Genomic DNA, 57671 nt, shown 5'->3' with positions numbered 1-57671 from the left:
GTAAAGTATAAGAAGTATTAATCCCTAGTACTTTGGCCCACTCCATTGCAGTGGGAAAAGGCTTTAACTGCACATCTTTTTTATCTTTTCCGACTTGTATATATCCATGCTCAATTAACTGTTCACGGGTCGGTTCGTCGACGGGTCCAAACTCCATAGTAAAATCAGAACATAAAGCATTGGAAAGCTGGTCGGGTAACTCGTCGACGATTCGCAGGGCAGAGGTTTTGTTCGTAATTGGGAAATTTAGAAGGCGATTTCTAGCGGATAAGTCAAGAAGCTTCTTGCGCATCATTTCAAGTGATGAACTAATAAAAAGGTCTGCTTTTATATCAGATGTGTTTTTCGCGATTACCATTGCGCCTCCTTTGCATTAAGCAAATTCCATTCAAACAATAATTTTATAGTATTTATTGTTCTCTTAGAGTCAAACATACACTATAGAATCAATAACCTAGCCGTGTTCAACCGCTTAAATAACACTAACTTGATTGTTATCAAGCGTACTATTTAAGTTATTTAATTATCAGCTCTCAATGATGCTGAATATTAACAGATTTCCATTCAAAAAAGAGAAGTGTCTTTTCAATTTGGTAGTATATACAGCTCCAAATTTATAGCTCCGTCCATTTAGCCAGATGAAAATCGAGGATTTAGGAAGCTGTAGCAAATTTTGCAATGAGCACAAGGGGCTTTCAACTCCGTTGGGGGAGTCTTGGCTGATGTGAAATCAATAGGACGAGCTGTCCTCCTTGGTCGACTCTTGATTAAAAATCAGTGGGTGAAGCCCCACGACTTTGATTCTGCGTTTAGCTTTAACTAAAAACTCTTGGCCTACCCTTTGCTTAGTCACCGCAGCGTTTTAACCCTAAAAACAACGAAACGCGATAACGTTATGATGGATAAGCGACAACACAGGGAATTTTAATCTTGAGAGCAACAATGAAAATAATACTAGATGATCTAAAAGGGCCTGAAATTGCAGCACTTTTAACTGAGCACCTTGAAGATATGCGGGCAACCTCGCCACCAGAAAGCGTGCACGCATTAGACCTTGATGGCCTGCGCCAACCCAATATTCGCTTTTGGACACTGTGGGATGGCCGCAATCTGGCAGGCTGCGGTGCACTAAAATGGTTAGATGCCGAGCATGCGGAGATCAAATCGATGCGCACCGCCGCCACCTACAAACAACAAGGGATCGCTTCTAAGGTATTGCAGCATTTGATCAATGACGCCAAAGCCGCAGGCGTGCAGCGCCTCAGTTTAGAAACGGGCTCAATGGCCTTTTTCCTGCCCGCACGTTCTCTCTACGCTAAGTTTGGCTTCGAGCTGTGTGGCCCCTTTGCCGATTACACGCTCGACCCCAATAGCCTATTTATGACCCAAAAGCTCTAGGCCTCAACACACATCAATCCACTTACATGGCGAACCGCAATCTAGACCTAATCACAGCTAAGCTTTTGCCTGCTTAGCTGTGGTTAAGGCGCGATGCTTGTGCCAGTAATGCATTAAAAATCCGAGTAATAATCCCCAGAAGGCGCTGCCGATCCCCAATATACTCACGCCTGAGGCGGTGACGAGAAACGTAATCACTGCCACTTCTCGCTCGTCGTTATCCGCAAGCGCGGCGGTTAGACTGTTACCTATGGTGCCAAGCAGGGCTAATCCTGCAATCGCGAGCACTAACTCCTTCGGAAACGCGGCGAAGAGACCAACTACAGTGGCGCCGAGTAAGCCAGTGATAAAGTAAAACACACCGCCCCACACAGCCGCCCAATAACGGGTCGCGGGATTTGGGTCAGCTTCTTTACCCATACAAATGGCCGCCGTAATAGCCGAGAGATTAAAAGCAAAGCCGCCAAAGGGGGCAAACAATACGCCCATCAGACCCGTCACGGTAATTAATGGCGAGATAGGCGGGCGATAACCATGGCTGTGGAGCGCTGCTACCCCAGGCATATTTTGTGAGGCCATAGTCACCACAAATAAGGGCAGCGCCACGCCCACTACGCTGGTGACAGAAAACGCAGGCGCTATCCATACAGGGGCGGCGAATTGCAGCTCAAGCTTATCGAGTTGCAGTAGATCCAATTGATAACTCATCCCTATTCCCGCTACGAGGGTGAGCAACATAATGTAACGCGCCGCAAAGGGCTTAAGCACAACAAACACTAATAACATCAATAGGATTAAGCTCAGTTGAGTCTGCATGGCTTGAAACAGCCCTAAACCAAACTGCAGTAAAATCCCCGCTAACATGGCCGAAGCGACTGACTGCGGCATGATACGAATAAGCTTATCCATCCAGCCCGCCAAGCCGCATAGGGTGATCAACAAAGAGCTGATCAGGAAGGCACCAACGGCTTCGTGGATACTTAATCCCGCAAGGCTGCTAACCATCAATGCGGCCCCGGGGGTCGACCATGCCGTAAGCACCGGATTTTTATAGTAGAGAGACAGGCCAATACTGGTGAGCCCCATGCCAACACCTAAGGCCCACAGCCATGAACTCATTTGTGCCGATGTCGCGCCCACAGCGTCCGCCGCCTGCAGGATAATCACCGCCGAACTGCTGTAGCCCACCAGCACGGCAATAAAGCCCGCCGATATTTTTGATAGTCCTAAAGCCTCGCGCCACATCATCCCTACTCCTACCTTTGCCTTGATAATCGCACCATTTCTTGTGCGCTATAACGCACAAGATGGACAAGATAGCACCTGTGCGTTATAACGTACAAATAATTTTTTAAGCGTCAAAACCTAATGCAGACCATCAACAGTTATCTTGCCGCGACCCTAAAACAACTGCGCAGCCAAAAGGGTTGGAGCCTAGATAAAGCGGCACTCGAGACAGGCGTAAGCAAGGCCATGATAGGCCAGATTGAGCGCGGCGAATCTAGCCCCACTATTGCTACCTTGTGGAAAATCGCTAGCGGTTTTAATACCTCACTCTCAACCTTTCTGGAGCCGACACCCGAGAGCCAAGGCGCGGTCTTTCGTAACGCCGATGCATTACGCCAAAAGCCTGCAACCGACGGCATGTTAGTGGCATCGCTATTTCCCTTTGAGCCACGCTTTGGTTTTGAGATGTTTGAACTCACCCTATTACCGCACTATGAGCGCCTTTCCGAGCCCCATGAGGCGGGCGTGACCGAGCATGTGATCGTACTGAGCGGCACCATGGAAGTGTTAGTCGATGGCCAGTGGCAGCCATTACAGCAGGGCGAAGCCGTGCGCTTTGCCGCCGATAAACCCCACGGTTACCGCAACTTAAGCGATCAACCCGTGGTGTTTCATGATCTTATCCATTACCACAGGGAAGCGCCTGCCACCGAGTAATGCCGACAAGCCAAGCACCCAACAGATTGCCGCTTGCGCTCACTAATCCATTAGAATAAACTTATTGAAAATCTTCTAATCATAGAGGCAAAGCTATGTTTCAATCTTTACTGGCTAAATTATCTGGTAGCAGCAACGGTGAAAAATGTTGGCAATTGATTGATCAAGGTGCGCGCGTTATCGATGTGCGCTCACCGGAGGAGTTTGCCTCGGGTCATTTGCCTCAGGCCATCAATGTGCCACTGCCAACGCTCGACCAATGGTTACATCAGGTTGAAAATAAACAGCATCCCTTTGTACTTTACTGCGGCGCGGGTATCCGTGCCCAAAAGGGCTGCGATATTCTCAAAGCCAACGGTTTTGAATGTGTGATCAACGGTGGTTCGCTAAAAGATTTAGTCTGCTGCCAGCCAAGCTAAAACCTAAGCAAAGCAACCATGCGTGAGGAGGTGCAGATGACAACAAAGTGCCCGCGCCCAACTAGCGGCGAACAACCGCCGCAGCCCAAAGTGGTTCGCGAAACCCGCTACAGCGTGAGCCGTAACCGTGGCCAAGCAAGCACTAAGGTTCGCTATATCGAAACCAACACCATATCCCTTGGCTGCAAGCTTTGCGAATAATTGTGTTCTGCGCAAACAAAAATGCCAGCATTTACGCTGGCATTTTTTATTATCTTTACGATTAAACCGCTAACTTATCGATACTGGCTTTAGCTTCGCTGATACCTTTTTGGTTGGCTTCTGGGCCCATGTTCAGCGCTTCAGCATATACCACTTCCACATCAGTGATACCGATAAAGCCGAGGAAGGTTTTTAAGAAAGGCACAATGTGATCGGTTGGGCCATCTTTATGGGCGCCACCACGAGTGGTGATCAACACAGCACGTTTACCTTCTACTAAACCTTTAGGACCGTTTTCGGTATAAGTGAAAGTCACACCGGCACGGGCCACAAAATCAATCCAGTTTTTCAGCTGGGTTGGAATGTTGAAGTTGTACATCGGCGCGGTGATCACGATAGTGTCGTTCGCTTTTAACTCTTCAACTAAGGCGTTCGACAGGTCGAGCATCTCTTGCTGACGCGCAGTTAACTCAGCGCCGCCACGTAGGCCAGAGGCGATTTCGCCATCAACCATTGGCAACACATCTTTACCCGCTAAATCGCGAACGGTGATGGTCGCGCCTTGGTCTTCCCATTTACCGATCAGGTGGTCAACTAACAAGGCAGATTGTGAATAACCGCCAAGAATACTGGATTTTAACACTAGGACTTTAGACATAATCTGCTCCGAAAATTGAAATTATTGAGAGTCTTTCAGCTTGCTCTCGACTCTATGGGCTTAGTTTATTAGCCCATAAAAAAGAAAAAAAGCGGATAAAATTTGAGATTACTTTCTAAAAAATAGAATGGTTGAATTAAGGGCTAGCAAAGCTAGCCCTTAATTTATGGAGATGCATCACTCGAACTATTGAGCAAAATAATAGTTGTATTCACTGATTAGCTGGGAAAGCTCAGGCGAGTTTTGAATATCAACCATAAACTTATCAGTCGTGGTCATCGCCCATGCCAAACTCTCTTTATCTAGGCTATACATTCCCTCATTAGAGTACATGTTGTGAGCCTTGGTAAAATTTTCACGGTAACTGACGCTGGCAATCACCTCATTGTGAACCCTAAACTCATAGGTCAGCACCAAATCATTATTGGTCACCATAGGTAACAGCCCTAGGGAGCCACCCGCTAAAATCGCCGAGGTTAGCCCAGCGGCTTCTCCCCCTGCTGTAGGTTCCATTTTATAGGTCACAATCAGTTTCAATGGATTACCGATATTCTCTTTATCCATTTTTTCAAATAATGGGATGCCCTTGAGTTTGTTATAAAAGTCAGTTGAATCAATGGTACTAATAAAAAATACTGGTGGAAGTGCCGTGGTTTGCGCTTTAACAAACGGGCTAATGAGCAACAAAGCCAGTATCAAAATACGAAGCATAAATAGCATTGGAAACATCCTTATTGATAGCAATTTAGTTGAACAACAGCACCAAGTGCCGCCGCATTTGCCGTTCGAATATCGCCCTTCATATTGGGTTCAACCGACTGATAACTAATGCGGTGCTTATCTAAAAAACGGGCAGCATATTTTGCATCAAGGGCAAAGTTAACATTCTGCGGTAATGCACCCGATTCACGCAGACTCGTCACATTTAAGGTACTAACGGTAATACCTAATAACTCCCCACCATCAGAGACCACTGGGCCACCACTTGAGCCGGGCTGGATCGGTGCCGAAAACTGGAATTGCCCCACCGCCCCCTTTAATGCCTCGCGTGAGCTGATATTTCCGCGCGTTAAATTGGGGGAGGCCGCCAATAATCCCTGCAAGGGATAGCCAACATTGGTAATCGCCTCGCCCAGGAAAATCTCTGTACCTTTACGCAATGGTAAGTATTGCTCCACTGGCGTACCCGTACTCACGACCGCTAAATCCAATAAGGTCGAGCTAGCCTCTACGGCCGCATCAAAGGATTTACCGCCAACATTCACCTGTGTCACCATGCAATTTTTGAGTACATGGGCCGCAGTGACAATTTGCCCCTGAGGATTAATATAAAAACCTGTTCCTGTACTGACTGGCTTTTGCATATTTGCCAGCAAATTCGCCGAGACATCCTTCATTGCATACTGTGCAGGATAGGAGCTAGCCGACGGCGTCAACGTGTTTAGCACATCGACAATCACTAATTGAGTCGCACGCAATGCGGCGTTATAAAGACCTAAACCATCCCCTAAATAACCAATATCTGCCTTAAAGGATTTTTGCCCTTCGCGAATGGGCTTATCGGAGCCATTAAATACCCGATAGCTCATGATCATTTCTGCTTTACCCGACTCAAATTTCCACTCAGGATCGATATCGATCAGCAGTCCATACTGACTCGCTTGCGTGCGGTCTAATAACTTAGCATTTGAAAAATAAGCACCAAAACCATCCTTCACGCCATCACTGAGTGATTTTCCTGGATCGACCCAAATATTCCATTTCTCTAAATAAAAACGGTTATTTAACTGCGAATGGGGCAAATAATAAGCAACACTCACATCCACAGGGAGTGTAATAGCTTTATTTAGCACCACACCCTTTGGTAATTTATTGGCATTTAACTTGGTATTGGCGCAACCACTGAGATGAAAACAAAATAGAGCAATAAGCACACAGGAGAGAAATCGCATCGGTTATCCTTAATATCAATGCAAATAGCGCCATACAGCATAAACGTGATAACCGTACGGACCATGGCGTATGCAACTTAAGTTGCATTAAGCCAAAGATTCTATTGCAAGTTAAAGGCAACATCAACGATGAAAATTTACAAAAATCAAACAGTCGCAACTATTTCTTAATGCCTGGAAGGCTAATATACAGGCCTGAAAACTCAGCGCAGAGCAGATCTTCACAGTAAAGCTTAACCACAAGTCGAACTTTGGCTTTTCGCCCCACAGATAAGCCCGCTAAACTGGCATCCTGCCATACCACGCGTGCAATAGGTTGATTGCGAATGGGCGCCAAGTAACGGATATGGGCATCGGCTAACACTATGTCGCCATCCACATTGAGGAGTTGCTGTTGCAGCCATACCATGCCCCAACCAGTGAGCGTCATAAGGGTATAAATGCTGCCCGCAAACATGGTGTGATGCAGATTGATATTCGGCGCGAGTGGCGCACTCACGCTCAATTCACCATCAGAAAATGACAGCGGCGCGATCTGCATAAACTCACTCACAGGTATAGTGCGGTGCCAGGTCTGGCGCAATTGGTTTAATAATTCGTCCATGGGCATTTTCCTTTACTAGTGCAAGCGTATTGAGATTAAACCTGTAAATGGAAGGTCACTGGGCCATCGTTGACGAGTTCAACCTTCATATCAGCAGCAAATTGCCCTGTTTCGGTGGTCACGCCCTTGGCGCGGCAAAAGGCGACAAACTCTTCATACAGGCCAAGCGCTTGTTCTGGTGTGCCCGCACCCGAAAAGCTCGGCCTTAGCCCACGCTCCGTATCGGCGGCCAAGGTAAATTGTGATACCACTAAAAGCGAGCCTCCCGCTTGAGTCAAATTGAGATTCATTTTGCCATTTTCGTCAGAAAACACTCGATAACTCATTACTTTAGTAGCTAGCTTTTCCATCTTCTCGCGATTATCTTCCCGCTCAACCCCAAGTAAAACTAACAAGCCTTTATCGATTGCACCTATGGTTTGATTATCTACAACCACACTGGCGCGGCTGACTCTTTGAATTAAAGCGATCACAACTTTTCCTTTAAATTAAGACTTTACAACGGGCATCAAAGGAATTGGGCGCAGATACTGCTCAATTCCCTCCGGCAAGGACTTAGCGATTTCTGCCAAGCCGCCATCGGTCCACAGCATAAAACGGCGAAGCTCCTCGATTTCGACCTTATCGGCAAAGGTCACAGTGCCTTGGATTTGGATCACTGCGCCCTGCTCACGCAGCACGAATTTAGCAAAATTGAGCTTGGCATTCAGCTCACCAATCACCGCAGGCAGTTCGGGGCTGGCCTGCAACTGTGGATGCACCGCATAAAAACGGTTCATCAGAATACGGTCAATCCCCGCAGCATTTATACTGGGTTCGAGCATAAAATCATTATTGCCAAATTGCACCGCAACCTTATCCGCCCCGACTTTAGTGGCTAAATAGTTGGCATTGATGAAAGCCTGATACAAAGCATCAGCAGCGGCCTCATTGGTCATTCCAGCCAATTGCACCACTTTAGGCGCCACAGGTGCGCGAGCCTCGGTAGATTCGACCGCAGAAGATGAGGATTGAGATTCTGGGGTTGAGGATGAGGTGGCCGCGCAGGCCGTTAATCCTAAAATGGCGGCAATAATCATAGCTAATTTCATGCAAACTCCTGTCGCTTTATCCAAGACCACATGGCTTGAATTTCGAGTGTGACGGCAAGTGAGAGTATTTCACTATTCAGCGAATGCCCGCCATCAACAATAGTGTGGATTTGTATCCTGGGGTTATCGATTTTTGCCCCAAATGCGGCTAATAAACGTGCCGGACAGACAGCATCCTGCGTGCCTTGTAATAGCAGGGTACGCGCAGAGACTTGAGATGTCACCCGTTGTAATACACTGAACATATTGAAGTAATCATTTTGCGCATAGTGCAGCTCGATTTGAGCTAAGGCGAATAGCGGCGGCGCAAGCCGCTTAGGCAGGCCAGTTGGTACACCCGCTAGGGTTAATTCCCATTGGATCCAACGGCGGGCAAATTCGTGGCGAGTTGCTTCATCTTGGGCGTTAAATCCTAGCTGATAGTGCGTAAATAAATCCGCCAATCCAATAGAAGGCGCGGCAAATTCACGGTAAGCCTGCGGATATAACTGCGCGGCGCCCGAGGGTGCATAGAGCCATTCAATCCCTTCTTTTGATGGAATAAACAGCGCCCATAATACTTGAGCTATTACCCGCTGCGGAAATAACCCACTGTAAATTAAGGCTAAGGTGGCGCCAAATGAGCCACCCGCTAAGCACCAACGCGCTATGCCTAAGTGAATGCGAATCGCCTCAATATCGCTGATGAGTCCATTTAAATGATTGTGTTCTAACTCGCCAGCGGGCAGTGATTGCCCCGCACCACGTTGATCTAACAGTAAAATCCAATAGTGCTCGGGGTTAAATAAACTCAGTTCACTGATCGAAGCCCCCGCGCCAGGGCCACCATGCAAATACAGCAGCGGGATACCCTGCGGATTACCATATTGAGCGAGATGCAACTGCTGCCCATTGCCTATCATCAGCCAATCACGGCGGATAAAAGCGGCAAGCGGATGGGCATCAGTGATCATAGGTGGGATAAGGCTCGCTGAATGTCTTGGTGAATGATAACTTAGCTACGGCTTATCCAGTGTAGTCGATGAAGGCGCGTTTGCCGCAAGTTCACCTGTCGTCTCAAGCACTTGGCTTGACTGGGCAGATGTGGTTTCTGGCTGCGCGGCGGGTGTATCCTGCGCCGCTAAAGGCTGATCATCGAGGTTAATTTCGTTGATATCGCTACTGGACTCATAGTCCAAATACTCGGGCATGGCGGCGGTAATTTCGGCGCCCAGCAGCACGATCATCCAAGATAAATATACCCAAACAAATAGAATAGGAATGGTCGCCAGCGCACCATAAATGGCTTCATAACTTGGAAATTTCGTCACATACAGGGCAAAACCTTTTTTCCCCAACTCGAATAGCAAGGCCGCCACCACTGCACCGAGTAGTGCGTGCCAAAACTTCACCTTTTGATTCGGCACCACCATATACAGCAGTAAAAACGCGGCCACCGAAAATAACAGCGGCAAACGTTCGATAAACAGCGGCATAACGCCAGATAAGGTGTCGCCCTCAAACAGCTTTAACGACACCACATAGGAGGTCGCCACTAGGCTCGCCCCCACCAGCACAGGGCCTAAGGTAATCACCATCCAATACATTGAAAAGGCCACGACCACAGAACGTTTTTCCTTAGTGCGCCAAATATTATTCAGTGACTTATCAATGGCGGAGATCAGCATAATCGCCACCACCACTAAGGCCGCAATCCCCACCGCGGTGCCTTTAGAGGCATTACCCACAAATTCATTGATATAGACTTGTACCGTATCGCCCGCTGCGGGTAAAAAATTCTCGTAAACGAAGGCTTCAATTTGGCCGCGGATCCCCTTAAACACAGGAAAGGCCGACAGCATAGACATAGTCACCGCCACCATAGGGACAAGCGATAACAGGGTGACATAGGCCAAGTGGCCCGCACGAATATTGATTTGATCTTCTACTAGGCGCTGGCGTAAATGCAGCAGGAAGTGCCAAATCCCAAGGAGTAAGGCTCGAATTTGTGCCAGATCTATCTTCTTAGTCACGGGTTTCTCTTGATTCTGTTGGTATAGACTCGTTATCTTCGTACAATAAACACTTAATTTACAAGTCTAAGGAGTGAATTGATGTCACAACAAGGATCCACTGGCAATGTTATCGCCGCAATCGCTAGTCTGTTTTTCCCCGGCCTAGGCCAACTGCTACAAGGGCGAATTTTGGCAGCATTGCTATTCTTCGTGGTCACTGTAGTCGGCTACGCCCTTTGGTGGTTAATTGTGCCCGCGGTAATTGGTGCTATCTTTCACCTCTGGAGCATTATCGATGCGGCACGTTTTAAGGCCGACTAACTTCATCTGACTCAGTGACGGAATACCCAATGAAAAGATTGATCACCTCTAGTCTGATAGCGGCAACGCTATTGCTGACGGGCTGCCAGAGTGCCTATTACGGTGCCATGGAAAAAGTGGGCTACCACAAGCGCGACATTATGGTCGACAGAGTGAAAGCCGCGAAAGAATCCCAAGAGGATGCGCAAAAAGAGTTCAGCTCAGCACTCGAGGAGATGCAAGCCCTACTCAACCACAATGGTGGCAACCTCGAAAAAGCCTATAACAAGGCTAAAGATGAATACGAGTCAGCCCAAAGTGCCGCCGATGACGTAAGTAATCGCATCAACAAGGTCGAAGATGTTGCCGAGGCGCTATTCGATGAGTGGCAAACGGAAATTGGTGAGATCAGCAAAGCGAGCCTACGCCGCAACAGCGAAACTAAGCTCAAGGAAACCCGTCGCTCCTACGAGCAGTTGATTAAAACCATGCGCCGCGCCGAATCAAAAATGCCGCCCATTCTCACCGCTATGAAAGACAATATGCTGTATTTAAAGCATAACTTAAATGCCCAGGCGATAGGCGCGATTAAAGGTGAATTTGCCAACTTACAAACGGATATCTCAGGCTTAATCAAAGAAATGAATAAATCTATCAATGAGTCTACTCGATTTATCGAGGCCCTTGAGAACTCAAAAGGGTAAGGCCATTTAGCTTGCTCAAACTGGCTGTTAATTCCGTCAAACCAATCTGAATTAACAGCTTAGCACTGATGCTCTAACCCTCTAAACACTTCGGCAAGCTGCGATGGCGGTTTGCTGTTGATTTTATCCTCCCTGCATTCCCAGTTTCGTTTGTGCAAGGCTAAGATTTTTAGCTTTGTGAGCGATGGCGCGCTTTAGTGTGATGATTCAATCAATATTGGATCTAACGCACAAATTCACTTTAGGCTCATAAACTTATCTACAAAAGATTGCTCAGATTGAATACGTGTATTCTATTTGCAGTATTAACATGACCTTTATTGAATCCCTTACCCTAATGTTGGCCCTGATGTATATCGCCTCCCTAAGCTATTGGAGCGGTAAAAAATGGGGAGCAGTGACCACCTTACTCCTGAGTGTGGGCGCCGTGGCGATTAGCCTCTACTGGCCCTTGGCGCTCGCCCTAATCATTGCCTTGCCCCTTACACTTATTGCCCATAAGTTTGCTCCGGTGGAGTATAAGGCCGAGATAAAAATCAACGCCCTGCGTGAAGGCTGCCAACACCTGCTCGCACTCTCGTTGTTTTTAGTCGCCATCCAATACTGCATTAATGCTATCCAACTCAAACAAGGGGTCACGCCTTGGTTAATGCGCCCTGATGTTGTCGATGCCTTTTTGCCCATCGCCGGCGGGATTGAATTAAAAGCCATATTGACGCTCAACCTGTGGGACCAAACCCATCCCGCCGCCGCTGTGATGCTCGCCGCCGTGCTACTCACAGGCCTACTCTGTAAACGCGCCTTTTGTGGCTGGGCCTGCCCCTTAGGACTCGCCGGCGAATACCTCTACGCCTTGCGCAAACGCTTTATCAAAGCAGAACTTGCGCCACCCGCATGGCTAGACTGGCCACTACGGATGCTTAAATACTTATTACTGCTGGGACTGTTTTATGTAGTGATCGGTATGCCAAGCGAGTCAATTCCCTATTATCTGCAGGGTAACTACCACAAAATTGCCGACCTTAAGATGGCACTGTTTTTTATCACACCAGGGCTTATTACCTTAGCCTGCTTTGCTCTTATCCTCGTCCTCGCCGCATGGCGTCGCCAAGGTTTTTGCCGCTACTTGTGTCCCTATGGTGCCATGCTCGGACTGTTAAGTTTTGCCAGCCCACTGAAAATCCGCCGCGATACTCAGCATTGCCTGATCGAAGCCAAGGGCATGAAGTGCGATAAATGTACCCGCGCCTGCCCAGCCAACATCATAGTGCATACCAAAACCACGGTTCGCAGCGACGAATGCCAAGCCTGTATGCGCTGTGTGGCGGCCTGCCCTAAATCAGCGGCGCTCGGTTTTGGCCTTAAATCGGGTCACAGAGTTAGCCATAAAGGATTGTTAGTCTTGTTATTATTGGCGCTCTTCCTCCTGCCACTCGGCGCTTATTTAGCGGGATTCTGGCATAGCCAAACACCGGACGCTATCCGCATGGAACTTATCCAAGTGATTGACCGAGTGGGTCATTAACTCTCTGATTTGTTGATAAGAGATATAAAAAAGGTGCAGTCTAAACTGCACCTTTTATGGTCACAACGAGCTTAAGTACTAGTGATTAGGCAAGGTCAAACCTATCGGCATTCATCACCTTAGTCCAAGCCGCCACAAAGTCATGCACAAACTTCTCTTTGGCATCATCCTGCGCATAAACCTCAGCATAGGAGCGCAAAATCGAGTTAGAGCCAAACACCAGATCGACACGGGTAGCGGTCCACTTCACTGCGCCAGTTTTACGCTCGACTATCTCATACAAATTAGTACCCGCAGGCTTCCAGTTGTTGGCCATGTCGGTAAGATTCACAAAGAAATCATTAGTTAACACACCCACTTTGTCGGTAAACACGCCGTGGCGTGTACCGCCATAGTTAGTGCCCAACACCCGCATTCCCCCAACCAACACTGTCATCTCATGGGCGGTTAACCCCATAAGTTGAGTGCGATCGAGCATCATCTCCTCGGGCTGAACTATATAATCCTTTTTCTGCCAGTTACGATACGCATCGTGCAAAGGCTCAAGTACGGCAAAGGATTCCACATCGGTCATTTCCTGCGTGGCATCACCACGGCCAGGCATGAAAGGTACTGTGATATTGACTCCCGCAGCGTGGGCGGCCTTTTCAATCGCCGCAGCGCCACCGAGGACAATCAAGTCGGCAATACTGACCTTTTTGCTTAAGCTTGCCTGCAACGCGCTCAACACCTGCAATACTTTTTGCAACCGCTCGGGTTCGTTGGCCTGCCAATCTTTTTGTGGTGCTAAACGGATCCGTGCGCCATTGGCGCCACCGCGGAAATCCGAGCCTCGGAAGGTGCGCGCGCTGTCCCACGCGGTTGCGACCAATTCGGAAACACTGAGTCCCGAGGCTAATAATTTCGCCTTCAGGTCGACAATCTCACTGGCATCCAAACGATAATCAACGGTTGGGATGGGGTCTTGCCAAATCAGCTCTTCACTCGGCACTTCTGGCCCTAAATAACGGCTCTTAGGCCCCAGATCGCGGTGAGTTAACTTAAACCAAGCACGGGCAAATACCTCGGAGAAATAGGCGGGATCTTGATAAAACTTCTCGGAGATCTTGCGATACTCGGGGTCCATTTTCATCGCCATATCCGCATCGGTCATGATGGGGTTAAACTTGCGATTCGGGTCGCCCACTGAGACGACTTTATCTTCCTCTTTAATATTAATAGGTTCCCACTGAGAGGCGCCCGCGGGGCTTTTTTTCAATTCCCAATCGTAATTTAACAGTAGGTGAAAATAACCGTTATCCCATTGAGTGGGATGAGTCGTCCAAGCGCCTTCGAGACCACTAGTCACGGCATTTGCACCCGTGCCTGGGCCTTTTTTGTTGAGCCAGCCCAAACCTTGGGCCTCAAGTTCTTCGCCCTCGGGTTCAGGGCCAAGATCCTGTGCCTTACCATTGCCATGGCATTTGCCCACCGTATGGCCACCGGCGGTTAAGGCCACGGTTTCTTCATCATTCATCGCCATCCGTGCAAAAGTGACACGCACATCTTGAGCGGTGCGCAGTGGATCGGGTTTACCATCAACCCCTTCAGGATTCACATAAATCAGCCCCATCATTACGGCGGCTAAGGGATTTTCAAGGTCACGCGCGCCCGAATAACGGCTGTTAGGATTATCACTTGGCGCGAGCCATTGTTTTTCAGAGCCCCAATAAATGTCCTTCTCTGGGTGCCAAATATCCTCTCGACCGCCGGCAAATCCAAAGGTTTTTAAGCCCATAGACTCGTAGGCCACATTACCCGCGAGGATCATCAAATCTGCCCATGAGAGTTTATTGCCGTATTTTTTCTTAATCGGCCAGAGTAAACGGCGGGCTTTATCAAGGTTGGCGTTATCGGGCCAGCTATTGAGTGGGGCAAAGCGTTGATTACCCGTTCCCGCGCCGCCACGGCCATCGGCAATGCGATAGGTACCCGCAGAGTGCCATGCCATGCGGATCATCAAGCCACCATAATGCCCCCAATCGGCTGGCCACCAATCTTGGCTATCGGTCATAAGGGAGTGCAAGTCCTGCTTCACGGCAGCGAGATCAAGGGTCTTAAAGGCTTCACGGTAATTAAAGTTGGGATCCATGGGATCCGTCTTCTTATCATGCTGATGCAAAATATCGAGATTAAGTGCCTTAGGCCACCAATCCATATTGTTGCTGGCAACGGCTGAATTTGCCCCATGCATCACGGGGCATTTACCTTGAGAGTGTTGAGTCTTGTCCATGGAATATTCCTTTACTTATGGCTAACGAAGGGAATGACCCTATAAGGCGTCATTAGGCTTATCTGGTTTGGACGTCTTCTAAAACGTTTATCGTTTGCATTAATCCCTTCTGCACTGTTCCAAAGTAACGATTAATGCACCATTCGGTCTGTATACTAAACAAGCAAAATGACAACATTTCAAACTTTTGCCACTAAAGCTAGGTAACTGTAACAAGAACAGCAAACCCTAGCTCAAAAAGCGGGCACAGATCACACTATTGGTGGTTTTTACATCACTATCTTGATTTTAATCAGAACGGAAGATGGTTTTATCACTAATACTCATCTCAAATAAGAACAATAAAACGCTTATATTCTTACTTGAGGTGAATCTATGCGACAGAGACGCTTGCAACTTATGCAGTCACTTTTTGATGAATATATTGAGATGTACGCTGCACGGGATGACAAACTCACAGCCCGCTTTAGCGATACTTTTAGTGGTTATGCAGGTAGCAGCGATATTCTTGTCACCAGTAAAGATGAATGGGTAAAAATAACCCGTCAGGACTTCGCCCAAGTCCCCGAACGGATCCATATTGAAGTATTAGATCTTTCACTACAGGATCTTGCCGAAGATATTATTGTTATTACAGCGTTTTTCCATATACACCTCCCTATTCCAGACTCGATACTTAGCCAAGAAACCGCAAGGTTAGTGCTGATTTTTCGCCAAGAAAGCAACGATTGGAAAATCGTCCATAGTGGAATATCCATTCCCTATGGTTTAGCAAAACAAGGCGAAATTTACCCGATGACGAGTTTAGAAGAGCGCAATCGAGAGCTAGAGTCCATTATACAAGCGCGAACCTATGAACTTGCAGAAGCGAACAACAGACTCGAAAAACTCAGCAATACCGATGGGTTAACCAATATTGGCAACCGTAGATTGTTTGATCAAATGCTGCAAAAGGAATGGAGTCGTGGGCAACGCAACAACACGCCACTCTCGCTTATCATGCTCGATATTGACCACTTTAAATTATTTAATGATTTTTATGGCCATCTCGCAGGAGATGACTGTCTCAAGATGCTGGCGAACAGCTTATCTCAATCAGGTCGTCGGGCAGGTGAATTGGTTGCACGCTATGGCGGCGAAGAATTTGTTATTTTACTCCCCAATACGGATCACCAAAGCGCACTCGACACCGCCAAGCACGTACATCAACTTATTCAATCGCTTGCTATACCCCATATTAAAACAGACATAGGAATTGTCACGGTCAGCGTGGGGGTCGCGTGTTTACTCCCCTCAGATAAACATAATGCCTTAGAATTAGTCCACCAAGCAGATACCGCCCTTTACTTGGCGAAGTCCGCAGGTCGTAACTGCATACGCTCAGTACATGAACCTGAAATATAGCCATTAAAAAGCCCCGCTAAGTTGCCTTAGCAGGGCTTTATTCACTGTATGGCAGTCACTTTACGTGCCCACCACAACCACCATTAACCGCGGCTAGCGCGCTTACGGTCGTTTTCAGTTAAGTGTTTCTTACGAACACGGATGCTCTTAGGTGTTACTTCAACTAATTCGTCATCATCAATAAACTCAAGCGCTTGCTCAAGAGTTAAGGTGATTGGCGTAGTCAGTACTTGAGCTTCGTCAGTACCAGAAGCACGCATGTTAGTCAGCTGCTTACCTTTCAAACAGTTAACTGTCAGGTCGTTAGAACGTGAGTGAATACCCACAACTTGACCTTCGTAAACTTCGGCTGCGTGGCCAATAAACAGACGACCGCGGTCCTGCAGACCGAACAGTGCGAATGTCAGCGCCTTACCCGTAGCGTTAGAGATCAATACGCCGTTAGCACGTTGACCGATATCGCCACCTTTGTGCGGACCGTAGTGATCGAATGAGTGGTAAATCAGACCAGTACCAGAAGTTGCAGTTAAGAACTCAGTTTGGAAACCAATTAAGCCACGGCTTGGGATGATAAAGTCAACGCGCACGCGGCCTTTACCGTCAAGCTGCATGTCTTTCATCTCAGCCTTACGGATACCCAGCTTCTCGATGACTGTACCTTGATGCTCTTCTTCAACGTCAACGGTCAGGGTTTCGTATGGTTCACACAGTTCGCCATCGATGGTTTTTAAGATAACTTCTGGGCGAGAAACCGCTAATTCGTAACCTTCACGACGCATGTTTTCGATCAGGATAGATAAGTGTAATTCACCACGGCCAGATACCGCGAAACGGTCTGGGCTATCGGTTTCTTCAACACGCAGTGCCACGTTGTGCACTAATTCCTGTTGCAGACGCTCAAGAATGTTACGTGATGTCACGTATTTACCTTCTTTACCTGCGAAAGGTGAAGTGTTGACTTGGAACGTCATGGTCAGCGTTGGTTCGTCAACTGATAGTGGTGGTAGTGCTTCAACATTACCAGCGGCACACACAGTGTCAGAAATCTTCAGCTCGCCTAAACCAGTAATCGCAACGATGTCGCCCGCGTTTGCAACGTCAACTTCGGTACGCTCTAAGCCCATGTAACCTAATACTTGGCCCATTTTACCGTTGCGTACTTTACCGTCAGCACCAATTACGCTCACTTGTTGGTTAGCTTTGATGCTACCACGCTTGATGCGACCAACACCGATTACACCTACGTAAGAGTTGTAATCAAGCTGAGAAATTTGCATCTGGAACGGACCTTCAGCATCTGCTGCAGGTGGAGATACTTTTTCAATGATCGTCTGGAACAGTGGCGTCATATCTTCACTGACGACATCCGGATCTAAAGTTGCAAAACCGTTTAATGCAGAAGCATAAACGATTGGGAAATCTAATTGCTCGTCGGTCGCACCTAAGTTGTCGAACAGGTCGAATACTTGGTCGATAACCCAATCAGGGCGAGCACCAGGACGGTCAATTTTGTTGATAACAACGATTGGCTTTAAGCCTTGGGCGAACGCTTTCTTGGTTACGAAGCGAGTCTGTGGCATTGGACCGTCAACGGCGTCAACCAGCAGTAATACTGAGTCAACCATAGACAGAACGCGCTCAACCTCACCACCGAAGTCGGCGTGGCCTGGGGTGTCTACGATGTTGATGCGGTAGTCGTTCCACTTGATGGCAGTGTTCTTTGCCAGAATCGTGATTCCACGCTCCTTTTCAAGATCGTTGGAGTCCATCACCCGCTCAGTAGCTTCTCCCCGGGTCTCAAGGGTTCCTGATTGCGACAGCAGCTTGTCAACCAGGGTCGTTTTGCCATGGTCAACGTGCGCAATAATGGCGATGTTACGTAAATTCTCTAGCACAGATAAACCTCTTACCATCAAACAAAATTAGGGATATTACAATATTCGTTACAGCAATCTACGTTGAGTCGCCATAAAAAAGCGTGACATTCTACTCCAGAGCGGCCATATCGCACAGGATTATTTTTGAACACTTATAAAACTATTTTTTGGGGCCTATGCTAACGAATCCGTTATGGCGATAAGGCAAATAACCCAAATGCACCGTTAACGCGCAGACAATTGCCACGTTATCTCGAACTCAATACGACTAACCAGCTGAAATTACTATTTTTCACTGGAATGTCATTGCAGACTATGCGCTCAAGGCCGCCATAAGTATAGCGAATAACCCCAATTCGGCAGCCCCGTTTTTTCGTCCAAACACATCAGTATGCCAAACCGCTACCTAAGTATTTTCCCTATAGCCTAAATAAATGGCTTTAGACGCAGTTTCAATAAACTCTATTCCCACCTAAGAACAACAAGACTAATCAATTGATTTTTAATGATAAGCAATGAAAACAAGCCAAAATCATTATCAGAAAAACAGCTTAGCATCTCACTGTTTTGTGACATTATGGCGAGCACTGAAAACAGTGAGCTTACGCGGTTATCTAGACTTATTTATATGCTAAATTCATTCTGTTTTGCTGAGCCTAATGGATAGTAACAGGCTAACAGCGAGTATGCTGCTCAGCTTGAATATGGATATGAATTAACCAAGCAAGCCGATGCTCATCGTCACTGCACTAAAATGGGGGCGAATGGCGCGCACCAAAATGGATGAATGCACCAAAATACCACATCAAAACGCACCAATAAGGTGCAACACAGAGTTAAAGATAGTGCGATAAAACACATATTCATTAATTATCAACAAGTTAAATTGTTGGCATAGATATCGCTTTATAGCTAGTAAGTTTTGCTCAAGCACAACTTGAGTTAAAAGATTATAGAAGGGACATCCCTTTACCCTACCGGAGACTTGAGAATGTCAGTTGAATCAGTTTTAAAGCAACTTGAAGAATTAGAAGTTAAGTTTGTTGATTTACGTTTTACCGACACCAAAGGTAAAGAGCAGCACGTATCTATCCCAGCTCATCAGGTAGACGCTGACTTCTTCGAAGACGGTAAAATGTTTGACGGCTCGTCAATCGCTGGCTGGAAAGGCATTAACGAATCAGACATGGTACTGATGCCAGACCCAACTACGTTCGTACTGGATCCATTCACCGAAGAAACCACTGCACTGATCCGCTGTGACATTCTCGAGCCAGGCACAATGACTGGTTATGACCGCGACCCACGTTCTATCGCGAAAAAAGCGGAAGAATACTTACGCTCTACCGGTATCGCTGACACTGTATTAGTTGGACCAGAACCAGAATTCTTCCTGTTCGACGACGTCCGTTTCGGTACTGACATGTCTGGTTGTTTCGTGAAAATCGACGCTAAAGAAGCGGCTTGGAACTCTGGCACTAGCTACGAAGGTGGCAACACTGGTCACCGTCCATTCGTGAAAGGCGGTTACTTCCCAGTAGCACCAGTTGACTCATCACAAGACTTACGTAGCGCGATGTGTTTAGTGCTCGAAGAAATGGGTCAAGTGGTTGAAGCTCACCACCACGAAGTGGCGACTGCGGGTCAAAACGAAATCGCAACTCGCTTCAACACCCTGACTAAGAAAGCGGACGAAATCCAAATTCTGAAGTACGTAGTACACAACATGGCTCACGCCTACGGTAAGACTGCGACTTTCATGCCTAAGCCAATCGTTGGCGACAACGGTAGCGGTATGCACGTTCACCAATCTCTGGCGAAAGATGGCGTAAACCTGTTCGCAGGCGACAAATATGCTGGTTTAAGTGAAACTGCACTGTACTACATCGGTGGTATCATCAAGCACGCTCGCGCACTGAACGCTTTCACTAACCCAAGCACTAACTCTTACAAGCGTTTAGTACCACACTTCGAAGCGCCAGTGATGTTAGCCTACTCTGCCCGTAACCGCTCTGCTTCAATCCGTATTCCAGTGGTACCAAGCCCTAAAGGTCGTCGTATCGAAACTCGCTTCCCAGATCCACATGCAAACCCATACTTAGGTTTCGCAGCACTGCTGATGGCGGGTATCGACGGTATCCAAAACAAGATCCATCCAGGCGAAGCGATGGATAAAGACTTGTACGATCTGCCAGCGGAAGAAGCGGCTGAAATCCCACAAGTAGCGACTTCATTAGAAAACGCCCTTGAAAACCTGCAAGCTGACCACGAGTTCTTAACTCGCGGCGGTGTATTTAGCGAAGATTTCATCCAGTCTTACATTGCACTGAAATCTGCAGAAGCTGAGCGTGTAAGCCGTACAACTCACCCATTAGAGTTTGAAATGTACTACAGCCTGTAATGGCTAGATGCATGCAATTACTCACTGTATAAATGCATGCATAAAGTATCAAAGCCCCAACAGTTTTGCTGATGGGGCTTTTTGTTTCTTGAAGGTATACGCTTCTTTCATGCTGGTGCAATGACCAACACTTTTCTCTAAATGGCGACATAGCCAACCACTTATTTATCATCAAAAGAAAGCATACCAGCAGACACCACTGCAATAACAACAATAGGGACAGATGTCGTTTAAGACTGAGCTAAACGCGATATAAAACTAACTTATAGGCAGAGGCGTTAACTACTGCGACACTAAAGTTGGGAGTCTCTTTACTGTTGTCTCATTACTGCTGCTGAATAATTGACACATATATTCATGTGGTTAGAATGCCGACTTGCTAAAACTGAATATATCGGTGTCGAACAAAACCAGTTCGGGTTCCATAAGACTAACGCCCAAAGTTAATCAAGCGAGTCGCTCATACCGAAACAATGCGGTTTTTCACATATAAACAATGGAGTGGTTATGCGTTGGTTGACTTGCTTGGTCGTGTGCTGTTCTCTCACGGGATGTGCAACAATAACATCGAGGATGGGAGAAAATTCAACTTGGGGGCATTCTTTCTCCAGTGTTCAAACTGCTGTTGATAATGGCGAGGAGTGTGCGATAGTTTCTGCGTTATCCGCCCCGCCACTGCTACTGTTTACTATCCCTCTGACACTGGTCGATATGGGTAGCTCGCTGATCGTCGATACCGTGATGCTGCCCGTCGATTTGGCTATCACGCCCAGTAATCCCAAGCTCCGAACCCCGCGTTCTATGTTCTGCCACTATAACTACAGCATTTGAGCATATTCGCCCCAATAAATGACCTCAGCCTCAGGGCATGGGTTAATGACATCGGCATTAGGGGGCGCCTTGATGCCCCAGAGCCATGCTCCCTGTTCGAGGCTATTACGCCATGTCGGCTGAGTAAGCTATGCTCAATCCGTTAACGATGGGCTTTTATTACCTCCAGTAACCTTAGGATATCGGCCTCATCGTTATAAATATGTGGCGATACGCGTATCCCTAAACTGCGGGCATCGACACTGATATTCGCCTCAGCCAATGCCGCCATGATCGGCGCTTGCCGCTCGCCAAATTGCAAAATCAGCGTACCGCTACGCTTATCGATTGCCCTCGGCGAGACGAGCTCATTGTCCAATGCCTGTACCACTGGAGCCATCAGTTGCAAGTTATGCTCACGCATTGCCTGTGAGCCAATATTGGCAAAATATTGAATACTATGGGCGGCAATAGCGTAGGGGGCGATAGAAGGCGTGCCGCCCCAAAACCGCAACGCTGTTGGATGATAGCGAAAATCATGAATATCAAACTCAAAGGGATTTTCATGGCTAAACCAACCCACATCCTGTGGCTGACATTCGGGCAAAATAGCCGGATTGACCCACAGATACGCAGCGCCGGGGCCGGAGCATAACCATTTCACACTCGAACCAATCATAAAATCTGGCTGTAGCTTGGCTAAATCCAGCGGCAAAATCCCAGCCGATTGCGCCACATCCACTAGGCTCAAGCAGCCACGCTCACGGGCAAGGGGGATAATCTGCGCGAGGGGGGCCTGTTGTCCCGTGTTAGAATAGGCATGGCTGACAAAGACTAAATCAACATCGTCGCTGATATGTGCGTCCCACACATTGGGGTCGGTAACATCTAAGCCCTTGGGAATAAAGCGCAGTTCACAACTTGCGGGCAATGCCTTTTTAAGGGCGAATCCCATGCTAGGAAAATCAATCTCGCTCATCAGCACCACGGCGCCATCGCGATTTAATCTATCCAGTGACATCACCAACTTGGTCAATGCGCTCGATAGATTCACCTGCGGGCAAAATTCCTGCGGCTGACCATTAAAAAGGCTTGCCAGCGCCGCGGTAAAGTTATCGATGACACCTAACCATTGACCCCAAGGCTCGCGGCCAGACTCCTGCCAAGGTGCAAAAAACGCCTGCTTAAACGCCTGCTCGGTCGATTTGAGTGGCCGCCCCACGGAATGGTTAAGCAGATATCCAGGGCCTGCGAGGCAAAAGTCCTGTTTTACATTTAGCAGCATGGCCTTACCTCAAACTGTCTTTGAGTTTTTTCAAATCATAATAACGGGTGCGAATATCGTCACGTAATACGGCCGCGCGTCTATCCCTTAAACGCTCAAGGGAGGCGAGTAACACAGGCAATGGTGGACCACTGGCGGTCACTTTGGCTAAATGTTGTTGTTCCATGCTGACCGAAGGCTCAGCAATATACTTAGTCACTAATTCATTGTGATGTTGAATCGCAGTTTGCCCATGTAATTCACAGACTTCGATAAACAGCTTGAGATTTTCTTGATACCAGTCCTGATGCACACAGCCCTTGGCCTGCAAAAAGTCATCCATCAAATTAGGGCGGCGCATGCATTCCCGCAAGATTTGCTGATCCTCCGGCATCATGTATAAAAACTTATCCACCAGCATTTGCGAATAAGATGCTTCGTTGGCAAAACATAAACCTAGGGTTAAATCGATAACGTTAATCCCAGCAAAGTCGCCCGCATTGGCGCCACGATACACCACAGAACCAACCCGATAGGGTTTGTAATATGGGCGGACACAGTAGAAGAAACGGTCCGTATCTAAACGATTGAATAACTGCGTATTCGAATCAATCACATCCTGCAATGCCTGCTTAGCGACGCGCAGTAAATCGTGACTAATTGGATGAGAAATCCCCAAAGGCTGGATTTTTAATAGCGCATCAGCTGCACGTTTATAGGCCAAAATGCCTTTAGTGTTGTAATCCACAAACAGTTTTTCATCGGGCAGATCGGTAAAGCGTTTGTAGATACCATTATGGGCGCGGTTATGGGTGGTTAAATGGGCGGTAGCAAAGCGCGGCGTGACTCCAATTGAGGCGCCGATATGCATCGCCAGCGCTGACGCTTCAAGAAGTGGCGAGGTGGTCTCCCGTGTTGGCTCAGTAATTTCATGGCGGCGGCAGGCGGCCATATACAGGCCAACATTGCCTAGCAAATCAAAAGCACTATCAAAGCCTTCGTCGGTATTGCCCTCATCGAGCAAAGCCTTAATCAGCCCTCGCCCTTCGCTTTCTAGAGTTTGCTTAAGCTCGGTACCGATATCTTGCACATTAGCACGGTCGATCTGCTGGTAATAAAGCTGTTCAAGCTGCGAGTTGAGTTCTACAAAGCGGCTGCGGATCCACTCATCGAAGGCTTCGGTATTATAGGTGGCAGGTTTCACTTGGACATCCTTGGCGATTGTTATGGTTATTTTTACCGGAGCAAGTACTAGGGCATGTTTCACTTGGCTACAGGCGCCATTAGCGCTTCCGAGTTAACAAGGATGCAACTTCTGGCGACACGTTTCTAGCGCTAGCTCAAATTTATGAAAAATCTAATGCCACTTTTTATTTACACCTTGCGCCAGCGCAAGTTATCAAAGTCAATCGCCTCGCAAAATAACGCCAAATACAGCTAGTCCTAATACAAATAGCGCGGCAGGTTCCGCAGGGGTAAATCAAAATGATTTTAATGGAATTTATTGTCGTACTCGGCTGCTTGCTACTGGGCACCCGCTATGGTGGTATGGGGCTCGGGTTGATAAGTGGTATAGGTTTATTTTTACTGACGTTTGTCTTTGGTCTCGCCCCCGGACAGCCACCAGTGCAAGTGATGTTAACCATTCTTGCGGTTATCGGTTGTGCCGCCGTGTTGCAAACCGCAGGCGGCTTAGATGTGATGATGCAGTTTGCCGAACGTTTACTGCGCCGCCATCCACAGTACATCACCATTCTGGCACCGTTAACTACATGGACGCTCACCTTTTTGTGCGGTACAGGCCATGTGGTTTACACCATGTTCCCGATTATCTCTGACATTGCCCTGAAGAAGAACATTCGCCCAGAACGCCCCATGGCGGTGGCCTCGGTCGCCTCACAAATGGCGATTTGCGCCTCCCCTGTATCAGTCGCCGTCGTTTCTATGGTATCGATTTTGGCGGCACAGTACGGTGTTGGCCATGCCTACAGCATGCTGGACATTTTAATGGTGTCGGTGCCAGCCTCCCTTTGCGGTGTGTTAGTGGCGGCACTGTGGAGCCTACGTCGCGGCAAAGATTTAGATAAAGACGAAGAGTTTCAAGAGCGAATTCAAGATCCTGTGCAAAGAGCCTTTATCTACGACAAGGGCGAAACGCTACTGAATCAAACCTTCCCCAAAGAAGCGTATTGGGCAACAGGGATCTTCTTTGCCGCTATCGCCGCAGTGGTGTTACTTGGCTCCTTTAGCGAGCTGCGTCCAGTGTTTGAAGAGAAAGGCAAGCTCGCGCCACTGTCGATGAACTTAGTGATCCAAATGATGATGTTGATTGCAGGCGCCTTTATTTTGATGAGCTGCAAAGTCAAGCCGGCTGAAATTGCCAATGGTCCGGTTTTTAAAGCGGGTATGGTGGCGATATTCTCGGTATTTGGCGTGGCGTGGATGAGCGATACTTACTTTATCAGCCATATGGATGTACTGAAGGAAAACCTCTCCCACGTAGTGCAAAACCAGCCTTGGACCTATGCCCTAGTGCTGTTTTTAATCTCCAAACTGGTCAATAGCCAAGCGGCCGCGCTCACGGCGATTGCACCGATGGGATTAGCTTTAGGTGTCGATCCTAAGCTATTAATTGCTTTTTTACCCGCCAGTTATGGCTACTTTGTGCTGCCCACTTATCCAAGCGATTTGGCCTGCATCGGTTTCGATCGCTCAGGTACCACTAAAATTGGTAAGTTCATCATTAATCACAGCTTTATTATCCCAGGACTGATTGGTGTTAGTACCGCATCAACCGTGGGTTATCTGTTGGCAACTGCGCTACTGTAAAGTTAGTTTGCGTTAATAAGCACATATAATCAGGCCGATAGCACATTAACGCTATCGGCCTGACGAATTAAAGATGTGCAAGCGCTCAGTACGAAAGTATTAAGCTCCCGCCACACTCCCTTATCAGCTAGACGTCTTTAGCAACAGCAGCATACAATCCCGCCTTATATCATGCTGAATCAATTTATCTTTTGAGAATGTCGTACTAAAGATGATTAAAGGTTTTCGCTTATGGATGCTGATTGTGGGCCTAGGGCTTAGCGTAAGTTTTCTCGGCTATCAGTTGCTTACACGCTATCACTTCAACACTGATCACCAAGTGGGTGACATTATCGACTCCCTCAATGGAATCGAGATTTACTATAACGGTGGCGTTAACACTAATGAGGGACGCAACCTCTCCCTCGACGGCTATAACCTCGGCATAAAATATCAATGCGTAGAATTTGTTAAGCGCTACTTTTACCAACGATATCAACACAAAATGCCTGACAGTTTTGGGCACGCCCGGGACTTCTTCGATAATCTGCTCACTGATGGCAGTTGGAACGAAAAACGTGCACTGCGCCAATTTACCAATGGCAGCCAAAGCAAACCTATGGCTGATGATTTGCTGGTCTTTGCCCCATGGATGTTTAATCCCTATGGCCATGTCGCCATTATCGCGGCCGTCACGGACAATAGTATCGAAATTGCCCAGCAAAACCCCGGTCCATTTGCCCCATCAAGGGAATATTTTCCCTTAGAACAACGGGCTGGACTCTGGTATATAAACGCACCACGCGCCAAAGGATGGTTACGTTGGGAGGCAATAAGCCCTAAGGTGATAACAGAAACGGGCGGCTTTATCGACCCTGCGATGGCCATTAAGGAATAAGCTATGGGGATTTTTAACTGGGTAAAACAGCTATTTGCCATAAAAGCGACAACTCGCTCGCAGGCAACGGATCTTCAAGCACTCTTTGGTGGCGAGGCAACTGCGAGTCTCACTTTACCTCGCCACCAAGCTTATCCCTTAGTCACGCCAACAACTGAGACTGAATTATCCGCCTATCAACTCCATTGCTTGCTGAATGATCAAGATAAACAGCGACTCGACACTTTACTTTGCCAGGCGGGATTCGAGCAAATTGTAGGTTCTGATGCGCCATTTAATGGCGTACTGCATCACACACCAACCTACAGACAACAGTATTTTTACAGCAATATGCAGATTTTGCGGGGTTCTGCGTACTGCTCATCACCAATGATATCAATCTATTGCAACAGCTTATTACCTTTAAGGCCACGCCGCCTGCTCCTTGGGAAAGTTTTCCCGATGTTGATCCTGATACACTTGGGAGTTTGCAAGGGAACCTTGAGTTTTGGTGCGATGCGTTTTGGCGCCCCTATTGGTTATCACTTGGTGAAACCGAGCGCCTGCAATATCCGACAAACTGGTGTGAATTCAGTGAGTTTCACTAAAAGATTTATGTAAGAGATAACAATGAAACTGAAATATATCGCATTCATTCTCGCACTCTTTTTCCTTGCCGGATGCTTGGTGCCAGAACAACCTATCATCCCCGTAAAAGGTGCCACGAATAAGGATTGGAATAGCCAAACCTTTTGGTATGAGCCTTGGGGAAGTTCGGGCACACACAAGGGTATCGATATATTTGCGGCCACGAGTACCCCGGTTATCGCACCAACGCCCATGCTACTGCTGTACAAAGGTGACTTTTTTAAAGGCGGAAAAGTCGTTGTTGGACTCGGCCCTAAATGGCAAATGCATTATTTTGCGCACCTAGGCAGCATTGAAGCATCGACAGGCTTATTCGCGACAGGTGGAGAAACGCTAGGCACAGTCGGTACGACTGGCAATGCTCAAGGTAAACCACCCCATTTGCACTATTCCATCTTAAGCCTGTTCCCAAGACCTTGGCGAATAGACACTTCAACCCAATGATATAAAAAGGCTTTTTATCTCAATCCCATTGAGTATTTAGAGGCTAAGTAAGCTTTATTGAGGATTTAACTGTTAGAGATTAACGGCTCACTCAACGGGCACTTCTAGCTCATTTTCTGCCGCGAGAGCCTGTGCAACTCGTTCTGCTTTCGCGATATATTTAGGTTTATTACTGGTGTGAAGCTTGGCATTAGCTTTTTTCGCCTTCTGCTTAAGCGTTTGATTAATCTTCTTTTTGCGGTTCATAAGCGCTGTATCTGAGCAATATTCAAGCCGACATTATAGCCATCCTTAGCCACAGCAACAAATCAGTAGGATGAAGATAAACCCTCAATCTTAATACACCTATAATTGCTATCCGAGTCACAAGTTGCAAAAAACGCCACATTTTAGCTCGTTTGATTTACAGATCGACTAGACAACCTTGAATGACTTCCTTATCATCCGAAGTTAATAAAAATCACTATCATTTGCAATGTTGTTTAACGGAAGAGTCTGATGCCAAGGAATTCGGTGTAGCAAATTCACACGCCCTTAGCAGGAAGTTATATGACGTTCAAAACCTCGTTTGTTGCTCTCGCTGTCTTTGCAGCACTCACCCAATCCGCTATTGCACAAGAAAAATCCGACACGGAAATAAATAAAAACAAAGAAATAGAAAGAATTACCGTGACCGCGAGCCGTATGGATAAATCCCCAAGCTCGATTCCTAATACAGTGACCATTATCGACCGCGTGCAACTCGAAGAACAGTTCCGCACCACCAAAGATCTGTCGACCATTATTGGCAACTTAGCGCCAAGCTTTTCACCAAGCCGCCAAAAGATGAGTAATACGGGTGAAACCCTGCGTGGTCGTGCACCATTAATTATGATCGATGGCGTGCCGCAATCGAACCCGCTGCGCAGCGGTGGCCGCTCAGGACAAACTATCGATCCTGCAATGATTGAACGCATTGAAATTATTCACGGCGCCAATGCGATGCACGGCCTAGGCGCACAGGGCGGTATTATCAACTACATCACCAAAAAGCCCACGGGCGATAACCAGCACGTCGCTAGCTTTGATGTCACAGTCCCTGACTCACTCAAGTCTAACGGTGTCAGTTTTGGTGCCAGCTATGCGTTTTCAGGCGAGTCAGAATTGATCGATATGCTAGGCTCGGTCAGCTATCGCAATAACGGGGTTTACTACGATGCCAATCACGATGTGATTGGGGTAGATACCACGCAAGGCGAGTCCATGGATAGCCAGAGTAAGGACTTCTTCATCAAATTAGGCCACAACTTTACCGAGTCGCGCCTAGAGTTGATGGTTAACCATTACAACATGGATAACAATGGCGACTGGATGGCCGTAGCAGGTAATAAACCCAATGGTATTCCAACCGGTGCCGTGGAACAAAAACAGCCCTGGGAAGCGGCTAATAACCAAGTCACCACCACCAGTTTGACCTATAGCCACGAAAACATTGCAGGCCAACAGCTCAACATGCAGTTGTTTAATCAAGACTTTAAAGCAGTGTACGGCGGTGGTTGCTTCGATAGCTTCTACGATCCTTCCTTTGAAGGCAGCGATCAAGTGGTTCAATGCGGTGTAAATAGCAAAGGCGAACACTTATACTACGAGCAATCACGCAACTCTTCGGTTAAATGGGGCCTAAAAACTTCGTTAATCGCGAAAAACATTGCCGATACTGGCATCGATGCGGCCTATGGTATCGACTTGTTCCGCGATACGACTGAACAGGACTTAGTGAAAACTGGGTTCTCTTGGGTACCTGAAAGCACCTATGATAACTTCGCGCCGTATCTACAGTTAGACTATGATTTAATTAAAGATTTAACCGTATCAACCGGTGTGCGTTACGAACACGCTACCCTCAATGTTGATGACTACAAAACCCTCTATGGTGCTGGCAATAAGCAAATCGCGGGGGGCGAAGCCACCTTTGATGAAACCTTATTCAATGTCGGTTTATCCTATAAAATCACGCCGGATATCCGCGTCTACACTAGCTACAACCAAGGGTTTGGCATGCCAGACATTGGCCGTATTCTGCGTGACGGAAACAGTTTCCCCGGCGCCAATCCAAGCATTAGTGACTCTTTAGCCTTAACTCCAATCGTGACGGATAACGTTGAATTGGGTGCCGATTATCAAGGTAGTTTCTTAAGTGCTAAGATTGCTTACTACCGTTCTGCTACCGATTTTGGTGCCCGTTTAGCCTTAAACAGCGACGGTTTCTATGATGTAAAACGTGAAAAAAGCGTCATTGATGGGATCGAAGCGAATGTCACCGCTTATCTGACAAGCAATGATGATTTGGGCATGAACATCGCACTGCAACGGGGCGAATACGATGTAAACGGCGATAATAAGGTCGATACCGATCTCGATGGCGCCAATATTTCCCCGAATCGTATCAACTTATTCTGGACCCACAACTTCGATAATGAAATGTCGACACGTGTTCAAGCAAATTACTTTATGGACCGTGATTTTGAAAATGCCAAAGGTGCTAAATATGCCGAGTTTGATGGTTACACCACTGTCGACGCGTCATTTTCAATGCCGCTCTACACGGGTACCTTAAGCATTGGTGTACAAAACCTGTTTAATAAGGATTATTTCAACTACTACTCACAAACCATGGGTACAAATGATCGTTATTTCAAAGGTATGGGTCGTACTGCCACTATAGGTTATACCGTGGCGTTTTAATTAACGAACAGGTGAAATCGATAATCAGCGCAACTTAGGTTGCGCTTTTTATTGGCTCATTGAAACACGCTACACCTTAGTGACAACGGTAGGGCGGGAACCCGAAAAATAAACACAGCACTATGATAATTAACAGATCTTTGCCTACGCCCGCGTTTAAAAATACCACAACGGGAGGCAATAGAATCGCAATAATGACTCATAGTCATTTGTTTATATCGACAGCAGGCCATCCTTAAACCGTAATAAATGACGAGTAAGCAGTTTTTAACTTCGTCGTTAGCCCACCGGTTTGCAACCATTGCATTATCAACCTGTGGCTTGGGCGTTGTGGCACAGGTCTTCACTTAACATTCAGTCCATTTCAACAAAAATGCCAAAAGCCATCTATAGTTAAAGGAAAATTGAACGCCGCCATGGAATTTGATCCCCAAGCCCTTCTACTGATTAAATTTATCTGTCTACTGACAGGTACAGCCGCTATTGCATGGGGATTAATCGCCAAACCATTGAACATTGCCAAATTAGCCAGCATACGCTTTTCCCTTGCGAATATCTGTGTATTTATCGGCATCATTCTCAACACTCTAAGAACCGAATCAAATAGTTACCTCTACTGGTTTTGCGCAGATATTGTTATCTTACTCGGATTTATCATGCTGCGTTGGGGTACACAATATCTGTTCCGCTTACAGCACAGCACTAAGCTCGATCTCACTATGCTCGCAATCACCGCTGCACTCATGTTGATGGTTCCCCCAAATGTCCAATCTCAGCCGATACTCGCCATGCTTTTTTCAGCAAATGCAGCACTATCTTTTGTGATGCTCAGCCGAGATAACTATTACGCTATCCGCAGAGAGACTGGCAATAAGATTGCGATTGCCATGATCACCCCCTTAATCGCGATGGCTATCATCTTCATGATTCGGTTTTTCATCGCCCTGTTATCGCCGAGTGAAACGCCAATATTTATTGCCATGCACACAATTGAAGCCATTCCTGTGCTGTGGTTTTATGTATTCTTAGCCTTACTTATCAATATCCTGATGATAGGTAATGCGATGACTCGTCTGGTGAGTAAAATCAGAATGTTGGCTGAAAAAGACCAGCTCACAGGGCTGTGGAATCGACGCGCAATGCAAAAAAGACTCACCACAACCCACCAACGCTGGCAGAAAAATGCAGAGCCTTATAGCGTGATCTTGCTCGATCTCGACCATTTCAAACACATAAATGATCACTATGGTCATGATGTTGGTGACCTCGCCCTGCTGACGGCGGCAAGATTATTTAACTCGGTATTACGGGAACACGATGTCCTGTGCCGTCATGGTGGGGAAGAGTTTTTGGTTTTACTGCCAGCCACAAGCGCACCATCCGCAAGAGCCGTTGCGGATAAATTACATCGGGTACTGAGGGAAAATCCGATTAACTGGCAGGATAAAAAAGTCCAACTTTGCGCAAGCGTGGGTTACGCCACGATTTATCAAGGATGTCAGCCAGACAAACTATTGATTGAAGCCGATCATGCCATGTATCAAGCAAAGTCTGAGGGGCGCGACCGGATCTGCCAAGCATTCCCCTCCCAATAAACACCTATCGTTCAGGCCAATCTAAAGTCTCTGGTGCTTGCCAAAATGTCAGCGCCTCACTGACAGCCTCAGTTAAAAAGAGCTCACCCTGCTCAGGCATATCAAGATACGCATAATTCTGCCAACTGCCATCCTCATGTTGATAACGAAAATGCAGGCAATAGGCGTGCAAATAACAGCGGTCGGCGACATCGGAGCCATAGAGGGCATCGCCTAAAATCGGTACCCCAAGGCTAGCAAGCGCTACCCGTAACTGATGGGTTTTACCCGAATGGGGTTTGAGCAAATACAGCCTTAGCCCATCGCCAACACTGACGGAAAAGAATTGGGTAATCGCTGGATTTTCTTTGGTACGCAGTAACTTAAACATACTGCGGCGGGATTTAGCCATATCGCCAATCACCCAGCCTTGCTTCTTTTTAGGCTTACCTTTAGCGAGGGCGAGATAGTATTTCTGTACTCGATGGGCGCTAAACAGCTCAGTCAACTGCCGCGCAGCCGCCGGATGTTTGGCTAACAGTAACAGCCCTGAGGTCGGGGTATCGAGCCGATGCACGGCAAAGAGCTTAATCCCCAAATCATGCTCCAGCTGCGCAACGACACCCGCGGTGCCATCTTGGCTGTGAAAGTGCACATTCGGCGATTTAGAAATAACAAGAAAATCAGCCTCATTGGCTATGATTCGGTACATGGGGTTCCTAACACTGTCACGCGGATATTGGCCTAAAACTGGATAGTAACCACAAGGCCAGGATGATTATCCGAAAGAGTAATTTGCGCATTGTGCCGCGACAGAATCGCTTTGACCATAGATAATCCTAAACCTGTACCCTGCAAATGGCGGCTGGGGTCGAGCCGCACTAGACGCTCAAATACTCTTTCCTTGCTGTCATCGGGGATCCCTGGACCGTTATCGCAAATCTTAATTTGGGCACTGGATTGAATAATATCGATACGTGCGCCTTGGCCTGAATATTTCATCGCATTGTCGACCAAGTTATATAAGGCTTGGAACAACAGATACTTGTCACCATAAATTTTATGGTCAGATAGCAGCGACAGGCTCAAGGTTTGCTCATTCGACTCCGCAACTGCATCGGCCATTTCCAGCAAATCGGTACATAGCTGCGCCAAACTCAGCTCCTGCAAATCTAAGGTTTGCTGCCCTTCCTCAATGCGTGTCAGCGAGAGCATGGCATCGAAGGTCGCAAGGCAGTGGTCAAGCTCTTCGGTCAAAATCGCACAGCCCTCACTGATTTCATCGGGAGATTTGGCCGCCAACTCCTCAAGACCAATGCGAATATGGGATAAAGGCGTGCGCAAATCGTGGGCGATATTGTCAGTCACACCACGCACCGCCATCAGGTTATTCTCAAGAATATCCAGCACGTTGTTAAATTGCAGCGCCAACATATCAAACTCGTCCTGACGCCAACTGAGCGGCAGACGCGTATCATAATGCCCACGCTCAATTTGCTCACTTAAACGGTTGTACTGCACTAAACGGCGTAAAATTGCTTTAGAAAACAGATAGCCCAGCGCTAAGGTTAACACTATGGTCAACATCACGGCCGTGGCCGCTGCGCTGATAAATTTATCGATGAGTGTGGCTAAGTTGTCGGTACGGGTGGCGATAAGTACGGGGCCATAGCGGGTCATCACTAGACCGCCAGTAAGGATATGCAACTTATCAGGGCCGCCAGTCAAAATCGGGAAATCCCGGGTTTGCGGCAGCATGGGCATACCTTCGGGCATAAAGCTTAAGGCGCCAACCATATCATAGCTATTGCGCCAAGCGATAAGCGCCGTCTGCGGATCGGCAGCACGAATTTGCGCCGCAAAACTGCGACGGTCGACAGTAAGAGCAAGCTGCTGATAGCGTTGGGTTTCTGACTCGAGATACTGAGTCACTTGGTACTGCTGTTCGATAATAAGTTGCCGATAAAGGGCAAACAGCAAAGCGCCTATGATCACAGTCACTAAGGTCGAGAAGATAATAGTGATGCGCCAGGCGCTGCTTTGGTAAGGCTTAATGCCTTTGGCGTAAGCGATAACCCGCTCCCCTTACGGTTTCAATCAATTCACCGTGGCCTAACTCTTCAAACTTGCGACGTAACTTGGCGATATGCACGTCGATCACATTGGTACGGGGATCAAAGTGATAATCCCACACGGCTTCAAATAATAGCGTCCGACTAATAACCTGATTAGCGTGCTCCATCAGATACTTAAGCAATTGGAATTCTTTGGGTTGCAGCATCAAATCGTGGCCATCTAAGGTCACGTTGCGTGTTAGCAGCTCCATTTTTAAGCCGCCGACCACCAGATCTGTGGTAATAGGTACAGATTGGCCCCGTTGCATCAACTTTTCGGCACGTACAAGCAGCTCCGAAAAGGCAAAGGGCTTAGTCATGTAATCATCGCCGCCCGCACGCAGGCCTTTTACCCTTTCATCCACATGGGCCAGCGCCGACAGGATAAGCACTGGAGTTTGGTTGCCAGTTGCTCTAAGGGCGGCCAGCAGTTTCAACCCATCGAGTTGGGGCAACATGCGGTCGAGAATCAAGAGGTCGTACTGACCACTCGTGGCTTGCAGTAGACCTTGATGACCATCGCTGGCGGTCTCAATATTATGTCCCTGCTCAAGAAATCCTTTAACGATGTAGTCGATCGTTGTCGCATCATCTTCAACTAAAAGTATTTTCATCTGTATGCTGCGCTCCCCTGTCTTCACTTAGCGGTAATACTCAGCGTGCTAATCCCACTTAAGTAAAGGTAACTGTCGTAAATTTTCAATATCGAATGCCAATTTATACTTGCCTGTATCGTCCAGCAACTTTAACTCTAAGTAACTGATACCTAAGTCATGGTCTAATTTAGCATCGGTTAGAAAGGCCTTATGATCCTGAGTCGCCATTGCAATAATGCCGGAGAAGGTTTGATGCTTAGTGCTGATAAGGCGTGCGGCTTCCACCTCGCCGACATCATCGGCTGTGACTTTACCCGCTTTTTGTTTCAATAACTTACCATCTCGCGCCCGATATTCGAAACGGGTAATTGCATTCGCCAGCGGATTAATCAACTCAAACTGGTAGACCAATTCGCCTTCCTGCATTTCCATTTCAAACTCGGCAATCACGCCAGGAAACTCCTTCTCAATTTGCTGCATCACGCTTAACGGCGGCTGATACTCACCGCTCGAAAGCATCGAATACATGCTCTGGGCTGCGGTGGCAATCCCAGATACCAACATGAATCCTAGCAACCATAGTCTCATGGTTCCTCCATAAAAATCGGCTAAGTTTGTATCTTATGAGACAATCAGTTAGATGTCGATGGCGTACTAAAGTCCCATCGCTTTTATCCCTGTTTGCCCATGATGGCGCCTAGTTCATCACTCATGTGAATTGCTCAATCCACTTGATTCAAACTCAGCAAACACTGACGAATGCATTCAGTTTACCTAATAGCGACTGAAACACCGATGGAAACAAGATTAAGCTTTGATCATCTGGGGATTTTGAAGCATGACATTTACCGTAAAAACCCATCATTTAGCCATTTAAAATCACACTAATTGAATTTCAGCGGGTATTTTAGCGCATCTGTGTCATCAAAAAGCACGATTGGCAATGCAATCCCGTTGTTCTAGAGTCAACTAAACGGCCATTTAAATCGGAGTGCATATGAAACCAATTACACGCTGGATTAGCTTAAGTTTGCTACTGCTTGCAGCATTAAGCGCCTACGCCTATGGCAGCGCCACAAGCGCCGTGACGTTTATCATCTTAGGTATGCTGTTGGAAGGAACATTTTGGATGGGATTACTAGGTAAAAAACGTCATTAACCTACTCTAAAATATGAATTTGCTCAGATTTGAGCGCAACCGTGGTTTGCATCCCCTTAGTTAGGCCAAGCTTCTGTGCGAGATGAAGTGACACTTCCGTATTAAGCTGTAGTTTAGTCCCGGTAGCATAACAGACGACCCGCACCGACTCGCCCATCACAAGTAAAGAGTCGATAGTCACATCTAACTTATTAAAACTACGGCATAAACGTCCATTTGAAATGGCGTTAAATCGAATACCCTGATTGGGGATGACCCAGCGAACTTTACTGCCAACACTGCGGTCTTTGCCAAAATCACTGGCGATCAGCTGCTCACCAAATTTGAGCCAGGTGATGTCTTTAGTGCGATCTTGAAACACCACTTCGCCATCGAAAATATTCCTTAAGCCCATCTGCCGCGCAACGGCCTCGTTACGTGGCCGCGATAACACCTCAAACGGCGCACCCTGCTGTAACATCTGGCCTTGGCTAATCAAGATCATCGAATCGGCCAGCAGCAGTGCTTCGTTTAAATCGTGGGTCACCATAATCACTGGGCAAAGCAGTTGCTCTTTGAGTCGAGCAAGTTCGAGATACAAACGCTCACGAGTTTCTCTGTCCACCGCTGAAAATGGCTCATCGAGCAGTAGCACTGAAGGTTCACGGGCAAGGGCGCGAGCAAGCGCAACCCGCTGGCGTTGACCACCGGAGAGGTGCATAGGCAGTCTATCGGGCAAACCATGTAAATTAACCCGTTCTAACCAATCCTTCGCCCTAGCAACTCGCTCCGACTTGGGAATATGGTCAAGCCCTGCAACCACGTTCTCGAGCGCGGTAAGATTGGGAAATAAGCCAAAATGCTGTGGCATATAGCCAATATGGCGCTGCTGCGGCGTTAGCGCGGTGCGGCTTTTATTGTCGAACCATGGCGTTTCACCAAACACAATACTGCCCGTGTCGGGATGATTCAGCCCAGCGATCATCCGCAGTAACGTCGTCTTACCGCCACCTGAAGGCCCAACGACCGCTAACACCTCACCCGCCTTACAGCTAAATTCGGCACTCAGTTTTATATGCTTATGGTTTTGGATCTGGCAATGCAGATCAGCGATGATTTGCGTCACCCTGACCTCCTAAACGCCGTGACAAACTGGTAGTTAGAGCCAATGCGGTAATCGCAAATAACAGCAATACCAGAGACATAGTACCTGCTGCGCCAAAATCGAAGGCCTGCACGCTGTCATAAATGGAGATCGATATCGTCTTGGTTTCGCCAGCGATATTCCCGCCCATCATCAACACGACCCCAAACTCACCGAGTACATGGGAGAAACACAGCACTATGGCGGTCAACACCCCCGGCCAGACCATAGGCAATTCAATTTTAAGTAGAATTTTAAGTTTGCTCATGCCGCAACAAGCCGCAGCATCGCGCACATCATGGGGAACTGCTTCAAAGGCGCGCTGTATCGGTTGCAACGCAAACGGAATATTCACCAGCACGGATGCCAGCACTAACCCCGAGAAATGAAACACTAACTGCTGCCCGGTTAGGCGCTCTAACCATTGCCCTAACCAGCTTTGGCTGCCAAGCCCAACCAACAAGTAATAACCAATCACAGTTGGCGGTAAGACTAGGGGCACCATGATGAGCGCCTCAACCCAGGACTTACCCACAAACTGACGATAGGCCAAGGCGCGCCCCGCCAGAATCGCCAGCGGGATCAACACCAATACCGTGATGCTACTGAGTTTGACCGATAACCAAAGCGCCTGCCAATCCATTTCTGGCCTTACCGAGCGGGTAGACCAAATCCGTATTGCACAAATACGGCTCTGGCGGCATCAGATTGAAGATATTGATAAAAACGCTCCGCAGTTACCCCCGCTTTAGGCGTTAGCACCATACGCTGATAAAGTGGGCCGTGAAGATCTTCGGGTAAAGCAATTGCTTGGCCTAATGCTTTAAACTGGGGCGCTAAGGCAAGCGATAACGGAATAATACCGCCTTGAGTGGAGCCACTCACGGCAAATTGCGCCGCTTGGGAGGCATTTTCACCTAGGATTAGCTTGGTTTGTAGACCATCCCACAAGCCTAGTTTTTGCAACAGTTCACGGGCGCGTTCGCCATAGGGCGCATGCTCAGGATTAGCAATCGCAAAGCGCTCCAACTTACCCGCGGCGAGTAGGGCTTTTACGCCGTTAAGTTCAGTATCCAAGGTTAAAGGGGACTTGTTTGGGGCGACTAAGGCTAGGCGACCCACCGCGTATTGCACGCCTTCATCGCGGGTAAAGCCCGCTTTTTGCAGCTCATGGATATAACGCTCATCGGCACTAAGCAACATTTCAAATGGCGCACCATGTTGAATTTGCGCGACAAAATTACCCGATGAGCCGTAGGAGACTCGCACCTTGAGCCCAGTTTCGGCGCTAAAGTTTTTAACAATATCATCGAGGGCAAACTTGATATTGGCGGCGGCCGCAATCGCAGGCACTGTCTCGGCGCGGCTAACGGTAGGCATCAAAGCAACACAGAACGACAATACTAGAGAAAATACTAGACCCCAGATTTTGCCTAACCCTGTCACACCGTGCATAAACTCACCTCTCAGTCTCGCCTGCTGCTAGCTCAGTCTTACGTTAGTCTTTGTGTTGCCACACTTGCGCCGCTTGCTCGTCGGCATCCTTGGCCTCGACCCAATTCTTGCCCTTGTCCCCTGCTTCTAATTTCCAGAAAGGGGCTTTGGTCTTCAAAAAGTCGATTAAGAATTCGCAGGCCGCAAAGGCCGCTTTGCGATGGGCACTGGTGACACCAATAAACACAATTTGCTCACCCAGCGCCATCGTGCCGACACGGTGGATAACCGTAACGTTATTGAGCGGCCAACGCTCACGCGCCTCGGCAACGATTTGCTCAAGAACACGCTCCGTCATACCGGGATAGTGCTCTAAAGTCAGGTCAGTCACCACTGAACCATCGTTAAAGTCGCGCACTTTGCCAACAAAAGTCACAACCGCGCCATCACTATTATCTTGGGCTAATTGGTGGTATTCATCGGCCACATTAAAATCAACAGTTTGCACCCGTACATTCGGCAGTAAACGCATATCAACCTCCGGTCACAGGTGGGAAGAAGGCGACTTCATCACCATCACTCACTTGGGTATCCCACTGACTGATGGTTTGATTTACCGCCACCAGTAATTTGTCCGAGGCTAACACTTTGGCCCATTTATCATCTTTAGCCGCTAAAGTTGCCCGCAATCCTTCTGCGGTTTGTGTCTGCTCGCTCGCTTCAACACTCAGTTGTGCCGTCCCTAAAAGCTCACGAACTTGGGCAAAAAACAACACGTTAATCATATTCTTATCTCGCTTTACGTTATTCAGCTTTAAAGTGTCCCGACTTGCCGCCGCGTTTTTCGAGCAGGCGCACCTGTGAAATCACCATGTCTTTCTGCACGGCTTTGCACATATCGTAAATCGTCAGCGCTGCAACAGAGGCTGCCGTGAGCGCCTCCATTTCGACACCGGTTTTGCCGGACAATTTACACAGACTAGTAATGCGAACACGATTGTGCTCAGGCTGAGCCTCGAGCTCGACTTCGACCTTGGTTAGCATTAATGGATGGCATAACGGAATTAAATCTGAAGTCTTTTTCGCCGCCTGGATCCCCGCTATACGGGCGGTGGCAAACACATCGCCCTTATGGTGGCTGCCGCTCATGATCATCTCGAGGGTCGTGCTCGCCATCTCGATAAAGGCTTCGGCACGGGCCTCACGCTCGGTCACGGCTTTCTCGGTCACATCGACCATATGGGCATTGCCGTCGGCGTTAATATGGGTAAATACATTGCTCATTGAAGCGATCCTTTAAACTGCTGCTAAATTCAAGCATGTGGGAAATTGAGCGCAATCGCAAAACCTAACTAAATGAAAGATAACGCGATAAGCAGACTAAAACCTAAGTTAGATTAACCGCCAATCGAGGCCAAATGCTGAGTTACGCCAGTAATGCCCTGATGCAGATAATGGGTTTCTTTCTTCTGTGCCAGTTGACCATGTAACCGCTCGATTAATTCCGCTTGCTGACTTGGGTGCTGCAGTAGATCACGCAAATCGATGCCGGATTCGGTAAACAGGCACAAATGTAACTTACCTTTAGCCGATACTCGCAAGCGATTACAGCTCGCGCAGAAATTAGTGGCGTAGGGCATGATCAAGCCGATACGGCCCTTAAAGTCACTGTGGCTGAAGTTTTGCGCAGGGCCATCGTCGGCACGGGGCGTATCCAATTGCCAGCCGTTGGCAAGCAACTGAGCTTTAATATCGGCACCCGCTAAGTGGTGGGCTTGGAAATACTCGCGACCAAGGCCGGTTTCCATTAACTCAATAAAACGCAGATCGATGGGCGTGTGCTTAATCCAATTTAAAAAGCGCGGTAAATCTTTATCGTTCATGCCTTTGAGCAATACTGCATTGACTTTTACGCGCTCAAAGCCCGCGGATAATGCAGCATCGATACCACGCATCACCTCGTCGAACTTATTCTCGCCGGTGATCTGGTAAAACATCTTAGGATCTAAGCTGTCTACCGACACATTGATGCGGCGCAGACCAGCATCGAACCACTCTTGGGCATGCTTCTCGAGCCTATATCCATTAGTGGTAGTGGCTACGGTATGAATACGCGGATTATCGGCAACGACTCGAATAATATCGGTAAAATCTTTACGCAACGTAGGTTCACCGCCAGTAATACGGATTTTTTGAGTGCCAACGAGGCTAAATGCGGATACTAGGTTTTCTATCTCACTGAGAGATAAAAACTGTTGCTTGCCATTCGGATGATAACCATCGGGGAGGCAATAGCTGCATTTGAAGTTACAAACGTCAGTGACTGACATCCGTAAGTAATGAAATTTACGACCAAAATTGTCTTGTAATTGAGACATGATCACCTTTCCAAGTGTGGGAGGCGAGTGCATTTCTTTACTCACCCCAGTGGCCTTATTGCCACGGCTAACCCCCATATCTGTTGACTTAGGTAGGCAAGCTCGGAGAACCGTCAGCCGTGATTATAAGCCGAAAGTATTGGCTAGCTATACCCCTAAACAGGTATTTCTTGATCCGCTTCAACTGAGCGTGAACAATCTGTGACAGTGCTCACCCAAAGATTTGTCATTCTTTAGGCTAAACAGCCTGCTTAGCCCCTGTGCCCTGCGGTGATTTTGAGGTAAGGTGGACATTAGTAATAAAACGCCCGTTTACAAACAAACTACAACACCCGATATAAATTGGGGATAAGCGAAGGAAAAGGTGAACTGATGGAACGCGAATCAATGGAATTCGATGTTGTTATCGTCGGCGCTGGCCCAGCTGGCTTGGCGACTGCGTGTCGATTAATGCAGATATCAAAGGATTCAGGTAAAGAAATTACCGTTTGCGTGGTAGAAAAAGGCTCCGAAGTGGGCGCGCATATTCTATCAGGCGCCGTATTCGAACCAAGGGTATTAGACGAGCTATTCAGCGACTGGCGTGATAAAGGTGCCCCCGTCACCACAGCCGTGACCCACGATGAAATCTATCTACTCAACTCCGCTACCGACAGCAAACTCATGCCCAATGCATTTGTGCCGAAAACCATGCACAACGAAGGCAACTATATTGTCAGCGTAGGTAATCTCTGCCGTTGGCTCGCGACCCGTGCCGAAGAACTCGGCGTAGAAATTTTCCCCGGCTTTGCCGCCAGCGAATTACTCTTCAATGAAGATAACAGCGTGAAGGGTATCCTGATTGGCGATATGGGCGTCGGCACCGATGGCCAACCCAAAGACAGCTTTATGCCCGGCATGGAGCTTCACGCCAAATATACCGTGTTCTCAGAAGGCTGCCGTGGTCACCTAGGCAAACAGCTGATCGCGAAATACCACTTAGATAATGGTAAAACACCACAACATTACGGCCTAGGCTTTAAAGAAATCTGGAAAGTGCCCGCCGAGCAACACGAACAAGGTAAAGTGGTGCACACAGGTGGTTGGCCATTAACCGATGGCGCCTCGGGTGGTGGCTTCCTCTATCATATGGAAGACAACCAAATAGCAGTGGGGTTAATTATCGACCTCAACTACAAAAACCCCCATTTAAGTCCATTCGATGAGTTTCAGCGTTATAAGACTCACCCAGTCATCGCCAAATACTTAACTGGCGGCGAGCGTTTGAGCTATGGTGCACGTGCTATCACTAAAGGTGGCCTGAACTCACTGCCGAAGATGAGTTTCCCCGGCGGTTTGCTGATTGGTTGCGATGCGGGCACTTTAAACTTTGCCAAGATCAAAGGCACGCATACCGCCATGAAGAGCGGCATTGTCGCGGCTGAAACCTTAGCTAAGGCAATGATGGCCGAGGTCGAAGGCGGTAAAGATCTGGATTGTTTCCAAACCCATCTGGAAGAAAGCTGGTTACACGAAGAGCTATATAAGTCGCGCAACTTTGGCCCGGCAATGCATAAGTTTGGCACTTTCCTTGGCGGTGCATTTAACTACATAGATCAAAACTGGTTCGGTGGTAAGTTCCCGATCACCCTGCGTGATGAACACCCAGACTATGCACAAATGGCCCCAGTAAGCGCCTACAACAAGATTGATTACCCCAAACCCGATGGCAAACTCAGCTTCGATAAGCTCTCTTCAGTCTACCTGTCGAGCACCTATCATGAGGAAGACCAGCCTTGCCATCTACGCCTAAAAGACAACAGCATCCCGCTCGGGATAAACCTGACGCAATTTAACGAGCCCGCCCAGCGTTACTGCCCTGCTGGCGTCTACGAAATTGTTGAAGAAGCGGGTCAACCGAAGTTTGTTATCAATGCGCAAAACTGCATCCATTGCAAAACCTGTGACATTAAAGATCCTAGCCAAAATATTACTTGGGTGACGCCCGAGGGCGGCGGCGGTCCAAACTACCCGAATATGTAATCTCTACCGAAGAAGGCGCTCATTGAGCGCCTTCTTTTTACTTGCCTTACCCCTACATTTTGGCCACAATTGCACCATAAAAATCACATGCTTCAAATCAGCAACTCATTTCCATCTATACTCTACATAACAAGATCTACCGCAAGAGCAACAGGTTAGGCCAAATAAATGTCTTGTACGCTGTTTTATTCGGCATTAGACCAAAACTAAGGTTAACTTTTAACATTTCTGTCCGATACTAAGTCATTGGTAGAAAACGTCGACCGATATTTCTAAACGTATAACACAGGCATATTGATATTTATGATATTTAATAACCTTACTATTAAGCAGAAAATTCTGCTGACAGTGGCATTTGCAGTGCTGCTATCAACCATTCTGGTGGGCGTGCTCAGCCAACGCAGTGCTAAAAATGTGGTTCAGCAACGTATGCTCGGGTCGGAAATGCCTAGCCTAATGATGCAAATCCGCAACAAGATTGAGCTGGATATTTCGAGCTTAATGAATGCAGCTGAACAACTCGCCAGCAGCCGTATGTTACTGCAATGGCTTGAAAATGGCCGCCCAACGGAGCAAGAGCCCCACGTCGTTGCCCAATTAAAGGACATCACCCGCCAATATCATTTGGCCCAAGCCTCCTACGCCGATAGACAAACCGCAGCCTATTATACTCAGGACGGTTTTTTACGCGTACTCACGCCCGCCCAAGATGGGTGGTTTTTTGGTTATCGTGATAGCGGCCAAGAGCGGATGTTAAACGTATTTACCGAAGCCAATGGTGAGGTAAAACTCTTTATAAACTATCAACAACCTAACGGTCGCGGACTTGTTGGTCTCGCCAAATCCCTCGATGATATGGTGCGGCTCCTCGACTCTTTTAAGATTGAAAAAACCGGGTTTGTCTACTTAGTCGATGCCAAAGGCGAGGTAAAACTACATCCAGACGCCAGCCAAATTGGCAAGAGCAGCCTCAAGAGTTTGTACTCGGGCGCCAACATGAGTTCATTACTCAATCGTAGTGATTTCAATCTTATTAATACCGATATCCAAGGTGAAAACACCTTTGTTGCCAGCAGTTATATTCCGTCGATGGATTGGTATTTGGTTGCCCAAGTACCTGAAGCCGAAGTCTTCGCCCTGCTGACAGATGCCGCCTACCAGATCCTAATTTGGACCGTAATCATTGCCGCGGGCTTTATCATGCTCGCCATTGTGGTAGCAGGTTCAGTGAGCCGTCCTATCGCCCAAGTCGCAGCAATGTTCCATGATATCGGTGAAGGTGAGGGTGATTTACGCCAACGCTTACCTGTAAATGGTGAAGATGAAATTGCCCAACTTGCCCAAGGGTTTAATAGCTTTATCAGCAAAATCCAAGATTCCGTGATTGAGGTAGCACAGACCAGTGAACAACTCGGCCTCTCGGCGAAAGATGTATCTAATCAAGCGCAGCAAACCCTTGAAGATAGTCATGAACAAAAAGACCGCACTATGATGGTGGTAACGGCCATCAATGAGATGGGGGCAACCGTAAATGAAATCGCCAGTAATGCAGCCCAAGCCGCTGTCGCCGCGAAAGATGCCGATACAGAATCCAATAGCGGCCAAGTGGTGGTAACGCGTGCCCGTGACACTATCAATCAGCTCTCCCATGATGTGGAACAAGTAGGTGAAGTGATTGAATCCCTCGCGACTCATACCAAATCTATCGGTGGCATCCTCGATGTGATCCGTGCTATTTCGGAGCAAACCAATCTATTAGCCCTCAACGCCGCGATTGAAGCTGCACGCGCAGGTGAAGCGGGACGTGGCTTTGCCGTAGTTGCCGATGAAGTCCGTAATCTGGCATCACGTACCGCAGCCTCTACTAACGAAGTCCAAGGTATGATCGACAAGTTGCAATCTGAAGCAAGCCGCGCAGTTAATGCCATGGCACAGAGCCGCGCTCGCTCACACGAAGGTGTAACAGCGGTTGATGAGGCTAGCCAGTCTTTGGTTGGCATTAGCGATCGTATTGGTCTTATCAGTGATATGAACATTCAAGTCGCTGCGGCAACAGAAGAGCAATCAACAGTGGTCGAAGATATTAACCGTAACGTGACCGAAATTAACGACATTACCCAACGCACCGCGAGCACAGCCCAAGCTGCGGCGCAGGCCAGTTTAGCGTTAAATCAACTCGCCCACCGCTTGGATACCTTGGTAGCTAAGTTTAAAGTGTAATTGTCAAACACAAAGATATTGATATAGAAACGCCTTAGTGGGTCTCCCTAAGGCGTTTTTATTACATAACTTAAAAGGCGATTAGTTATCGGAGAGAAACTTGATTGTCAGTGGATAGCGATAAACCTGCCCTTCACTGGCCTTAACTATGCCTAGGATAGTACAGACTAAGTCCAAAATGCCGAGGATGATAAGCAAGATAAATCCAATGCCTACAAACGCTAATATCCCACTGATGATCACGTAGATTAGTAGGCTTAGCTTAAAGTTCAGACAGCTGCGCCCACATTGATCGACAAAAGCCGACTCTTCACGCTTCATCAGCCACAAAATGAGCGGACCAAGGATGGAGCCTAATGGTACTAAATACCCGATTAAACTAGAGGCATACACCAGTAAACCAAAATCTTTCTCGCTCTTCGTCACTGACTCTATCATGACACTTTCCCTGTATTATTGTTTGAAATATAAAAGTTATTAGCTCTTTGGGCCATACAAACGCATTTGCCAATCTTCGACTTGCTGCGTTGCTAAGCGGCGCTGTAGGCTATTCACCCAGCTTTGTGCCAGCCCTTCACAGGAGGCGAGTCTATCATAGGCTTTAGCGTTATATTGAGGAGAAAAATACAGCGCCATCGCCTCGGCAACGCTGATATCAGTTTTACGCTCGACTAATTCTATCTTGTCGCTTAACTGAATCACACCTGGGATTAATACTCTGTAAAACCAACCGCATAACTGACTCTGCTGCATGGCAAGGGCAAAGTCTCTATGGCCAAATTGCAGGTTCAATTTAAAGCAAGGTGAGCGCGGCTGAGTCACTTGCACTGTGACGGCACCGATTTGCAGCACATCCCCTATATTGACCTCGGTTTCATTTAAGCCAACCGTGCTGATATTTTCACCCATGCTCGGTGCATCTTCGAGTTGGGTGATTAAATCCCAACGACGGTATTGACCATAATGCTCACGGGGAAAATGATGCAATACTCGGTCAAGTCCGCCATGATGTTTAGGATCAGCCTGTGCATCGCCCTCCACATGGTCGACATTTACCACTAATTGCTGCGCCGATTTTTTACCGTCAATGCCAGTTGAAATGCCGCTAATTTCTTGCAGGCTCGCCCCTAAATACAAACCCGATAATCTGTTTACCAATAAGGTCGACATTGGTTACTCCCATCATTGTCGCCACACGGGGCCAAATAAAAACGCTAAGTATTACATACTCTAAACAAATAGAGCGTGCTCTAAGATCTGGATATCACTGATTTAACACTACTTGATTACGGCCAGCTTCTTTCGCTTGATATAAAGCTAAATCGGCTCGTTTTATTAAATCCTCTGCCGGTTCAAGCTTTTGATATTCTGCAACACCAATACTGACTGTGATAGCAATATGTACTCCATTGACCTTCAACTCGCGCTGAGAAATCGAATCACGGAAACGTTCCGCCAACTCTGCCGCATGGCTTAAATCCATCTCTGGCAATAACACCAAAAACTCTTCCCCACCCCAACGGCAAAGTATATCTTGCTGTTTTAGCTGGCTACGTAGCAGGTTAGTGACCGTTTTTAGCACTAAATCACCAATACTATGACCATAGCTATCATTCACTTTTTTAAAGTGGTCGATATCGACAAGGAGAACTGAAATAGGAGTTTGCGACAAATTAGCTTTGTCTAATGCCTGATGGAAATACTCTTCAAAGACTTGTCGATTAGCTGCACCAGTGAGTTTGTCAGTTGATGCCATAACCTCAAGTTTGCGCTGATAGCGCCCTAAGGTCATGTTTGAAATAAACAAAATACCTATGGTCACGACCAAACTTAGGGCTAAGTTCCCCCAAAAGGTATTAAGCAGTTCTTGTTCTTGCGGAGCATCTTCTTGCTCAACAATTAAATACCACTTGAACTCAGGCACTAATCGACTGTTTAAGTAGACCGTTTTACCGTTGCGCTGATAGCTAAATGCGGCGCTTGGGCTAGTTAAAATGCGCGTTGATAGTTGCTCCAAGCCAGTGCTGGCTTGCAGTGAATTAGCGCCATCATATTCATCACCATGGAGAGTGACATTCCCCTGTCTATCGGTGAAAAAAACCCGACGGTTATAACGCTTTTGATAGAGTTCAATCAGCGCCTTGACCTTTTCAACTGCAAGGCCAACGCCAGTAACCCCCATAAACTTACCTTCAAAATCAAAAACTTTATAGTTAACAAATACGGTTGTTTTAGTGCGATCAGCGGTATCAGCATCGATATTAATTTCATAATGTTCTGATTCTGGTAACGAACGGACACGAAAATACCAAGCATCATTAGGCTCAATATCTTGGATTTTCTTTAACACCCCCGATGAGTGGTAGTAGTTGCGACTCTGTTCTGAAACAAAAAAACTGGTGACAGTATCGTACTTATCCTGGATTTCTTTCAGATAACGGATCAGCTTTTCAGGCTCTTGCTCATGGTTTAATGTCCAATCACGCACAAAGGTATCCTGTGCCATAAGGGAGGAAATAAAGATCGGACGTAGTAGATCTTGTTGAATTTCTGAATAAATATTATCGCTTGTTAAAGGTAAAGTATTACTTTCAATTTGCTGACTCAAAGAGTCATGGGCCACTTTATAGCTAATACCACTGGTCACTAAAAAGGCAACTAGCAACAACACAGAAAGTAGCCAAATAAACTTCTTTTTATCATTCCAAACGTGATTGCCCATTTCCAACTCCAACAGCAGTAGGCTTATTATTTTGTAGTAGCGTGGTGAGTTACCTAAATGTTAACGCAATCCCTCAATGACCGCACAATATTTCCGCTATATGAATGTTCTTCGACGAAATAACATTATTCGAGGTAAAAAAATGCCCCGTTGGGGAAACGAGGCAAACAAGCGAACCAACAAAATGGGAGAAAAGCGCAAGCAAACGTTAAAGGACAAGAGCTCTCCGTCACTGTGCACACTTTATCAATCCAAGATGACAGAAAAATGACCTCCAAATTGTTTAACACTTGCAGCCCATTTCCAGCATTATGCTTCTAAATACTGTTTTAAAGCTTCACCAGGAATAGAACTGTCTGTTGCGACTGCAAAAGCCGCCCAAACAGCACCTTCAGCCATTGCTTGAGTGATAGATTTGCCAGCACAGAGTCCATGAATAAGCCCAGCAGCATAGGCATCCCCTGCACCCGTGGTGTCGACAACCTCAGCAGGCACCGCAGGCACATGCTGCACATCATCTTGGGTATAAACCTTCGCGCCACGGACACCATCAGTCACCACAAAATAACGTAATGATTCCCCACCAATGCTTACACCGTAATCCCAAGAGGCGACATCACATCGTCCATGCATATCACTCATAGAAGCAAGTAGTACATGGCAAGGGCGTGGTCTATCATCCTTGGCAAGTTGCGCGATCACAAGGCAATGATCGAGTGCCGTTTTAGCCCAACTTACAGTCCCTTCCGCTGATGTATTAAAATACAACGCATCCCAATGCTGCCATTTTGGTGGAACCGATAACTCAAAAACTGGCCGCTGCGGGCGGATAATGGTGCGCTCACCGTCAGGAGTCATCACCAGCAGCATCTCACAGGTATTCCCTGCGCGGCGCTGCACTAAACGACAATCAAGCCCTTGGGTACTAGCCTCGGCGATAGCCCAATCCCCCATTTCATCCCGACCCACTTGGCTGACTAATGCAACTCGATGACCAGCCCAAACAAGTCCAAGCCCCGTATTCGCCCCACCGCCGCCTAGCCGTTGACCGCCATCTTGATAATGAAAGCGACCACCGGTTTTTAAAGGTTTATCAAGGATTAACACGCGGTCACAGTTAAGGTTGGCCACCAGCAAAATATTTGCCATGACAAGGCTCCATTGAAAGAGAATACCACGCCCAACCGGGACACGTTTGGGGCTAAAAGAGCCCCCAATCTAGACCAAAATGCGAGGTGGCACAATCTGAGTATCTAATACCTATTATTCATCAAATGTCAGCTTAAACGGGCTTTTGTTGTAAGACCTTGACCATAATCAAATTCAGCAACACCACACATTCAGGCTAAACAGTTAAAGACGATGTTCGATTAAGAACATGATAAATAATATGAATAATCTTGAAAAAGGTAAGCCTTACTCATGAAAACATAAAAATATCACCAAGATTCAAGCGAGCCTTAAATTAGAAAAAGGTTAAACTTGGTGCCAAGGATAAAAACGAAAGGAATTCGTATGTTAATGGGCTGGCTACATCAGGATATGGATGGCGAAGAACAATTACGCCGTTATCGACAATGCGTAGAGGAATTTAATCTGCTGGACTTTCATGATGATTATGTAGCTAAAATCCAATACGAATATCGATTACTACAAATCTTGTTTGAAGAGCAGTCGATTCAACAAAGTGAGCCTGACTGCTCTGAAAAATAACACGAGAATTAATCAACCGCCTTAAATGGCGAAAGTGATGCAAACTTGACCTCAAGTTGCCAATCCTGAATAACCATCTCCGACGGTTGCCAACTGTCATCAACCCATTCGTAAAGTAGGCCAGGATCTTCCTCAGCATTCACCAATAAACGACGGCCATCTTTTAAAACAATCGTATAATCAAGCCCCTGCGCATCCACACTTTCAATATCCCCCAAGACTTTGTGGTGAATGCTTGCAATTGCCCCAGTAGCCTTAACTGCTTCAGTTTTATTCGCTCCGCTGTAAAGTCTTAATACCTCATTGGTAGCGGGTTTATGAAATAAAAACTCTTCAGTCACGCCCACAACGATCGACGGATCAAGCTCATACCAAGCGGGTATCCATAATGCGTTCATTGCCATCCCGTTATATCCTGCATAATAATTTTACGGACGTGAACATTCTGCCCTAACCTTAGCCGATAAAATACTGCCCAAAGATAAAATAATTTTATCCTTGCGCAATCCAGTAAACCACAATTCCCTTATCAAATGCTGATAAAACTAGCTGAACAAGCCCGCTCTTAACCAAAACGGCTTATCTCTAAACCACTGGGTACAAACCCATTTTTGCCCCGCTGTTACCTCACAGCCACGGTGCAATGAGGAAGGAATGGGTTTGCCTGTTTGATCCGTATTGTCAAAAACCAAAATAGCGGCAGTCTCAGGTTTGACTTGTATATAAGGTGCCTTGAACTCCGTTTCGCCTCCGTCAAAATCATCATTAAGATACAAAATAGCCGTTTTTGACCTTTGGCCAAAACGTGCCAATTCGGCTTCAATTTCAGCCGTATATGCATGTATTGCATCATAATGCCATTGATAGAACTGGCCAGGCTCGTACCGAAGTACAACGATGGGTTCCGCAAACGCCAACTTAACCCCTGCAAACTTGGCAATGACTCTTTCAACACAAGCCATTGCAAGATTGTCATTAGGAATCGGTGTGGGGTAATGCATGTTGTTGCGGATACCACTTTCGACACTCCCCTTTCCCTGATGTCCATACACAGTAATAGGCCGCAAATGGGGCAATGAACATCTCTTAATATCGTCTAATAAATTCACTGGGAGTTGTGAGTGGGACAGCGTTGCCGATTGCAGTTGCTTCCCGGCTGAAGTCGGCCTGCGCTCAAAAGCCAATAGCGCAGCAAACACACTGATCGCATCAGCGTGGCGGGGCGTAATCGTTTTTAGCCAAGGTACGAAATAACAAAATTGTGCTTTAACCTCTTGCGCTTGCAGAGGATCTTCCATCAAAACATAGGCCCCCCAGAACGATTTTAAACTCGCTAGTTCCTCTAGCTCCCACTCAGCACTAAAAAACAAAGCAATGGCCAGCTCTCTTTCAGAAACCATACTACGCATGCAGTGAACCAACCAAAAACGCACAAAATCAGCCGACTCAGTTGCCAACTTAAGTACTAACGCCTCAGGCAAACGATTGAAATAACGCTCTTCTAATAATTGAACAAATAACTGCTGCATATAAAGACCTATTCACAACTCAACCCTACTATGCTCATTAAAACTGAATCGAACCTGCTAAGAAACATTTTATTTACAATCGATCGTTTTATCGTCTTTTTTCTCTATCAATCTTGAGTACAAAAATACAATCCTAGTTTCATCTCAGGCTTGGTTTCTGTTAGCTTGAAAACTCAGATAAATAACTGCCACATTTTGTTGGTAAAGTGATCCGATAACCAACCGTGACGTATTGAGCCTGACAACCCATGGCAACAACAATGGCACCCGCTTGCCCTATGGAGAAATCGAACATGCCTGTTTTGCAAACACTCAAACTTACGGGTGATAATGAAACGCTAAAACGTCAAGCACTTAAGCACTACTTCAACCAAACTTGGACGCTCTATGAGTCGCTCTTCGAGTTGATAAAACACGACCATGCCTATTATTTAAAAGCCGAGCCTTTACGCCATCCGCTGATTTTTTACTTTGGCCACACCGCGACCTTCTACATCAATAAGCTCAAACTGGGCAAATATCTTGAGGAGAGGGTCAACGATCATTTTGAGTCGATGTTTGCTATTGGTGTTGACGAGATGTCTTGGGACGATCTCAATGAAACCCACTACCAATGGCCAACGGTCACCGAGGTAAAAGACTATCGAGACAAGGTAAATCGCGTTGTTAACCAATTAATTGATACTATGCCAATCACCTTGCCTATCACTCAGGACAGCCCTGCTTGGGTCATTTTGATGGGGATTGAACATGAACGTATCCATTTAGAAACCTCATCAGTCATTATCCGTCAGTTGCCTTTAGAAGAAGTATCCCCAAGCGCTCACTGGCCTGAGTGCCAAGACTATGGAACGATAGACGCTAACCAGCTGATTGCTGTGGCGGGCAAAAAAATCACTTTAGGTAAAAAAGAGCAAGATGAAACCTACGGCTGGGACAACGAATACGGCAATAAGAGCTTTAAAGTGGCAGACTTTAAAGCTTCAAAGTATTTAGTGAGTAATCAAGAATATTTGGGCTTTGTTGAAGCCGGTGGCTATCAATCGCCCGAGTTTTGGAATGAAGAAGGTCGTGCATGGCTGGCTTACACTCAAGCCCAGATGCCACGTTTTTGGCGCCGATATGAGGGCAAATGGTGGCAACGAAATCTTACCAGCGAAATTCCACTTCCCCTTAATTGGCCAGTTGAAGTCAATCAACTCGAAGCTAAAGCGTTTTGTTATTGGAAAGCGCGCCAGACTCAAAGCAACATCCGCCTTCTGACTGAGGCGGAATGGTATATTTTACGAGAAAATATTCCAACCGATGCCCCCGACTGGCAAGAAGTACCAGGGAATATCTCGCTGGCCTACTACGCTTCCTCTTGTCCGGTAAATCGCTTTAAACATAATGAATTTTACGACATTGTCGGTAATGTCTGGCAATGGACCGAAACTGCTATCGATGGTTTTAATGGCTTTGCAGTGCATCCACTCTACGATGATTTTTCAACGCCAACTTTCGATGGTAAACATAACCTGATTAAAGGGGGCTCTTGGATCTCGACGGGCAATGAAGCCATTGCAGCCTCTCGCTACGCGTTTCGCCGTCACTTCTACCAACATGCCGGATTTCGATATGTGGAGTCCCTGCAAAACCCAGAGCAAATGGCCGAGGTTAATGTGTACGAAACCGATGAACTGATTTCTCAATACTTAGAATTCCATTATGGCGCTCAATATTTTGGCGTCCCGAATTTCTGCGTTAATGGCGTTCAACAGGCGTTAAACGAAATCCAACTTGAGCATACCGCGAAGGCATTAGACATCGGCTGTTCGGTGGGCCGAGCCAGCTTTGAGTTAGCTAAAGTGTTCGACCATGTTGACGGTATCGATTTTTCGGCTCGTTTTATTCAACAAGCCTACGCGCTGACTGAACAAGGCGAAAAACGCTATACCATCCGCACCGAGGGCGATTTACAAGAGTTTAAGAGTGTCAGCCTTGCTAAACTGGGCTACCAAGAAGAAGCCAAAAAAGTCAACTTCATGCAAGGTGATGCCTGTAATCTTAAGCCGATCTACACAGGTTACGACTTAGTTTATGCCTCAAACCTTATCGACAGGTTGAACGATCCCAAACATTTCCTCACCAGTATTGGCCAACGCATTAACCAAGGTGGCTACCTAGTGATTGCATCACCTTATACTTGGCTTGAGGATTACACACCAAAAGAGAAATGGCTCGGAGGCATCAAAGTAAAAGGGGAAAACTTCACCACTTTAGATGGGTTGACCGAAACCTTGATCGGCCAATTTGAGCTAGTCGCGGTTAAGGAAATCCCCTTTGTTATCCGTGAAACTAAACGCAAGTTCCAACATTCCCTCTCAGAAATGACGATCTGGCGTAAACGATAACCGAAAACATTTAGGAAAAAATCCGCCAGAGAATCACTTCTGGCGGATGCATAACAGACAGCTCTGTGACATTCGCGGCCCCAATGGCAAGGATCTGCTTTTGATATTGCTTACCATAACCAAGTTGATTTGCTAAGCCAATAAACTCTCTCTTCAGGAAGCGGCTAGGCTTATCACAGCACTGTATTCCTCTACTATGGCGTGTTGATATTTCAGTAGAATAACTAGACATCATTCCTCGTTTCGCGAGCACGTGCTTGCTAGAACGAACAAAATCTAATCTCGAAACGTCAACACGCCCTAATACCAATGGCATTAAACATCTGTTCATTCAGCGCAAGTTCAAAGTGCTTTAGGCAAGTCGAAGCATAATAGAGCTCTATCAGAAGTCTTTAACCTAATATAAAGTACCTCCTCCAGCCATCACCTGCACTATGGTTGCTAAGCCAGATTATTTTATTGGGTATGCCAACACCAACGAGTAATAACATAGAATAACTTAGAAAGTTTATGCACTTACACCCAAAACAAATCCTGTGTGCACAACATCCTATTTATTAAACAGCTACAGAGTAAAAATCATATTGACGACCGAATTAAAATAACTTTGAATTGCATACATATTCACAAAACATACAGTAATTGGAGCACGGGATGGAACGAATTGAGCAAGTAGCAGTAGCCAAAAAAGCCAATATCTATTTTGAGGGTAAGGTCGCTAGCCGCAGTGTATTTTTCAGTGACGGTAGTAAACAAACCCTAGGCGTAGTGCTTCCAGGAGAATACGAGTTTTCCACCTCGCAGGGTGAAATCATGCAAGTTACTAGCGGCAGTTTTGAGGTATTACTGCCAAATAGCTCAACTTGGCAAATATTTAGCGAAGGCAGCCAGTTTGAGCTTGCGGCCAATGTCAGCTTTAAAATTCGCAATAGCGACATAGCAGAATATTGCTGCTGCTATCTATAGCGTTCAAGTCGATGGAATGCTTAGCCAACTGAGCATTCCGCTGTTTACACAATACGTCTGTATAAAAACCACACACTAGACGACTGGTCTAATTTGCTATAGACTCCTGCGCCATGAAAACAGAAACCCAATCAACCCGTCAGCATATTCTCGACGTCGGTTACTCGCTGATCGTTAAGCAAGGCTTTTCGTGTCTAGGATTAGCCCAATTACTCAAGACCGCCCAAGTACCAAAAGGCTCGTTTTACCATTACTTTGAATCCAAAGAGCAATTCGGTGAGGCACTGTTAACCAGTTATTTTGAGCAATACCAAACAGAGCTTGATAGCTTATTTGCCAACCCACAGCTCTCAGGCTTTGATCGCCAAATGCAATACTGGCAAAGATGGTTGCACGTGCAGCAGGACGGTTGTATCGATCAAAAATGCCTAGTCGTTAAGTTAAGTGCTGAGGTGGCCGATCTCTCTGAGGCTATGCGCCTTGTGCTTTTAATGGGGTCGGCTGGCATCATTGAGCGCTTAACCCAGTGCATTCAAGTGGGGATTGCCGATAAATCCATCTGTGAACAGGATGCTCAGGCAACAGCAGAGTTGTTGTATCACATGTGGCTCGGCGCCAGTTTGATGAATAAACTCGGCCACAGCCGCGCAGCTTTAGAGCGCGCCCTTGCAATGACCGAATCTATTTTAAAGACCAAAACCATGGGTTAATGCCAGCAACACTGGCACACCAATTAATCAGCAACCCGTTAATGAACAATGAAATATCGCCTCGTCGGCTTGATTTATCATTTAGTAGCCAAACAAATATAGACGACTGGTCTACTAAATTCATTTTCCAACCATAGGACAAATAGCAGTATGTTTAATTTCACCTACTACAATCCAACTCGTATTCATTTTGGTAAAAATACCATAGCTGAAATCGACACCTTAGTGCCTAGCAATGCCAGAGTGATGGTGCTATTTGGCGGCAGCAGCGCCAAACGAACAGGTACCTTAGCTGAAGTAAAACAAGCGCTTGGAAATCGTTTTGTGGTCGAATTTGAGGGGATCGAACCCAATCCAACCTACGAAACTCTGATGCAAGCGGTCGCGCAAGTACGTGAATTACATATCGACTTCTTACTCGCCGTTGGTGGCGGTTCGGTCATCGATGGCACTAAGTTTGTTGCCGCTGCTGCGGTATTTGAAGGCGAGCCTTGGGATATTCTCACGAGCTGGGGCACCAAGGTGACCAAAGCCATGCCATTTGGCTCGGTATTAACCCTACCGGCCACAGGTTCAGAGATGAACAACGCCAGTGTGGTGACCCGTAAATCTTTGAAAGCAAAGCTGCCATTCCGTAACGATTTAGTGTATCCACAATTCTCCATCCTCGATCCCACCAAAACCTTTACCCTACCGGAAAGACAAGTGGCGAACGGTGTTGTCGATGCGTTTGTGCATATCACCGAGCAATATCTCACTTACCCAGTCAATGCCGCGGTGCAGGACAGATTTGCCGAAGGTTTACTGCAAATTTTGATTGAATTAGGCCCACAAGCACTCACAAAGCCTGAAGATTACGATATCCGCGCTAACTTGATGTGGGTCGCGACTATGGCACTCAATGGCACGATTGCCACAGGCGTTCCGCATGATTGGGCAACTCACATGATTGGCCATGAGCTCACCGCACTCTATGATATTGACCATGCCCGTACCTTAGCCATTGTATTGCCAGCACTATTACGCTGCACTAAAACGGCTAAGCGTGAAAAATTACTGCAATTTGCAGACAGAGTATGGCATATCACCACAGGCTCCGAAGACGAACGAATCGAGGCCGCGATTGCGAAAACCCAAGCATTTTTCGAAGCCATGGGCATTGCAACGCACTTATCTGGCTATGATTTAGGTAAAGAAGCTGTCGATGCGGTTGTTGCTCAACTCGAGAAACATGGCATGGTTGCTTTAGGTGAACATGGCAATATCGATCCCGCCATGAGCCGCGATATTTTAACCCTCGCCTTATAGTTCAATCTCACACCTCTGCAATCCCATGCTGCCGTGAGACTTTACACTATCAACGCACCATAATGGTGCGTTGATATTCCCTCAAACGGGGCAAAGGGTACTCACACTTAGGGGCATCAAGTTTTAAAGAAATATTTGTAATGGCGTTAGCGACATCATTCAGTCACACCTTGTCATCTTGTAAACCCGTTTATCGCCGATAAATCCTCATTACTGATGCACAAACACCATGATTTTTGATGAAAAAACGACTACTCTTGGATAATCTTATCTTACTGATAAAAGGATTTTTGCATGCGTTTCTTTACTCTCATCAGCTTAGTGCTGCTTAGCTTATTCGCGCAGGCAACAGTATATAAGTGGGTCGATAAGAACGGTAAAGTTCATTATTCCGATGAGCCACATCCAAATGCTGAGATTGTTGAATTAAAAGAAAAAACGCTAAACCAAATTACTCTTCCCCCCGTAAACCCTGATACAAATGACTCGCAAGCCATTGAACAAACCAAATACCAAGTCGTCATAACTTCCCCTGAAGAAGAAGAAACCGTCAGGGATAATAATGGCGATTTCCAAGTCACAGCCACAGTCACCCCTGAAATCAAGAGCCAATATTTGATGGCCCTTAAACTCGATGGTAAAGCCATCGGCCAACCCCAAATTGGCGGCACATTTCAGTTGAGCAACATCGACAGAGGTGAACATACCATTGTTGTCGATGCGATGACTCAAAACGGCAAAGTCTTTGCATCTAGCTCACCAAGAAAGATATTTCTTCATCAAGCGGCGATGATTCCAGCACCTAAAAAGCAACCAAAATCAAATTAAGTTGTTTAATAATAATTAGTTAGGTTGTAAGAAATACATTAAGCCGTTTGACGAAGTCGAGTTGCAGCATGCACCAAATCGGTGCAACATAAGGGTGCAACCCTATTTTCAGGAACGGTAGATGGATAAAGAGACTCTGCTCAATCATTTAGTGACCGCGGTACTGGTCATCGATAAGGATCTTAAGCCTTGTTATGCCAACGCCGCTGCAGAGCAACTGTTAGGTGTCGGTAGCCACAGGCTAGTCGAACAAGCATTACCCGAGCATTATCAAGCGCTAGGTGTCGACGCTCAGCTCCTTAGCGATGCGGTAAAGGCTGGGCAAAGTCTCACCGTTAACACCGCGACGTTAGTCACCTTAGATGCCCAGCATCACACCGTCGATCTGACACTGATCCCGCTCGAGGATGAAGCACAGCTGAGCCTGCTTGAACTTAGGCAAGTCGACCAACAACGACGTATCCACCAGCAACTTAGCCAAGATGCACAGCAGCAGGCGGCACAATTCTTAGTGCGTAACTTAGCCCATGAGATTAAAAACCCCTTAGGCGGCTTGCGTGGCG

At 47.0% G+C, this 57671-nt stretch carries 60 protein-coding genes and 1 riboswitch (2 of these 61 cut by a window edge); of the genes, 26 read left to right on the top strand and 34 right to left on the bottom strand.

The window, feature by feature from the left end:
* On the bottom strand, positions 1–358 hold the start of the coding sequence (gene hhe / locus CEQ32_RS18065; protein WP_088586539.1) for a DUF4011 domain-containing anti-phage protein Hhe. Its footprint begins 5354 nt before the window's first position; the window shows 358 of its 5712 coding nt (coding positions 1–358); the start codon lies at positions 356–358; its stop codon lies beyond the left edge, outside the window.
* A gap of 584 nt (positions 359–942) precedes the next feature.
* On the opposite strand from hhe, the gene CEQ32_RS18060 reads away from it, so the two are divergent.
* Positions 943–1398, top strand: coding sequence for a GNAT family N-acetyltransferase (locus CEQ32_RS18060; RefSeq protein WP_088586538.1), 456 nt, complete (start codon positions 943–945; stop codon positions 1396–1398).
* A 57-nt stretch (positions 1399–1455) separates the two neighbouring features.
* Here CEQ32_RS18060 and CEQ32_RS18055 read toward each other — a convergent pair whose 3' ends face one another.
* Positions 1456–2643, bottom strand: a complete 1188-nt coding sequence (locus CEQ32_RS18055; RefSeq protein WP_088587009.1) for a benzoate/H(+) symporter BenE family transporter — start codon at positions 2641–2643, stop codon at positions 1456–1458.
* 123 nt (positions 2644–2766) lie between these two features.
* On the opposite strand from CEQ32_RS18055, the gene CEQ32_RS18050 reads away from it, so the two are divergent.
* The 3 genes from CEQ32_RS18050 to CEQ32_RS18040 all read left to right on the top strand — a co-directional run bounded on the left by CEQ32_RS18050 (position 2767) and on the right by CEQ32_RS18040 (position 3962).
* On the top strand, positions 2767–3342 hold the full coding sequence (locus tag CEQ32_RS18050) for a helix-turn-helix domain-containing protein (protein WP_037423247.1): 576 nt from the start codon (positions 2767–2769) through the stop codon (positions 3340–3342).
* 95 nt (positions 3343–3437) lie between these two features.
* Entirely contained in the window at positions 3438–3761 is a 324-nt protein-coding gene (locus tag CEQ32_RS18045; RefSeq protein ID WP_037423244.1) for a rhodanese-like domain-containing protein, read from the top strand.
* 36 nt (positions 3762–3797) lie between these two features.
* On the top strand, positions 3798–3962 hold the full coding sequence (locus tag CEQ32_RS18040; RefSeq protein ID WP_037423241.1) for a hypothetical protein: 165 nt from the start codon (positions 3798–3800) through the stop codon (positions 3960–3962).
* Positions 3963–4023: 61 nt separating this feature from the next.
* On the opposite strand, the gene azoR is transcribed toward CEQ32_RS18040, so the two are convergent.
* From azoR to CEQ32_RS18000, 8 genes are all read right to left on the bottom strand, one after another.
* Positions 4024–4620, bottom strand: coding sequence for an FMN-dependent NADH-azoreductase (gene azoR / locus CEQ32_RS18035; RefSeq protein WP_037423238.1), 597 nt, complete (start codon positions 4618–4620; stop codon positions 4024–4026).
* Between the two features lie 186 nt (positions 4621–4806).
* On the bottom strand, positions 4807–5340 hold the full coding sequence (locus tag CEQ32_RS18030) for a hypothetical protein (RefSeq protein WP_122040772.1): 534 nt from the start codon (positions 5338–5340) through the stop codon (positions 4807–4809).
* An 11-nt stretch (positions 5341–5351) separates the two neighbouring features.
* Positions 5352–6572, bottom strand: coding sequence for a S1 family peptidase (locus CEQ32_RS18025; RefSeq protein ID WP_037423230.1), 1221 nt, complete (start codon positions 6570–6572; stop codon positions 5352–5354).
* Positions 6573–6732: 160 nt separating this feature from the next.
* Complete coding sequence (locus CEQ32_RS18020) at positions 6733–7176, bottom strand: thioesterase domain-containing protein (protein ID WP_055646869.1); 444 nt, start codon at positions 7174–7176, stop codon at positions 6733–6735.
* A 35-nt stretch (positions 7177–7211) separates the two neighbouring features.
* Entirely contained in the window at positions 7212–7649 is a 438-nt protein-coding gene (gene dtd / locus CEQ32_RS18015; protein ID WP_037423224.1) for a D-aminoacyl-tRNA deacylase, read from the bottom strand.
* Positions 7650–7664: 15 nt separating this feature from the next.
* Positions 7665–8267: a hypothetical protein gene (locus CEQ32_RS18010; protein ID WP_088586537.1), complete on the bottom strand. Its 603-nt coding sequence runs from the start codon at positions 8265–8267 to the stop codon at positions 7665–7667.
* Positions 8264–9220 carry an alpha/beta fold hydrolase gene (locus CEQ32_RS18005; protein WP_088586536.1) on the bottom strand — a complete coding sequence of 319 codons (957 nt, stop codon included), beginning with the start codon at positions 9218–9220 and terminating at the stop codon, positions 8264–8266. The genes CEQ32_RS18010 and CEQ32_RS18005 overlap by 4 nt, the downstream gene beginning before the upstream one ends.
* A gap of 45 nt (positions 9221–9265) precedes the next feature.
* Positions 9266–10279, bottom strand: coding sequence for a virulence factor BrkB family protein (locus CEQ32_RS18000; protein WP_088586535.1), 1014 nt, complete (start codon positions 10277–10279; stop codon positions 9266–9268).
* A gap of 81 nt (positions 10280–10360) precedes the next feature.
* Here CEQ32_RS18000 and CEQ32_RS17995 point away from each other — a divergent pair, with 81 nt between their 5' ends.
* The 3 genes from CEQ32_RS17995 to CEQ32_RS17985 all read left to right on the top strand — a co-directional run bounded on the left by CEQ32_RS17995 (position 10361) and on the right by CEQ32_RS17985 (position 12790).
* On the top strand, positions 10361–10582 hold the full coding sequence (locus CEQ32_RS17995) for a hypothetical protein (protein WP_037423215.1): 222 nt from the start codon (positions 10361–10363) through the stop codon (positions 10580–10582).
* Between the two features lie 29 nt (positions 10583–10611).
* Entirely contained in the window at positions 10612–11265 is a 654-nt protein-coding gene (locus CEQ32_RS17990; protein ID WP_037425018.1) for a DUF2959 domain-containing protein, read from the top strand.
* A 310-nt stretch (positions 11266–11575) separates the two neighbouring features.
* Complete coding sequence (locus tag CEQ32_RS17985; protein WP_037425020.1) at positions 11576–12790, top strand: 4Fe-4S binding protein; 1215 nt, start codon at positions 11576–11578, stop codon at positions 12788–12790.
* A gap of 85 nt (positions 12791–12875) precedes the next feature.
* On the opposite strand, the gene katG is transcribed toward CEQ32_RS17985, so the two are convergent.
* On the bottom strand, positions 12876–15062 hold the full coding sequence (gene katG, locus CEQ32_RS17980; protein WP_088586534.1) for a catalase/peroxidase HPI: 2187 nt from the start codon (positions 15060–15062) through the stop codon (positions 12876–12878).
* Between the two features lie 375 nt (positions 15063–15437).
* Between katG and CEQ32_RS17975 the strand changes: the two genes are divergently transcribed.
* Complete coding sequence (locus CEQ32_RS17975; protein ID WP_037423204.1) at positions 15438–16466, top strand: diguanylate cyclase domain-containing protein; 1029 nt, start codon at positions 15438–15440, stop codon at positions 16464–16466.
* Between the two features lie 83 nt (positions 16467–16549).
* Here CEQ32_RS17975 and typA read toward each other — a convergent pair whose 3' ends face one another.
* Entirely contained in the window at positions 16550–18361 is a 1812-nt protein-coding gene (gene typA / locus CEQ32_RS17970) for a translational GTPase TypA (protein ID WP_037425027.1), read from the bottom strand.
* Positions 18362–19334: 973 nt separating this feature from the next.
* Between typA and glnA the strand changes: the two genes are divergently transcribed.
* Positions 19335–20744 (top strand): glutamate--ammonia ligase, encoded by a 1410-nt coding sequence (gene glnA, locus CEQ32_RS17965; RefSeq protein ID WP_037425030.1) that lies wholly within the window; start codon positions 19335–19337, stop codon positions 20742–20744.
* A gap of 573 nt (positions 20745–21317) precedes the next feature.
* Positions 21318–21575, top strand: coding sequence for a YceK/YidQ family lipoprotein (locus CEQ32_RS17960; protein ID WP_226871843.1), 258 nt, complete (start codon positions 21318–21320; stop codon positions 21573–21575).
* Between the two features lie 142 nt (positions 21576–21717).
* On the opposite strand, the gene CEQ32_RS17955 is transcribed toward CEQ32_RS17960, so the two are convergent.
* Together CEQ32_RS17955 and CEQ32_RS17950 are read right to left on the bottom strand one after the other, a co-directional pair.
* On the bottom strand, positions 21718–22839 hold the full coding sequence (locus CEQ32_RS17955; RefSeq protein ID WP_088586533.1) for an aminotransferase class V-fold PLP-dependent enzyme: 1122 nt from the start codon (positions 22837–22839) through the stop codon (positions 21718–21720).
* Between the two features lie 4 nt (positions 22840–22843).
* On the bottom strand, positions 22844–24022 hold the full coding sequence (locus tag CEQ32_RS17950) for a PrnB family protein (RefSeq protein ID WP_047539708.1): 1179 nt from the start codon (positions 24020–24022) through the stop codon (positions 22844–22846).
* 281 nt (positions 24023–24303) lie between these two features.
* Here CEQ32_RS17950 and CEQ32_RS17945 point away from each other — a divergent pair, with 281 nt between their 5' ends.
* From CEQ32_RS17945 to CEQ32_RS17930, 4 genes are all read left to right on the top strand, one after another.
* The gene (locus CEQ32_RS17945) at positions 24304–25647 is read left to right on the top strand and encodes an anaerobic C4-dicarboxylate transporter (RefSeq protein ID WP_088586532.1); all 1344 of its coding nucleotides are present in this window, start codon (positions 24304–24306) and stop codon (positions 25645–25647) included.
* 211 nt (positions 25648–25858) lie between these two features.
* A complete protein-coding gene (locus tag CEQ32_RS17940) occupies positions 25859–26524 on the top strand; it encodes a CHAP domain-containing protein (protein WP_037425039.1) in 666 nt (221 codons plus the stop codon).
* A 3-nt stretch (positions 26525–26527) separates the two neighbouring features.
* On the top strand, positions 26528–27124 hold the full coding sequence (locus CEQ32_RS17935) for a hypothetical protein (protein ID WP_374910873.1): 597 nt from the start codon (positions 26528–26530) through the stop codon (positions 27122–27124).
* 9 nt (positions 27125–27133) lie between these two features.
* Complete coding sequence (locus CEQ32_RS17930) at positions 27134–27595, top strand: M23 family metallopeptidase (RefSeq protein ID WP_088586531.1); 462 nt, start codon at positions 27134–27136, stop codon at positions 27593–27595.
* Between the two features lie 87 nt (positions 27596–27682).
* Here CEQ32_RS17930 and CEQ32_RS17925 read toward each other — a convergent pair whose 3' ends face one another.
* Entirely contained in the window at positions 27683–27841 is a 159-nt protein-coding gene (locus CEQ32_RS17925; RefSeq protein WP_037425046.1) for a DUF2986 domain-containing protein, read from the bottom strand.
* Between the two features lie 303 nt (positions 27842–28144).
* Here CEQ32_RS17925 and CEQ32_RS17920 point away from each other — a divergent pair, with 303 nt between their 5' ends.
* Positions 28145–30319, top strand: a complete 2175-nt coding sequence (locus CEQ32_RS17920; protein WP_037423169.1) for a TonB-dependent receptor — start codon at positions 28145–28147, stop codon at positions 30317–30319.
* A 76-nt stretch (positions 30320–30395) separates the two neighbouring features.
* Here the strand turns inward: CEQ32_RS17920 and CEQ32_RS17915 are convergent, their stop codons facing one another.
* Complete coding sequence (locus CEQ32_RS17915) at positions 30396–30515, bottom strand: YqaE/Pmp3 family membrane protein (protein WP_224022102.1); 120 nt, start codon at positions 30513–30515, stop codon at positions 30396–30398.
* A gap of 220 nt (positions 30516–30735) precedes the next feature.
* On the opposite strand from CEQ32_RS17915, the gene CEQ32_RS17910 reads away from it, so the two are divergent.
* Entirely contained in the window at positions 30736–31914 is a 1179-nt protein-coding gene (locus CEQ32_RS17910) for a GGDEF domain-containing protein (protein WP_088586530.1), read from the top strand.
* Positions 31915–31918: 4 nt separating this feature from the next.
* Here the strand turns inward: CEQ32_RS17910 and CEQ32_RS17905 are convergent, their stop codons facing one another.
* The 4 genes from CEQ32_RS17905 to CEQ32_RS17890 are packed head-to-tail and all read right to left on the bottom strand — an operon-like array spanning position 31919 to position 35191.
* Positions 31919–32605, bottom strand: a complete 687-nt coding sequence (locus tag CEQ32_RS17905; protein WP_088586529.1) for a TIGR01621 family pseudouridine synthase — start codon at positions 32603–32605, stop codon at positions 31919–31921.
* 32 nt (positions 32606–32637) lie between these two features.
* Positions 32638–33894, bottom strand: coding sequence for a sensor histidine kinase (locus CEQ32_RS17900; protein ID WP_088586528.1), 1257 nt, complete (start codon positions 33892–33894; stop codon positions 32638–32640).
* 49 nt (positions 33895–33943) lie between these two features.
* Positions 33944–34621: a response regulator transcription factor gene (locus tag CEQ32_RS17895; protein WP_011621087.1), complete on the bottom strand. Its 678-nt coding sequence runs from the start codon at positions 34619–34621 to the stop codon at positions 33944–33946.
* Between the two features lie 48 nt (positions 34622–34669).
* Entirely contained in the window at positions 34670–35191 is a 522-nt protein-coding gene (locus CEQ32_RS17890; RefSeq protein ID WP_069454050.1) for a hypothetical protein, read from the bottom strand.
* 409 nt (positions 35192–35600) lie between these two features.
* Between CEQ32_RS17890 and CEQ32_RS17885 the strand changes: the two genes are divergently transcribed.
* Entirely contained in the window at positions 35601–35762 is a 162-nt protein-coding gene (locus tag CEQ32_RS17885) for a hypothetical protein (RefSeq protein ID WP_088586527.1), read from the top strand.
* Between the two features lies 1 nt (position 35763).
* On the opposite strand, the gene CEQ32_RS17880 is transcribed toward CEQ32_RS17885, so the two are convergent.
* From CEQ32_RS17880 to moaA, 7 genes are all read right to left on the bottom strand, one after another.
* The gene (locus CEQ32_RS17880; RefSeq protein WP_088586526.1) at positions 35764–36867 is read right to left on the bottom strand and encodes an ABC transporter ATP-binding protein; all 1104 of its coding nucleotides are present in this window, start codon (positions 36865–36867) and stop codon (positions 35764–35766) included.
* Positions 36848–37528 (bottom strand): molybdate ABC transporter permease subunit, encoded by a 681-nt coding sequence (gene modB / locus CEQ32_RS17875; protein WP_088586525.1) that lies wholly within the window; start codon positions 37526–37528, stop codon positions 36848–36850. Before modB ends, CEQ32_RS17880 begins: the two co-directional genes overlap by 20 nt.
* Before the next feature lie 8 nt (positions 37529–37536).
* The gene (modA, locus tag CEQ32_RS17870; RefSeq protein WP_088586524.1) at positions 37537–38340 is read right to left on the bottom strand and encodes a molybdate ABC transporter substrate-binding protein; all 804 of its coding nucleotides are present in this window, start codon (positions 38338–38340) and stop codon (positions 37537–37539) included.
* Between the two features lie 43 nt (positions 38341–38383).
* Entirely contained in the window at positions 38384–38851 is a 468-nt protein-coding gene (moaE, locus tag CEQ32_RS17865; RefSeq protein WP_088586523.1) for a molybdopterin synthase catalytic subunit MoaE, read from the bottom strand.
* Position 38852: 1 nt separating this feature from the next.
* Positions 38853–39104, bottom strand: a complete 252-nt coding sequence (moaD, locus tag CEQ32_RS17860; RefSeq protein ID WP_037423143.1) for a molybdopterin synthase sulfur carrier subunit — start codon at positions 39102–39104, stop codon at positions 38853–38855.
* 19 nt (positions 39105–39123) lie between these two features.
* The gene (gene moaC / locus CEQ32_RS17855) at positions 39124–39603 is read right to left on the bottom strand and encodes a cyclic pyranopterin monophosphate synthase MoaC (RefSeq protein ID WP_011074083.1); all 480 of its coding nucleotides are present in this window, start codon (positions 39601–39603) and stop codon (positions 39124–39126) included.
* Positions 39604–39716: 113 nt separating this feature from the next.
* On the bottom strand, positions 39717–40697 hold the full coding sequence (gene moaA, locus CEQ32_RS17850; protein WP_037425068.1) for a GTP 3',8-cyclase MoaA: 981 nt from the start codon (positions 40695–40697) through the stop codon (positions 39717–39719).
* Positions 40685–40817: riboswitch (molybdenum cofactor riboswitch) on the bottom strand. Its footprint overlaps the gene before it by 13 nt.
* 252 nt (positions 40818–41069) lie before the next feature.
* Between moaA and CEQ32_RS17845 the strand changes: the two genes are divergently transcribed.
* Together CEQ32_RS17845 and CEQ32_RS17840 are read left to right on the top strand one after the other, a co-directional pair.
* Entirely contained in the window at positions 41070–42719 is a 1650-nt protein-coding gene (locus CEQ32_RS17845; protein ID WP_037425071.1) for an electron transfer flavoprotein-ubiquinone oxidoreductase, read from the top strand.
* Between the two features lie 303 nt (positions 42720–43022).
* Entirely contained in the window at positions 43023–44939 is a 1917-nt protein-coding gene (locus CEQ32_RS17840; protein WP_047538600.1) for a methyl-accepting chemotaxis protein, read from the top strand.
* A gap of 81 nt (positions 44940–45020) precedes the next feature.
* On the opposite strand, the gene CEQ32_RS17835 is transcribed toward CEQ32_RS17840, so the two are convergent.
* The 4 genes from CEQ32_RS17835 to CEQ32_RS17820 all read right to left on the bottom strand — a co-directional run bounded on the left by CEQ32_RS17835 (position 45021) and on the right by CEQ32_RS17820 (position 48810).
* Entirely contained in the window at positions 45021–45377 is a 357-nt protein-coding gene (locus CEQ32_RS17835; RefSeq protein ID WP_037423127.1) for a DUF4870 domain-containing protein, read from the bottom strand.
* Between the two features lie 39 nt (positions 45378–45416).
* A complete protein-coding gene (locus CEQ32_RS17830; protein ID WP_088586522.1) occupies positions 45417–46109 on the bottom strand; it encodes an MOSC domain-containing protein in 693 nt (230 codons plus the stop codon).
* Between the two features lie 94 nt (positions 46110–46203).
* Positions 46204–47661, bottom strand: coding sequence for a sensor domain-containing diguanylate cyclase (locus tag CEQ32_RS17825; RefSeq protein ID WP_047538607.1), 1458 nt, complete (start codon positions 47659–47661; stop codon positions 46204–46206).
* 309 nt (positions 47662–47970) lie between these two features.
* Positions 47971–48810 carry a PfkB family carbohydrate kinase gene (locus CEQ32_RS17820; protein WP_037423122.1) on the bottom strand — a complete coding sequence of 280 codons (840 nt, stop codon included), beginning with the start codon at positions 48808–48810 and terminating at the stop codon, positions 47971–47973.
* Positions 48811–49176: 366 nt separating this feature from the next.
* On the opposite strand from CEQ32_RS17820, the gene CEQ32_RS17815 reads away from it, so the two are divergent.
* Positions 49177–49374, top strand: coding sequence for a hypothetical protein (locus CEQ32_RS17815; RefSeq protein WP_037423119.1), 198 nt, complete (start codon positions 49177–49179; stop codon positions 49372–49374).
* Between the two features lie 8 nt (positions 49375–49382).
* On the opposite strand, the gene CEQ32_RS17810 is transcribed toward CEQ32_RS17815, so the two are convergent.
* Positions 49383–49778, bottom strand: a complete 396-nt coding sequence (locus CEQ32_RS17810; protein ID WP_037423116.1) for a hypothetical protein — start codon at positions 49776–49778, stop codon at positions 49383–49385.
* 141 nt (positions 49779–49919) lie between these two features.
* A complete protein-coding gene (locus tag CEQ32_RS17805) occupies positions 49920–50903 on the bottom strand; it encodes a prolyl hydroxylase family protein (protein ID WP_055647110.1) in 984 nt (327 codons plus the stop codon).
* A gap of 293 nt (positions 50904–51196) precedes the next feature.
* Between CEQ32_RS17805 and ovoA the strand changes: the two genes are divergently transcribed.
* Positions 51197–53296 (top strand): 5-histidylcysteine sulfoxide synthase, encoded by a 2100-nt coding sequence (ovoA, locus tag CEQ32_RS17800; RefSeq protein WP_088586521.1) that lies wholly within the window; start codon positions 51197–51199, stop codon positions 53294–53296.
* A gap of 10 nt (positions 53297–53306) precedes the next feature.
* Here ovoA and CEQ32_RS22880 read toward each other — a convergent pair whose 3' ends face one another.
* Positions 53307–53627 carry a hypothetical protein gene (locus CEQ32_RS22880; RefSeq protein WP_192959131.1) on the bottom strand — a complete coding sequence of 107 codons (321 nt, stop codon included), beginning with the start codon at positions 53625–53627 and terminating at the stop codon, positions 53307–53309.
* A 323-nt stretch (positions 53628–53950) separates the two neighbouring features.
* Between CEQ32_RS22880 and CEQ32_RS17795 the strand changes: the two genes are divergently transcribed.
* The 5 genes from CEQ32_RS17795 to glnL form a co-directional block, all read left to right on the top strand.
* Positions 53951–54262 (top strand): pyrimidine/purine nucleoside phosphorylase, encoded by a 312-nt coding sequence (locus tag CEQ32_RS17795; RefSeq protein WP_055647108.1) that lies wholly within the window; start codon positions 53951–53953, stop codon positions 54260–54262.
* Positions 54263–54375: 113 nt separating this feature from the next.
* Positions 54376–54972, top strand: a complete 597-nt coding sequence (locus CEQ32_RS17790; protein WP_088586520.1) for a TetR/AcrR family transcriptional regulator — start codon at positions 54376–54378, stop codon at positions 54970–54972.
* A gap of 150 nt (positions 54973–55122) precedes the next feature.
* The gene (locus CEQ32_RS17785; protein ID WP_037425092.1) at positions 55123–56280 is read left to right on the top strand and encodes an iron-containing alcohol dehydrogenase; all 1158 of its coding nucleotides are present in this window, start codon (positions 55123–55125) and stop codon (positions 56278–56280) included.
* Between the two features lie 294 nt (positions 56281–56574).
* The gene (locus tag CEQ32_RS17780) at positions 56575–57108 is read left to right on the top strand and encodes a DUF4124 domain-containing protein (protein WP_037425093.1); all 534 of its coding nucleotides are present in this window, start codon (positions 56575–56577) and stop codon (positions 57106–57108) included.
* A gap of 121 nt (positions 57109–57229) precedes the next feature.
* Positions 57230–57671, top strand: partial view of a nitrogen regulation protein NR(II) gene (glnL, locus tag CEQ32_RS17775; protein WP_037423098.1) — the start only. 605 nt of this gene lie beyond the right edge of the window; only the first 442 of its 1047 coding nucleotides appear in the window; it begins with the start codon at positions 57230–57232; its stop codon lies beyond the right edge, outside the window.

Source organism: Shewanella sp. FDAARGOS_354 (assembly GCF_002209245.2).
GTDB lineage: Bacteria > Pseudomonadota > Gammaproteobacteria > Enterobacterales > Shewanellaceae > Shewanella > Shewanella xiamenensis.
The sequence above is the reverse complement of the archived record's forward strand: the minus strand, read 5'-3'. Positions and strand labels throughout refer to the sequence as shown.

Bases quoted from the DNA above. Each gene is read 5' to 3' on its own strand.
- moaD (WP_037423143.1), bottom strand. From the start codon at position 39,104: ATGATTAACGTGTTGTTTTTTGCCCAAGTTCGTGAGCTTTTAGGGACG.
- CEQ32_RS18055 (WP_088587009.1), bottom strand. From the start codon at position 2,643: ATGTGGCGCGAGGCTTTAGGACTATCAAAAATATCGGCGGGCTTTATT.
- modA (WP_088586524.1), bottom strand. From the start codon at position 38,340: ATGCACGGTGTGACAGGGTTAGGCAAAATCTGGGGTCTAGTATTTTCT.
- CEQ32_RS17960 (WP_226871843.1), top strand. From the start codon at position 21,318: ATGGGAGAAAATTCAACTTGGGGGCATTCTTTCTCCAGTGTTCAAACT.
- CEQ32_RS17995 (WP_037423215.1), top strand. From the start codon at position 10,361: ATGTCACAACAAGGATCCACTGGCAATGTTATCGCCGCAATCGCTAGT.
- CEQ32_RS17845 (WP_037425071.1), top strand. From the start codon at position 41,070: ATGGAACGCGAATCAATGGAATTCGATGTTGTTATCGTCGGCGCTGGC.
- CEQ32_RS18040 (WP_037423241.1), top strand. From the start codon at position 3,798: ATGACAACAAAGTGCCCGCGCCCAACTAGCGGCGAACAACCGCCGCAG.
- moaA (WP_037425068.1), bottom strand. From the start codon at position 40,697: ATGTCTCAATTACAAGACAATTTTGGTCGTAAATTTCATTACTTACGG.
- CEQ32_RS18010 (WP_088586537.1), bottom strand. From the start codon at position 8,267: ATGAAATTAGCTATGATTATTGCCGCCATTTTAGGATTAACGGCCTGC.
- CEQ32_RS17815 (WP_037423119.1), top strand. From the start codon at position 49,177: ATGTTAATGGGCTGGCTACATCAGGATATGGATGGCGAAGAACAATTA.
- CEQ32_RS17790 (WP_088586520.1), top strand. From the start codon at position 54,376: ATGAAAACAGAAACCCAATCAACCCGTCAGCATATTCTCGACGTCGGT.
- CEQ32_RS18030 (WP_122040772.1), bottom strand. From the start codon at position 5,340: ATGCTATTTATGCTTCGTATTTTGATACTGGCTTTGTTGCTCATTAGC.
- katG (WP_088586534.1), bottom strand. From the start codon at position 15,062: ATGGACAAGACTCAACACTCTCAAGGTAAATGCCCCGTGATGCATGGG.
- CEQ32_RS17940 (WP_037425039.1), top strand. From the start codon at position 25,859: ATGATTAAAGGTTTTCGCTTATGGATGCTGATTGTGGGCCTAGGGCTT.
- CEQ32_RS17890 (WP_069454050.1), bottom strand. From the start codon at position 35,191: ATGAGACTATGGTTGCTAGGATTCATGTTGGTATCTGGGATTGCCACC.
- CEQ32_RS17920 (WP_037423169.1), top strand. From the start codon at position 28,145: ATGACGTTCAAAACCTCGTTTGTTGCTCTCGCTGTCTTTGCAGCACTC.
- CEQ32_RS17945 (WP_088586532.1), top strand. From the start codon at position 24,304: ATGATTTTAATGGAATTTATTGTCGTACTCGGCTGCTTGCTACTGGGC.
- CEQ32_RS22880 (WP_192959131.1), bottom strand. From the start codon at position 53,627: ATGAACAGATGTTTAATGCCATTGGTATTAGGGCGTGTTGACGTTTCG.
- CEQ32_RS17835 (WP_037423127.1), bottom strand. From the start codon at position 45,377: ATGATAGAGTCAGTGACGAAGAGCGAGAAAGATTTTGGTTTACTGGTG.
- CEQ32_RS17810 (WP_037423116.1), bottom strand. From the start codon at position 49,778: ATGGCAATGAACGCATTATGGATACCCGCTTGGTATGAGCTTGATCCG.
- CEQ32_RS17885 (WP_088586527.1), top strand. From the start codon at position 35,601: ATGAAACCAATTACACGCTGGATTAGCTTAAGTTTGCTACTGCTTGCA.
- CEQ32_RS17840 (WP_047538600.1), top strand. From the start codon at position 43,023: ATGATATTTAATAACCTTACTATTAAGCAGAAAATTCTGCTGACAGTG.
- ovoA (WP_088586521.1), top strand. From the start codon at position 51,197: ATGCCTGTTTTGCAAACACTCAAACTTACGGGTGATAATGAAACGCTA.
- CEQ32_RS17785 (WP_037425092.1), top strand. From the start codon at position 55,123: ATGTTTAATTTCACCTACTACAATCCAACTCGTATTCATTTTGGTAAA.
- CEQ32_RS18050 (WP_037423247.1), top strand. From the start codon at position 2,767: ATGCAGACCATCAACAGTTATCTTGCCGCGACCCTAAAACAACTGCGC.
- CEQ32_RS17985 (WP_037425020.1), top strand. From the start codon at position 11,576: ATGACCTTTATTGAATCCCTTACCCTAATGTTGGCCCTGATGTATATC.
- CEQ32_RS18005 (WP_088586536.1), bottom strand. From the start codon at position 9,220: ATGATCACTGATGCCCATCCGCTTGCCGCTTTTATCCGCCGTGATTGG.
- moaC (WP_011074083.1), bottom strand. From the start codon at position 39,603: ATGAGCAATGTATTTACCCATATTAACGCCGACGGCAATGCCCATATG.
- moaE (WP_088586523.1), bottom strand. From the start codon at position 38,851: ATGCGTTTACTGCCGAATGTACGGGTGCAAACTGTTGATTTTAATGTG.
- CEQ32_RS18060 (WP_088586538.1), top strand. From the start codon at position 943: ATGAAAATAATACTAGATGATCTAAAAGGGCCTGAAATTGCAGCACTT.
- CEQ32_RS17805 (WP_055647110.1), bottom strand. From the start codon at position 50,903: ATGCAGCAGTTATTTGTTCAATTATTAGAAGAGCGTTATTTCAATCGT.
- CEQ32_RS17925 (WP_037425046.1), bottom strand. From the start codon at position 27,841: ATGAACCGCAAAAAGAAGATTAATCAAACGCTTAAGCAGAAGGCGAAA.
- CEQ32_RS17895 (WP_011621087.1), bottom strand. From the start codon at position 34,621: ATGAAAATACTTTTAGTTGAAGATGATGCGACAACGATCGACTACATC.
- CEQ32_RS17955 (WP_088586533.1), bottom strand. From the start codon at position 22,839: ATGCTGCTAAATGTAAAACAGGACTTTTGCCTCGCAGGCCCTGGATAT.
- CEQ32_RS17930 (WP_088586531.1), top strand. From the start codon at position 27,134: ATGAAACTGAAATATATCGCATTCATTCTCGCACTCTTTTTCCTTGCC.
- glnA (WP_037425030.1), top strand. From the start codon at position 19,335: ATGTCAGTTGAATCAGTTTTAAAGCAACTTGAAGAATTAGAAGTTAAG.
- CEQ32_RS17795 (WP_055647108.1), top strand. From the start codon at position 53,951: ATGGAACGAATTGAGCAAGTAGCAGTAGCCAAAAAAGCCAATATCTAT.
- CEQ32_RS17975 (WP_037423204.1), top strand. From the start codon at position 15,438: ATGCGACAGAGACGCTTGCAACTTATGCAGTCACTTTTTGATGAATAT.
- CEQ32_RS17825 (WP_047538607.1), bottom strand. From the start codon at position 47,661: ATGGGCAATCACGTTTGGAATGATAAAAAGAAGTTTATTTGGCTACTT.
- CEQ32_RS17820 (WP_037423122.1), bottom strand. From the start codon at position 48,810: ATGGCAAATATTTTGCTGGTGGCCAACCTTAACTGTGACCGCGTGTTA.
- CEQ32_RS17990 (WP_037425018.1), top strand. From the start codon at position 10,612: ATGAAAAGATTGATCACCTCTAGTCTGATAGCGGCAACGCTATTGCTG.
- CEQ32_RS17935 (WP_374910873.1), top strand. From the start codon at position 26,528: ATGGGGATTTTTAACTGGGTAAAACAGCTATTTGCCATAAAAGCGACA.
- azoR (WP_037423238.1), bottom strand. From the start codon at position 4,620: ATGTCTAAAGTCCTAGTGTTAAAATCCAGTATTCTTGGCGGTTATTCA.
- CEQ32_RS17830 (WP_088586522.1), bottom strand. From the start codon at position 46,109: ATGTCGACCTTATTGGTAAACAGATTATCGGGTTTGTATTTAGGGGCG.
- CEQ32_RS18020 (WP_055646869.1), bottom strand. From the start codon at position 7,176: ATGGACGAATTATTAAACCAATTGCGCCAGACCTGGCACCGCACTATA.
- CEQ32_RS17905 (WP_088586529.1), bottom strand. From the start codon at position 32,605: ATGTACCGAATCATAGCCAATGAGGCTGATTTTCTTGTTATTTCTAAA.
- CEQ32_RS17910 (WP_088586530.1), top strand. From the start codon at position 30,736: ATGGAATTTGATCCCCAAGCCCTTCTACTGATTAAATTTATCTGTCTA.
- modB (WP_088586525.1), bottom strand. From the start codon at position 37,528: ATGGATTGGCAGGCGCTTTGGTTATCGGTCAAACTCAGTAGCATCACG.
- CEQ32_RS18045 (WP_037423244.1), top strand. From the start codon at position 3,438: ATGTTTCAATCTTTACTGGCTAAATTATCTGGTAGCAGCAACGGTGAA.
- CEQ32_RS17780 (WP_037425093.1), top strand. From the start codon at position 56,575: ATGCGTTTCTTTACTCTCATCAGCTTAGTGCTGCTTAGCTTATTCGCG.
- CEQ32_RS18025 (WP_037423230.1), bottom strand. From the start codon at position 6,572: ATGCGATTTCTCTCCTGTGTGCTTATTGCTCTATTTTGTTTTCATCTC.